52 protein-coding genes, 1 tRNA gene and 2 pseudogenes (1 of these 55 running past the window's edge) are annotated in these 57,395 nt (G+C 53.3%); 25 read left to right on the forward strand and 30 right to left on the reverse strand.

Annotated features, from left to right (window positions below):
- Positions 1-97 precede the first annotated feature (97 nt).
- The 7 genes and pseudogenes from BUC32_RS20440 to BUC32_RS16170 form a co-directional block, all read left to right on the forward strand.
- Positions 98-196 (forward strand): annotated as a pseudogene (locus BUC32_RS20440) (IS481 family transposase); the annotation flags it as partial.
- Positions 197-342: 146 nt separating this feature from the next.
- Positions 343-1,236: a UTP--glucose-1-phosphate uridylyltransferase GalU gene (gene galU, locus BUC32_RS16145; RefSeq protein WP_073255254.1), complete on the forward strand. Its 894-nt coding sequence runs from the start codon at positions 343-345 to the stop codon at positions 1,234-1,236.
- 12 nt (positions 1,237-1,248) lie between these two features.
- Entirely contained in the window at positions 1,249-2,232 is a 984-nt protein-coding gene (galE, locus tag BUC32_RS16150) for a UDP-glucose 4-epimerase GalE (protein ID WP_073255257.1), read from the forward strand.
- Positions 2,222-3,466 carry a glycosyltransferase family 4 protein gene (locus tag BUC32_RS16155; protein ID WP_073255260.1) on the forward strand — a complete coding sequence of 415 codons (1,245 nt, stop codon included), beginning with the start codon at positions 2,222-2,224 and terminating at the stop codon, positions 3,464-3,466. Before galE ends, BUC32_RS16155 begins: the two co-directional genes overlap by 11 nt.
- Before the next feature lie 51 nt (positions 3,467-3,517).
- The gene (locus BUC32_RS16160; protein ID WP_073255263.1) at positions 3,518-4,528 is read left to right on the forward strand and encodes a glycosyltransferase family 2 protein; all 1,011 of its coding nucleotides are present in this window, start codon (positions 3,518-3,520) and stop codon (positions 4,526-4,528) included.
- Positions 4,525-6,222, forward strand: coding sequence for a DUF5927 domain-containing protein (locus BUC32_RS16165; protein ID WP_073255266.1), 1,698 nt, complete (start codon positions 4,525-4,527; stop codon positions 6,220-6,222). Before BUC32_RS16160 ends, BUC32_RS16165 begins: the two co-directional genes overlap by 4 nt.
- Before the next feature lie 6 nt (positions 6,223-6,228).
- On the forward strand, positions 6,229-7,659 hold the full coding sequence (locus BUC32_RS16170; protein ID WP_073255269.1) for a sulfotransferase family 2 domain-containing protein: 1,431 nt from the start codon (positions 6,229-6,231) through the stop codon (positions 7,657-7,659).
- Here BUC32_RS16170 and BUC32_RS16175 read toward each other — a convergent pair whose 3' ends face one another.
- From BUC32_RS16175 to BUC32_RS16205, 7 genes are all read right to left on the reverse strand, one after another.
- On the reverse strand, positions 7,660-8,124 hold the full coding sequence (locus tag BUC32_RS16175) for a PTS sugar transporter subunit IIA (RefSeq protein WP_073255272.1): 465 nt from the start codon (positions 8,122-8,124) through the stop codon (positions 7,660-7,662). It lies immediately after the preceding gene.
- Between the two features lie 39 nt (positions 8,125-8,163).
- The gene (gene hpf, locus BUC32_RS16180) at positions 8,164-8,733 is read right to left on the reverse strand and encodes a ribosome hibernation-promoting factor, HPF/YfiA family (protein ID WP_073255275.1); all 570 of its coding nucleotides are present in this window, start codon (positions 8,731-8,733) and stop codon (positions 8,164-8,166) included.
- A 248-nt stretch (positions 8,734-8,981) separates the two neighbouring features.
- Positions 8,982-9,740, reverse strand: a complete 759-nt coding sequence (lptB, locus tag BUC32_RS16185; RefSeq protein ID WP_073255277.1) for an LPS export ABC transporter ATP-binding protein — start codon at positions 9,738-9,740, stop codon at positions 8,982-8,984.
- Positions 9,740-10,228, reverse strand: coding sequence for a lipopolysaccharide transport periplasmic protein LptA (gene lptA / locus BUC32_RS16190; RefSeq protein ID WP_322788025.1), 489 nt, complete (start codon positions 10,226-10,228; stop codon positions 9,740-9,742). The genes lptB and lptA overlap by 1 nt, the downstream gene beginning before the upstream one ends.
- 11 nt (positions 10,229-10,239) lie before the next feature.
- Positions 10,240-10,851 carry an LPS export ABC transporter periplasmic protein LptC gene (gene lptC / locus BUC32_RS16195; RefSeq protein ID WP_073255283.1) on the reverse strand — a complete coding sequence of 204 codons (612 nt, stop codon included), beginning with the start codon at positions 10,849-10,851 and terminating at the stop codon, positions 10,240-10,242.
- A 1-nt stretch (position 10,852) separates the two neighbouring features.
- Entirely contained in the window at positions 10,853-11,821 is a 969-nt protein-coding gene (locus BUC32_RS16200) for a KpsF/GutQ family sugar-phosphate isomerase (protein WP_073255286.1), read from the reverse strand.
- Complete coding sequence (locus tag BUC32_RS16205; protein WP_073255289.1) at positions 11,821-12,432, reverse strand: ribonuclease D; 612 nt, start codon at positions 12,430-12,432, stop codon at positions 11,821-11,823. The genes BUC32_RS16200 and BUC32_RS16205 overlap by 1 nt, the downstream gene beginning before the upstream one ends.
- 186 nt (positions 12,433-12,618) lie before the next feature.
- On the opposite strand from BUC32_RS16205, the gene BUC32_RS16210 reads away from it, so the two are divergent.
- Positions 12,619-12,694, forward strand: a tRNA-Thr gene (locus BUC32_RS16210).
- 50 nt (positions 12,695-12,744) lie between these two features.
- On the opposite strand, the gene BUC32_RS16215 is transcribed toward BUC32_RS16210, so the two are convergent.
- Together BUC32_RS16215 and BUC32_RS16220 are read right to left on the reverse strand one after the other, a co-directional pair.
- The gene (locus BUC32_RS16215) at positions 12,745-13,152 is read right to left on the reverse strand and encodes a GtrA family protein (protein WP_073255292.1); all 408 of its coding nucleotides are present in this window, start codon (positions 13,150-13,152) and stop codon (positions 12,745-12,747) included.
- Positions 13,149-14,180: a glycosyltransferase family 2 protein gene (locus tag BUC32_RS16220; protein ID WP_073255295.1), complete on the reverse strand. Its 1,032-nt coding sequence runs from the start codon at positions 14,178-14,180 to the stop codon at positions 13,149-13,151. Before BUC32_RS16220 ends, BUC32_RS16215 begins: the two co-directional genes overlap by 4 nt.
- 233 nt (positions 14,181-14,413) lie before the next feature.
- Here BUC32_RS16220 and BUC32_RS16225 point away from each other — a divergent pair, with 233 nt between their 5' ends.
- Positions 14,414-16,228, forward strand: coding sequence for a hypothetical protein (locus BUC32_RS16225; protein WP_073255298.1), 1,815 nt, complete (start codon positions 14,414-14,416; stop codon positions 16,226-16,228).
- 32 nt (positions 16,229-16,260) lie between these two features.
- Here BUC32_RS16225 and BUC32_RS16230 read toward each other — a convergent pair whose 3' ends face one another.
- Entirely contained in the window at positions 16,261-16,470 is a 210-nt protein-coding gene (locus tag BUC32_RS16230; protein WP_073255301.1) for a hypothetical protein, read from the reverse strand.
- A 308-nt stretch (positions 16,471-16,778) separates the two neighbouring features.
- Here BUC32_RS16230 and BUC32_RS16235 point away from each other — a divergent pair, with 308 nt between their 5' ends.
- Positions 16,779-18,992, forward strand: a complete 2,214-nt coding sequence (locus tag BUC32_RS16235; RefSeq protein ID WP_073255305.1) for an NADP-dependent isocitrate dehydrogenase — start codon at positions 16,779-16,781, stop codon at positions 18,990-18,992.
- A gap of 56 nt (positions 18,993-19,048) precedes the next feature.
- Here BUC32_RS16235 and BUC32_RS16240 read toward each other — a convergent pair whose 3' ends face one another.
- Both BUC32_RS16240 and BUC32_RS16245 read right to left on the reverse strand, forming a co-directional pair.
- Complete coding sequence (locus tag BUC32_RS16240) at positions 19,049-22,480, reverse strand: translocation/assembly module TamB domain-containing protein (RefSeq protein ID WP_083599365.1); 3,432 nt, start codon at positions 22,478-22,480, stop codon at positions 19,049-19,051.
- Positions 22,480-24,282 carry an autotransporter assembly complex protein TamA gene (locus BUC32_RS16245; protein ID WP_175556955.1) on the reverse strand — a complete coding sequence of 601 codons (1,803 nt, stop codon included), beginning with the start codon at positions 24,280-24,282 and terminating at the stop codon, positions 22,480-22,482. Before BUC32_RS16245 ends, BUC32_RS16240 begins: the two co-directional genes overlap by 1 nt.
- A 215-nt stretch (positions 24,283-24,497) precedes the next feature.
- On the opposite strand from BUC32_RS16245, the gene BUC32_RS16250 reads away from it, so the two are divergent.
- Together BUC32_RS16250 and BUC32_RS20445 are read left to right on the forward strand one after the other, a co-directional pair.
- Positions 24,498-25,208 (forward strand): lysophospholipid acyltransferase family protein, encoded by a 711-nt coding sequence (locus tag BUC32_RS16250; protein ID WP_083599367.1) that lies wholly within the window; start codon positions 24,498-24,500, stop codon positions 25,206-25,208.
- Positions 25,209-25,288: 80 nt separating this feature from the next.
- Positions 25,289-25,387: pseudogene (locus BUC32_RS20445) on the forward strand (chemotaxis protein MotB); the annotation flags it as partial.
- Between the two features lie 285 nt (positions 25,388-25,672).
- On the opposite strand, the gene BUC32_RS16255 reads toward BUC32_RS20445, so the two are convergent.
- Together BUC32_RS16255 and BUC32_RS16260 are read right to left on the reverse strand one after the other, a co-directional pair.
- A complete protein-coding gene (locus tag BUC32_RS16255; RefSeq protein WP_083599368.1) occupies positions 25,673-25,948 on the reverse strand; it encodes a hypothetical protein in 276 nt (91 codons plus the stop codon).
- Complete coding sequence (locus BUC32_RS16260) at positions 25,938-26,165, reverse strand: rod-binding protein (RefSeq protein ID WP_083599369.1); 228 nt, start codon at positions 26,163-26,165, stop codon at positions 25,938-25,940. The genes BUC32_RS16255 and BUC32_RS16260 overlap by 11 nt, the downstream gene beginning before the upstream one ends.
- A gap of 248 nt (positions 26,166-26,413) precedes the next feature.
- On the opposite strand from BUC32_RS16260, the gene fliK reads away from it, so the two are divergent.
- The 3 genes from fliK to BUC32_RS16275 are packed head-to-tail and all read left to right on the forward strand — an operon-like array spanning position 26,414 to position 29,624.
- Positions 26,414-28,018 carry a flagellar hook-length control protein FliK gene (gene fliK, locus BUC32_RS16265; protein WP_073255316.1) on the forward strand — a complete coding sequence of 535 codons (1,605 nt, stop codon included), beginning with the start codon at positions 26,414-26,416 and terminating at the stop codon, positions 28,016-28,018.
- A 9-nt stretch (positions 28,019-28,027) separates the two neighbouring features.
- Positions 28,028-28,684 carry a flagellar hook capping FlgD N-terminal domain-containing protein gene (locus BUC32_RS16270; RefSeq protein ID WP_073255319.1) on the forward strand — a complete coding sequence of 219 codons (657 nt, stop codon included), beginning with the start codon at positions 28,028-28,030 and terminating at the stop codon, positions 28,682-28,684.
- A gap of 49 nt (positions 28,685-28,733) precedes the next feature.
- Positions 28,734-29,624, forward strand: a complete 891-nt coding sequence (locus BUC32_RS16275) for a phosphotransferase family protein (RefSeq protein WP_083599371.1) — start codon at positions 28,734-28,736, stop codon at positions 29,622-29,624.
- On the opposite strand, the gene BUC32_RS16280 is transcribed toward BUC32_RS16275, so the two are convergent.
- The 5 genes from BUC32_RS16280 to BUC32_RS16300 form a co-directional block, all read right to left on the reverse strand.
- Positions 29,603-30,928, reverse strand: a complete 1,326-nt coding sequence (locus tag BUC32_RS16280; protein WP_073255321.1) for an NAD(P)/FAD-dependent oxidoreductase — start codon at positions 30,926-30,928, stop codon at positions 29,603-29,605. The genes BUC32_RS16275 and BUC32_RS16280 overlap by 22 nt on opposite strands.
- Positions 30,928-31,749: an ABC transporter permease gene (locus BUC32_RS16285; protein ID WP_073255323.1), complete on the reverse strand. Its 822-nt coding sequence runs from the start codon at positions 31,747-31,749 to the stop codon at positions 30,928-30,930. Before BUC32_RS16285 ends, BUC32_RS16280 begins: the two co-directional genes overlap by 1 nt.
- Complete coding sequence (locus tag BUC32_RS16290; RefSeq protein WP_073255325.1) at positions 31,746-32,636, reverse strand: ABC transporter permease subunit; 891 nt, start codon at positions 32,634-32,636, stop codon at positions 31,746-31,748. Before BUC32_RS16290 ends, BUC32_RS16285 begins: the two co-directional genes overlap by 4 nt.
- A gap of 3 nt (positions 32,637-32,639) precedes the next feature.
- Entirely contained in the window at positions 32,640-33,764 is a 1,125-nt protein-coding gene (locus BUC32_RS16295) for an ABC transporter ATP-binding protein (protein ID WP_073255327.1), read from the reverse strand.
- A 69-nt stretch (positions 33,765-33,833) separates the two neighbouring features.
- A complete protein-coding gene (locus BUC32_RS16300) occupies positions 33,834-34,919 on the reverse strand; it encodes a polyamine ABC transporter substrate-binding protein (RefSeq protein WP_073255330.1) in 1,086 nt (361 codons plus the stop codon).
- Between the two features lie 152 nt (positions 34,920-35,071).
- Between BUC32_RS16300 and BUC32_RS16305 the strand changes: the two genes are divergently transcribed.
- From BUC32_RS16305 to BUC32_RS16330, 6 genes are all read left to right on the forward strand, one after another.
- Positions 35,072-35,764 (forward strand): GntR family transcriptional regulator, encoded by a 693-nt coding sequence (locus BUC32_RS16305; protein WP_073255414.1) that lies wholly within the window; start codon positions 35,072-35,074, stop codon positions 35,762-35,764.
- A gap of 102 nt (positions 35,765-35,866) precedes the next feature.
- Complete coding sequence (locus BUC32_RS16310) at positions 35,867-37,255, forward strand: aspartate aminotransferase family protein (protein WP_073255332.1); 1,389 nt, start codon at positions 35,867-35,869, stop codon at positions 37,253-37,255.
- A 273-nt stretch (positions 37,256-37,528) separates the two neighbouring features.
- Entirely contained in the window at positions 37,529-38,629 is a 1,101-nt protein-coding gene (locus BUC32_RS16315) for an ABC transporter ATP-binding protein (protein WP_073255335.1), read from the forward strand.
- Between the two features lie 111 nt (positions 38,630-38,740).
- Entirely contained in the window at positions 38,741-39,814 is a 1,074-nt protein-coding gene (locus BUC32_RS16320) for an ABC transporter substrate-binding protein (RefSeq protein ID WP_073255338.1), read from the forward strand.
- 88 nt (positions 39,815-39,902) lie between these two features.
- Positions 39,903-41,195, forward strand: a complete 1,293-nt coding sequence (locus BUC32_RS16325) for an ABC transporter permease (RefSeq protein WP_073255341.1) — start codon at positions 39,903-39,905, stop codon at positions 41,193-41,195.
- Positions 41,196-41,199: 4 nt separating this feature from the next.
- Positions 41,200-42,120 carry an ABC transporter permease gene (locus BUC32_RS16330; protein ID WP_073255345.1) on the forward strand — a complete coding sequence of 307 codons (921 nt, stop codon included), beginning with the start codon at positions 41,200-41,202 and terminating at the stop codon, positions 42,118-42,120.
- 59 nt (positions 42,121-42,179) lie between these two features.
- Here the strand turns inward: BUC32_RS16330 and BUC32_RS16335 are convergent, their stop codons facing one another.
- The gene (locus BUC32_RS16335) at positions 42,180-43,511 is read right to left on the reverse strand and encodes a lytic murein transglycosylase (RefSeq protein ID WP_245815199.1); all 1,332 of its coding nucleotides are present in this window, start codon (positions 43,509-43,511) and stop codon (positions 42,180-42,182) included.
- Between the two features lie 144 nt (positions 43,512-43,655).
- Positions 43,656-44,348, reverse strand: a complete 693-nt coding sequence (locus BUC32_RS16340; RefSeq protein ID WP_073255351.1) for a helix-turn-helix transcriptional regulator — start codon at positions 44,346-44,348, stop codon at positions 43,656-43,658.
- Between the two features lie 88 nt (positions 44,349-44,436).
- Here BUC32_RS16340 and BUC32_RS16345 point away from each other — a divergent pair, with 88 nt between their 5' ends.
- Positions 44,437-45,159, forward strand: a complete 723-nt coding sequence (locus BUC32_RS16345) for a glutathione S-transferase family protein (RefSeq protein WP_073255353.1) — start codon at positions 44,437-44,439, stop codon at positions 45,157-45,159.
- Here BUC32_RS16345 and rnr read toward each other — a convergent pair whose 3' ends face one another.
- The 3 genes from rnr to dapE form a co-directional block, all read right to left on the reverse strand.
- Entirely contained in the window at positions 45,160-47,412 is a 2,253-nt protein-coding gene (rnr, locus tag BUC32_RS16350; RefSeq protein ID WP_073255356.1) for a ribonuclease R, read from the reverse strand. It abuts the gene before it with no gap.
- 127 nt (positions 47,413-47,539) lie between these two features.
- Positions 47,540-48,088 carry a TIGR04282 family arsenosugar biosynthesis glycosyltransferase gene (locus tag BUC32_RS16355; protein ID WP_073255359.1) on the reverse strand — a complete coding sequence of 183 codons (549 nt, stop codon included), beginning with the start codon at positions 48,086-48,088 and terminating at the stop codon, positions 47,540-47,542.
- A 28-nt stretch (positions 48,089-48,116) separates the two neighbouring features.
- Positions 48,117-49,262, reverse strand: a complete 1,146-nt coding sequence (dapE, locus tag BUC32_RS16360; RefSeq protein ID WP_073255417.1) for a succinyl-diaminopimelate desuccinylase — start codon at positions 49,260-49,262, stop codon at positions 48,117-48,119.
- 353 nt (positions 49,263-49,615) lie between these two features.
- On the opposite strand from dapE, the gene BUC32_RS16365 reads away from it, so the two are divergent.
- The gene (locus tag BUC32_RS16365; protein WP_073255420.1) at positions 49,616-50,713 is read left to right on the forward strand and encodes a Hint domain-containing protein; all 1,098 of its coding nucleotides are present in this window, start codon (positions 49,616-49,618) and stop codon (positions 50,711-50,713) included.
- On the opposite strand, the gene BUC32_RS16370 is transcribed toward BUC32_RS16365, so the two are convergent.
- Positions 50,710-51,078, reverse strand: a complete 369-nt coding sequence (locus tag BUC32_RS16370; RefSeq protein WP_073255362.1) for a hypothetical protein — start codon at positions 51,076-51,078, stop codon at positions 50,710-50,712. The two genes, BUC32_RS16365 and BUC32_RS16370, sit on opposite strands and share 4 nt — an antisense overlap.
- 632 nt (positions 51,079-51,710) lie before the next feature.
- On the opposite strand from BUC32_RS16370, the gene BUC32_RS16380 reads away from it, so the two are divergent.
- Positions 51,711-52,700 carry a transporter substrate-binding domain-containing protein gene (locus BUC32_RS16380; protein ID WP_245815200.1) on the forward strand — a complete coding sequence of 330 codons (990 nt, stop codon included), beginning with the start codon at positions 51,711-51,713 and terminating at the stop codon, positions 52,698-52,700.
- A 3-nt stretch (positions 52,701-52,703) separates the two neighbouring features.
- Here BUC32_RS16380 and dapD read toward each other — a convergent pair whose 3' ends face one another.
- Together dapD and BUC32_RS16390 are read right to left on the reverse strand one after the other, a co-directional pair.
- A complete protein-coding gene (gene dapD / locus BUC32_RS16385; protein ID WP_073255368.1) occupies positions 52,704-53,531 on the reverse strand; it encodes a 2,3,4,5-tetrahydropyridine-2,6-dicarboxylate N-succinyltransferase in 828 nt (275 codons plus the stop codon).
- A 76-nt stretch (positions 53,532-53,607) separates the two neighbouring features.
- Positions 53,608-54,528: a threonine/serine dehydratase gene (locus tag BUC32_RS16390; protein WP_073255371.1), complete on the reverse strand. Its 921-nt coding sequence runs from the start codon at positions 54,526-54,528 to the stop codon at positions 53,608-53,610.
- A gap of 79 nt (positions 54,529-54,607) precedes the next feature.
- Here BUC32_RS16390 and BUC32_RS16395 point away from each other — a divergent pair, with 79 nt between their 5' ends.
- Positions 54,608-55,441 (forward strand): LOG family protein, encoded by an 834-nt coding sequence (locus BUC32_RS16395; RefSeq protein WP_073255374.1) that lies wholly within the window; start codon positions 54,608-54,610, stop codon positions 55,439-55,441.
- Here the strand turns inward: BUC32_RS16395 and BUC32_RS16400 are convergent.
- The 3 genes from BUC32_RS16400 to BUC32_RS16410 all read right to left on the reverse strand — a co-directional run.
- Complete coding sequence (locus BUC32_RS16400) at positions 55,438-55,647, reverse strand: hypothetical protein (RefSeq protein ID WP_073255376.1); 210 nt, start codon at positions 55,645-55,647, stop codon at positions 55,438-55,440. The genes BUC32_RS16395 and BUC32_RS16400 overlap by 4 nt on opposite strands.
- Before the next feature lie 125 nt (positions 55,648-55,772).
- Positions 55,773-56,963, reverse strand: coding sequence for a 23S rRNA (adenine(2503)-C(2))-methyltransferase RlmN (rlmN, locus tag BUC32_RS16405; protein ID WP_073255379.1), 1,191 nt, complete (start codon positions 56,961-56,963; stop codon positions 55,773-55,775).
- 74 nt (positions 56,964-57,037) lie between these two features.
- Positions 57,038-57,395, reverse strand: the 3' end of a protein-coding gene (locus tag BUC32_RS16410; RefSeq protein WP_073255382.1) for a Hint domain-containing protein. 650 nt of this gene lie beyond the right edge of the window; 358 of the gene's 1,008 nt are visible here — the last part of the coding sequence; its start codon lies off the right edge, out of view; its stop codon occupies positions 57,038-57,040.

A 57,395-nucleotide genomic window follows, 5' to 3' on the forward strand; every position in this document is an offset into this window, starting at 1 on the left:
CTTCCGTTTCGACATCGTCGATCTCCTTCGTGTTGAAGATCAACAGACAACAAATCGCAGCTTACGTCAGTGTCCGAATTTCGGGGGGTAGCTCACCAAGCTGGAGGAATGGGAGCGGTTTTATAACTTCGCCAGACCTCACGGCGCGCACAATGGCCAGACCCCTTACGAAGTACTCAGAGACAAGCTACAGTAACCCCACCAGTGTCCCGCCGGTCTGTCGAGTTTACACTGCCAAAAATGGGAAATGGCTCAAAAAAGCTCTAAGTCATGTTGAATGCGTGTGCCAGACGCAATAAGTGAAAACTAGACTCAAAACGGCGTTTTCAAGGTGAGTACACAATGCGAAAAAAAGTAACAAAGGCTATTTTTCCAGTGGCTGGATTGGGAACACGTTTTCTTCCGGCCACCAAATCTGTTCCAAAGGAGATCATGACGCTGGTTGATCGCCCATTGATCCAATATGCGATTGATGAGGCGCGGGCAGCAGGGATCAAGGAATTCATTTTCGTAACGGCGCGCGGCAAAAGTGCATTGGAAGATTACTTTGACTATGCCCCGAACCTGGAACGGGAACTGCGCAAAAAGGGCAAACAAGATTTATTGGAAGTTCTGGAAACCACGTACATGGACAGTGGTGCGATCGCCTATATTCGACAGCATCGCGCAAAAGGTCTGGGACACGCTGTCTGGTGCGCACGTCGCCTGATTGCCAATGAACCCTTTGCCGTTATTCTTCCGGACGATGTTATTGCTGCGAACGAACCTTGCCTGAAACAAATGGTTGAAGCTTATGAAGAAACCGGCGGCAGCATGGTTGCCGCAATGGAAGTCCCGCGGGACAAAACCTCAACTTATGGGGTTTTGGATATCAAAGAAGACATGGGATCACTTGTGGCTGTTAAAGGTATGGTCGAAAAACCTTCCCCAGAGCAGGCTCCGTCGAACCTAGCCGTGATTGGCCGTTACATTTTGACGCCAAATGTTTTGCGAAGCCTGAACAAGCAGGAATCTGGCGCTGGCGGTGAAATTCAGCTGACAGATGCTATCGCCAAAGAGGTTGAGCAAGGCAACGATGTTTACGGGTTCCGTTTTCGTGGACAGCGTTTTGACTGTGGCTCGAAAGCTGGGTTTCTTCAGGCAACGATCGCTTTTGCTTTGGCGCGGCCGGAATTGCGGGATGAGTTGAATACCTACTTGCGCGCGATGAGAACTGCCGAGAAAGCAGCAGAGTAACGGGAGAACAAAGTGCAAAGTGTTTTAGTCACCGGGGGTGCGGGGTACATTGGGTCGCACGCGTGCAAGGCTTTGCGGGATGTAGGTTTTCAACCGGTTACTTTTGATAATCTGTGCACAGGGTGGAGAGATGCGGTCAAATTTGGACCGTTTGAACAGGGTGATTTGCTGGACCGCGCCCGGCTGGACGCGGTGTTTGAAGCGTATCGCCCAATCGCGGTAATGCATTTCGCAGCGCTTTCCCAAGTAGGCGAAAGTGTTCATAAACCGGGCCCCTATTGGCAAAACAATGTTGGCGGTTCGCTCAACCTGATCGAGTCTGCGATCGCGGCGAATTGCAAAAACTTCGTTTTCTCATCAACTTGCGCTACCTATGGCGATCAGGACAATGTGGTTCTGGATGAAAACTGTGAGCAAAGACCTGTGAATGCCTACGGAGCCTCAAAACGGGCAATTGAGGACATGTTGGAAAATTTTGACGTTTCTGACGGCCTTCGTCATGTCACGTTTCGCTATTTCAACGTTGCAGGTGCTGATCCAGAAGCGGAAGTTGGTGAGTTTCATCAACCTGAAACGCATCTGGTTCCACTGATCCTGGACGCAATTGACGGCAAACGGGATGCATTGACGGTCTACGGCACAGACTATGATACGCCGGATGGAACTTGTATCCGTGACTATGTTCATGTTTGCGATCTGGTCGATGCGCATATTCTTGGGCTCAAATGGCTGACGGATGGCAACAACAGCCGCGTGTTCAACCTTGGCACCGGGCATGGTTTTTCCGTGCGAGAGGTGGTTGACCATTCAAGGGCGGTGACAAACCAGACCGTTCCAATTGTCGAAGGTGCGCGCCGTGCTGGTGATTGCACGCGTCTGGTGTCAGGTTCAAACCGCGCAGCCAAGGAATTGGGGTGGACGCCGTGGCGGTCCAATCTCAATGAAATGATTGCGGACGCTTGGAGGTGGCACCAAACTGGACACTATGCCGAATAACCCGCCACCTGCGCGCTTGCTTGATCTGACAAGGGCGATGCAGTTGCATTCAATTCCACCGACCGGAATTGATCGTGTTTGTTTTGCTTACCTGAAGGCTCTCTGCGACGCTCCGGAGCCGGTCTATGGTTTGGTTAGAACTGCCTCGGGATATGTCCTCCTGGATGACGTTGGTATGCAGGAGGTGCTGGCGCGGATGGAAGGAAGGAAGCCTTGGGGTCCACCAGATTTTCTTTCCAAATTGTTACACAAGCCGGATTGGTACAAGCATTACACTGAGGCTGAATTGCGTCGATTGCGCATTGCGCGCTGCCAGCCAGCCTTTCTGGGGCGTATATTGCGCAGGCACCTACCAGAGGGCACCGTTTATCTCAACGTAGGCCAGAGTAATGTGACAGAGCGGTTGATCAGAGCTGTCAAATCTGTACCAAAGTCGCGTTTTGTACCCTTTTTGCATGACACAATTCCCATGGACTTCCCCGATTACCAAACACCGGATTCCATCAAACGCTTTGAGCAAATGTTTGCCATGCTGCAGGGATCTGCAGACGCTATTTTATGCAATTCACAAGTTTCGGCTGATGACGTGAAGCGGCACATGGCGCCCTTGGGTGTGGTGCCGCCAATTCATGTGGCTCACCTTGGCGTTGACAATTATTTTTTCCAATACGGAGACAATAAAGGCATTCCGACGTTGCCCAAACCCTATTTTGTTCTTCTCGGAACGATTGAGCCTCGTAAAAACCACGCACTGATCTTGGATGTCTGGGAGGCTCTGGAAAAGGAGTTACCAGAACAAGAAATGCCTCATTTGGTGGTTTGTGGACGGCGTGGATGGATGAACGATGAGGTGTTTGACCGATTGGACAATAGCCCTCAACGTAGCCGATATCTGCATGAGTTCAACGAGTTGAACGACAACCAGATCCAGGCCTTACAAAAGGGTTCTGCCGGTTCGCTCTTTCCATCCTTTTGCGAAGGATTTGGCCTGCCACCAGGGGAAGCCGCCTCCATGGGAGTTCCGGTGATTTGCAATCCGCTACCCGTTTTTCGGGAATTTCTGAAGGATATTCCCATTTACGCAAGCGTAGCAGACAGTTATGCATGGAAACAGGCAATAAAAGAACTGGCGCAGCAGGCGCGGGCAAGGGGTAAGACCCAATGGCAGACACCTACAGGGAGTGGTCTGCCAACTTGGGAATCGCATTTCAACGTCGTCTTAAAGATGACGTGATACCCCAGCTTCAAATCTGCACGTTTTTGTGTCAGGACCGAAAGGGGCAAATTGGGATTTTGGACATCATATCGTCTAAGGATTCAGCGACGGCGCTGGCTTGTGCGTTCTATTCGCAAGCGGCGCGAATTGCGGAGCATTGCCGACCGTACACCCAGTATTAATCGCGACGATCTTTTGCTGTTCTCGACGCAAAGAAACGAACATGTGCGGCTGCCCTATTTCCTGAACTACTACCGCGAGAAAGGCGTTAATCATTTCCTAATCGTGGACAATGATAGCAACGACGGATCGCTTGAGTATCTGGCAGAGCAGCCAGATGTCTCGGTCTGGCACTCTCGTAAAAGCTATAAACGGTCGCGGTTCGGTGTTGATTGGCTGAATTGGCTGCAATTGCGCTATGGGCATGGTCATTGGTGTCTGACTGTCGATCCGGATGAATTTTTTATCTACCCGTTCTGTGACACACGACCAATTCGTGCCCTGACAGACTGGCTTGATGCCTCGTCAATCAAATCTTTCAGTGCGATGCTTTTGGACATGTACCCCAAGGGCCGGATTGATGAACAACCCTATCGGGCCGGACAAGATCCAATTGAGATTGCTAGCTGGTTCGATGCCGGCAACTACACGATGGACAAGAATAAGCTGTATGGAAATCTGTGGATCCAAGGCGGGCCTAGGTCTCGGGTGTTCTTTCCAAACGAACCCGAAAAAGCCCCAGCCCTGAACAAGGTGCCGCTAGTCAAATGGGACAGGCGTTATGCCTATGTCAGTTCGACCCATATGTTGCTGCCGCGCGGGTTGAATCAGGTCTATGATGAATGGGGGGGTGAAAAAGCATCTGGAATTTTGCTGCATTCAAAGTTTCTCGACACTTTCACGGTTAAAGCCGCAGAAGAACTGCACCGAAAAGAGCATTATGCCGCCAGTGTTGAGTATCTGGCCTATGCCGCCGCGCTAAAAGATAACCCGGAGTTGTGGTGCAAGTGGTCCGAGAAATACATCAACTGGCGTCAGCTTGAGATATTGGGCCTGATGTCAAAAGGGAACTGGGCATGACCGTCGGGATTGTCATGTTGGTTCACACCGCGCTTGATCGTGCCGAACAGGTTGCGCGCCATTGGTCTGTCGCGGGATGCCCTGTTGTGATTCACGTGGATGCCACCGTGTCACGACGGGTCTACAACCAATTTGTCAAAGCTCTTGAGGATGTGCCGACAGTTCGATTCAGTGAACGGCACACCTGCGATTGGGGAACCTGGGGACTGGTGGCTGCGTCGCAATCAGCGTCCGAGATGATGCTGAAAGAGTTCAGAGACGTACGACACGTCTACCTTTCTTCCGGATCGTGTCTGCCGCTGCGCCCAGTGAAAGAGTTGATTGATTACCTGAGTGCACGACCGCGGACGGATTTTATTGAATCCGCGACGACGGCAGATGTTCCATGGACCATTGGCGGTCTCAGCGAAGAACGATTTACGTTACGGTTTCCCTTCTCGTGGAAAAGACATCGTTACTTGTTTGACCACTATGTTGAATTGCAGCGCGCTCTTGGCGTCAGTCGCAAAATTCCCAACGGGATTGTGCCGCATATGGGGTCGCAATGGTGGTGTCTTACTCGGCAAACGCTTTCGGCCATTCTGGAAGACCCAGAACGCGACACCTATGACACCTATTTTAAGAGAGTCTGGATTCCTGATGAAAGCTACTTTCAGACACTGTCCCGCCTGTTTTCGACCAACATCGAAAGCCGGTCTCTAACCTTGTCCAAGTTTGACTTTCAGGGCAAACCGCACATCTTTTATGATGACCACCTGCAATTGTTACGTCGGTCAGATTGCTTCGTGGCCCGCAAAATCTGGCCACACGCAACTAAATTGTACGAGGCTTTCTTGTCCACCCCGGAAGGGGCGGTCAAGATGGCCGAACCCAACCCATCCAAAATTGACCGCATCTTTGCCAAGGCGGTCGAACGTCGGACACGTGGGCGACCCGGTCTGTATATGCAAAGCCGCTTCCCTAATCATGGTTGGGAAAATGGCGTAACCTGTGGCCGCTATTCAGTGTTTCAGGGATTTTCAGACTTGTTCGAGGGCTTTGATCATTGGTTATCTAAGGCCACTGGCGCACAGGTGCATGGGCATTTGTTCCACCCCGACGGGGCTCAGTTCTCGGGTGGGCAAAAAGTTATCAATGGTGCTCTGTCAAGCAGCCCCGCACAGCGCGACTATAATGCGATTGCCTTTCTGGCGAATATGATATGGAACACGCGCGGCGAGCGGCAGTGTTTTCAGCTTGGCCCTGACGATATCGATGCTCCGTTGGGGTTTCTTGCGCGGGATCCAAATGCGCAAATCTCGGTTATCAGTGGTGCCTGGGCCATTCCGCTTTTCAATTCCAATCGAAATTTTTCTGACCTGCGTCAGGAAGCGGCCCGGTTGCAAAAGCAAGAGAGTGAACAGTTGGATGCTCTGCGTTCACCTCTTTCCAAAGCGCGTATTCGTATCTGGACCATGGCCGAGTTTATCGAAGCTCCGATGGAGCCATTGCAGAGTATTATCGACGAAATGGGCCAGCATTCCCTGCGTCGCCTTAGCGAGGCTCCAAGGATGACTGACTTAACGGGGTTTGGCCAATTCCTTCAGAACCTGAAAAACCAAGGCATGCACCCATATCTGATGGGAGATTTTCCGGTCAATCCTCCTGGATTGAACCAAACCAAACTCCCCCGTAAACCCTATTTGGTACAGTAACGCGAGATGGGCGATTCATTTGACTATTTCGTTGTTTTTGCAGAGATGCGGACAGGTTCAAACTTCCTTGAGGCAAACCTGAATGCATTTGACGGGCTAAGTTGTCAGGGTGAGGCGTTTAACCCGCATTTCATTGGCTATCCAAATCGTTCTGAAATTCTGGGAGTGACGTTAGAGCAGCGCACGGCTGACCCAATGACATTGATCCGTGCCGTTCGTGGGGAGCAGGGCGTCATGGCCGGGTTTCGGTTTTTCCATGATCACGACCCCAGGGTTCTGAGCATCGTTCTGAATGATCCCAGGTGCGCTAAGATCGTACTGACCAGAAACCCTGTGGACAGCTATGTATCGCTCAAGATTGCGCGCGCGACGGGGCAATGGAAACTGACTGATGTGCGGCGTCGCAAAGAGGCCGGTAAAATTCGCTTTGATGGCGGTGAATTCAAATCTCATGTCCAGGAATTGCAGGATTTTCAGGTTAATTTGATGCAGGCTCTGCAAAAGACCGGACAGACAGCGTTTTATGTGGCCTACGAAGACCTTCAGGATGTGGATGTCATGAATGGTGTCGTCCGATTTTTAGGACAGGACGCTACTCTTGAAGAACTGGATGCATCCTTGAAGCGTCAAAACCCCAGTTCCCTTGAGCAAAAAGTGTCTAACTTTAGCGAAGTATCGGGCGCATTGGCTGATCTGGACCGTTTTAACCTAAACCGCACTCCGAACTTTGAACCCCGACGCGGCGCCGTTGTACCCAGCTACACCACAGCCGCCAGCACTCCGTTGTTGTATCTTCCGATCCGTTCTGGCCCCGAATATGAGGTGTATGAATGGCTCGCCGCGATTGATGGGGTGTCCCCGGAAGACCTGCCGCGCAAATACAATCAGAAAACACTTCGTAAATGGCGGCGCGCCAATCCTGGCCACCGGTCGTTCACAGTTGTACGCCACCCGGTAGCGCGCATTCACCATGCGTTTTGTTCAAAGATTTTGGGTGATGGGCCGGGAAGCTATGCGCAGATCAGAAAAACTTTGCGCAAAGTTTTTAAGGTGCCGTTGCCCAAGGATCCGAATGACGACTCGTATGACATTGTGGCGCATCGCGCAGCTTTCTTAGCCTTTCTGGGCTTTGTCAAAGCGAATCTCTCTGGACAGACCAGCCTGCGCATCGACAGCCACTGGGCCAGCCAATGTGAAGTGCTTAGGGGATTCGGCGAAGTTGCGCTGCCCGACATGATTGTGCGGGAAGAGGAAATGTTGGCTTATCTTCCAGTGCTTGCCATGCAGGTCGGGCGTATGGAAACGCCTGAGCCAACCAAGGCAACCGAGGACAGCCCGCATGCCTTATCTTCAATTTATGACCAGGAGATCGAAGCCTTGGTTCAAAGCATTTATCAACGGGACTATCTTAATTTTGGATTTGGATCCTGGCGGTAGTCAGGCGGCCTGAACGTTCTGAGCCTCGGTCAAGATCGAATACAACGTCGACGCATCCTGATTGGCCCGCAGTTTAACACATAGCGACGCGTCGCGTAGTGTACGAGAGACCAGCGCAAGCGCCTTCAGGTGCTCAACACCTGCATCTTCCGGAGCAAACAGGGCGAATGCGATATCTACAGGCTGGCGATCAACGGCGCTGAAATCCACGGGTTTTTCCAGTAAAACAAAGGCTCCGATCACCGAATCCAGACCAGTGAGGCGTGCGTGAGGAAGAGCGACGCCATGGCCAACACCCGTCGGGCCAAGGTTTTCACGTTCCAGCAGTGCTTCGACAACCACGGGTGCGTCCAAGGCGTACGCAGACTCCGCCAAGTCGGCTACAGCATGTAGCAATCTCTTTTTGCTCGAGGCGGCCGAAACAACTTTGACCGCCTCAGGCTTAAGGATCGTAGTTAGGTCCATTGCCCGTATCTCCAAACAAAGACCAAAGTCCTTGTCGCGTTAATCCTGCGGATCAATCCAGCCTATGTTGCCGTCTTCACGGCGATAGACCACATTTACTCCGTCTTTACCTTCGTTGCGGAAAACCAGAACCGGTGCACCCGCGAGCTCCATTTGCATCACGGCTTCACCCACGCTTAAAGATGGAATCTTAGTTTCCATCTCGGCGACGATCATAGGCTGAAGCGTTTCAGGCTCAGCCTTTTCTGTCTCCCCTTCTGAGGCGAGGATATACGAGGACGCGCCGAAGAGTTCAACCGGTTCTGCACGATCCTTGTGATGGTCCTTTAGGCGGCGTTTGTAACGACGCAGCTGCTTCTCCATTTTCTGGCTGCAATCGTCAAAAGCGGCGTAGATTTCAGTCGCGTGGGCCTTGGCCTGAGCGGTCAGGCCGGTCGATAGATGGACCGTGGCCTCGCAGACATATTCATGTGCGCTTTTGGAAAAGATAATATTAGCATCGGTCGGGCGTTCAGCGTATTTGCCGACCACCGTACCCAATTCATCCTTCACATGAGTTTGAAGGGCATCACCGATATCGATATGTTTTCCAGTAATTTGGTAGCGCATCCTGTCTCCTTTGCGATGACATGTCGAACCCGGACTAAGGGCGTTGAAACGCCCGGCGTAAGTTAGGTTCGAATGCTGAGATTGGACATTTCTGATGATTGTCCGAGGTCGGGCCTTGTCGCAAAGGCTGCGTTGATCAGCGGAGCAGAATCCAGAAATGTCATGCCTATATTTGAAAACAGAGAGGCAGAGGTGTCAATGAGGACAGGTCAGTTTTTAGCGTAAATCCGCGTAAAAAATTTTGGGATTCAGGAAATCTTGAAGTTATCGCCAAGATAGACCCGACGCACGTTTTCGTTTTCCACAACATCATCAGGGGTTCCAGACATCAGCACTTTACCGTCATGCAGAATATAGGCCCGATCAACGATCTCGAGAGTCTCACGCACGTTATGGTCGGTAATCAGCACGCCAATCCCGCGTTTTTTGAGGTCCGCAACAAGATGTCGGATATCCCCGACCGAAATTGGGTCCACCCCGGCAAATGGTTCGTCCAACAAAAGATATTTCGGTTCAGCTGCCAGACAACGCGCGATCTCAACACGCCGACGTTCGCCACCCGACAACGCAAGTGCAGGCGCGCGGCGTAAATGTTCGATCGAAAATTCTGAAAGAAGTTCTTCGAGTCGCTCGCGGCGTTTGTGGCGGTCCTTTTCGGTAATATCCAGGATGGCCAGAATGTTGTCTTCAACACTTAAGCCCCGAAAGATGGACATTTCCTGAGGAAGATATCCGATCCCAAGCTTGGCACGCCGATACATCGGCAGTCGCGTGGCGTCGCGGCCATCGATGGTCACCTTGCCACCTTCGGGCATGATCAGCCCAGCGATTGCGTAAAAGGTTGTGGTCTTGCCGCAGCCATTCGGGCCAAGCAATGCGACCACTTCACCACGGTTCAGTTCCATGCTGAAATCACGGATCACAACCCGCTTGCGATAACTCTTGCGCAGATTTTCTATGCGAAGGCCGGACTGGCCTTCCTGCACAGTAAGAGTTGGGCGCGCCATTATTCGTCGCCCGTCTTTAGGATGGTTTTCACGCGGCCTTCCATCTCGGCTGACCCGGTATTCAGGTCAACTGTCATCTTGTTTGAGTTTAAGGTGTTTGGCCCTTGGGTCAAAAGAACGTCTCCTGTCATCACAACAGTACCCGCACTGATGTTATAATCAGCCCGATCTGCTTCGGCGGCATCTTTCTCTTTGACCAGTAAAACGCGTCCGGTGGCTTCGAGCCGGTCAATGCCGCTGGTTTCCTGATTGTAGATCACAAGCACTTCCGGGGCACTGATGCGCATGCTGCCCTGTATGATCAGTACGTTGCCTTTGAACAGAGCGGTGCCATCATTTTGGTTTAAAGATAAAGAATCAGACGTAATTTCGACAGGTTGTTCGGTGTCTTGCTGCAGTCCACCAAAGGCGACCTCGAATTGCTGAGCATGGGCGGCAAAGGCGAACATCAAGACGCCAATCAGAGCAGTTATTCTAAAAAGGGACACGTAAAACCTCATTAGTCCATTGGTATGTATATCAATTTCACACCTTGGGTGAAAAACAAAGTAACTTCGTTAGGGTTGTCTGTGGGAGAGATCATCATTTTGCCAGCTTCAAACCGCCCCGCAGGGCCCTCACCGGCAACAGCGCCTAGAGTTTCAGCGCTAAGTTCTCTCATATTGGCGCTTAGTTCATCAGTGTGAAGTGTGTACCCGTTAGAACTCAGAATGATAACGTTGCCGCTTAGCGTGGCAGTATGAGTTTGGTTGTTCACGCGCGCTAAGTCCGATGTAAATGCCAGATGCGATCCATCCAACAGATCAATCTCGGCGTCCATCTTTGTGGCCAGCGAGTTAAGCGCATCTTCTGGGTCCGGCTTGGCTTGATCGGCCGTGAAGGAGACCAGATGCCCGCCAGACGTTTTTCCAGAAAAGAATGGCGCAGTGATCTGCTGTTCGCGTGCGCGCTGCTCCAGATCTACCTTGGCAAAGGGGATAGCGTTCGAAGACGTCCCCCCGATATTTTGGGAAATCAGAAACAGGGTAGAAAGCAAAGCCAGCGCACTCAGAGGCAGAACGACCTTGAGAAGAGCAACTAAGCGCGAATATGTAATGCCCTCACCGGCCATTTCAACTGAGCCCGACCCTCAGGCAGTCGTGGATGTGTAAAAGCCCGACAACTTCTTTGGGACAGCTCGGTTCGGCCACCAACAGACAAGTGATTTTACGGTCATTCATAGTGCTCACGGCCTTTTCAGCCAATGCATCGGGCTCAATCGTCACCGGGTCGCGGGTCATGACCTCTTGGGCGGTTAGTGTTGCCAGCCCGCTAATATGGCGGCTGATATCTCCATTTGTAATGATACCTTGCAAAAGGCCGGCCTCATCAGTTACGCCAACCACGCCAAACCCTTTTCGTCCGATCTGAGTCAATGCCTCGGACATGGGCGCATCCAGCTTAACCATCGGCAGGGCGTCTCCGGTGTGCATCAGGTCGTTGACACGGCTTAGCTGGGCACCCAGTTTTCCGCCCGGATGGAACTCGCGAAAATTCTCGGGCGTGAAACGACGGTGTTCCATCATCGCGACTGCCAACGCGTCGCCAAGGGCAAGCGTCATCGTTGTCGATGATGTGGGCACGACCCCGGTTCCACAAGCCTCTTCGGCGCGCGGCAGAATTATACCAACATCAGACTGTTTGATCAGGGTCGAATTGGTGCGGCTGGCCACGCCGATCAACGGGATCGAAAAACGGCGGGTGTAGGCAATCACATCTGCAAGTTCTGGCGTTTCGCCTGAATTGGACAAGACCAAAGCAACGTCGCCTTGCGCCATCATACCAAGATCACCGTGGCTGGCTTCCGCAGGGTGGACGAAATGCGCAGGTGTGCCGGTGCTGGCCAATGTAGCCGCAATTTTTCGCGCGATATGGCCGGATTTTCCCATGCCGGAAATAATGATACGCCCGGTCGCCGCCAGCATGATTTCTACAGCGCGGTCAAACTCATCACCGAGACTATCACCAAGATCGTTTAGTGCCTTGGCTTCGATAGAGATCACCCGGCGGGCAATATCCAGATATGATTTATTGTCGACCATCAGTGCGCAAAGATGTCTTGTTCCGGCCAACCTTCAAGATCAAGCAGAGCACGGGTTGGGAGGAAATCAAAGCAAGACTGGGCCAATTCAGTGCGCCCTTCGCGTTCCAGTCGGGTGTTCAGCTCTTCTCGGAGGCGATGCAGGTAAAGAACGTCCGAGGCCGCGTAATCCAACTGAGCATTGGTCAAAGTTTCTGCCCCCCAGTCACTCATCTGTTGGTGCTTTGAGATATCGACGTTCAAAAGCTCTTGCAGCAGGTTTTTCAGTCCATGGCGATCTGTGTACGTGCGGATCAGTTTCGAGGCAATTTTGGTACAATAAACCGGTGCAGTTAGTGCACCAAAGGCGTTGTGCATTGCGGCAATGTCGAACCGACCAAAGTGGAACAGCTTGAGCACGTTTGGGTCTTCGATCATCTTGCAAAGGTTGGGGGCCTTGGTTTGGCCCTTGGCAACCTGAACAAGATGCGCATTCCCGTCGCCACCGGACATTTGGATAACACACAACCGGTCCCGGTGTGGATTTAGCCCCATGGTTTCGCAATCAATTGCCACAACTGAGCCTAGGTCCAGGCCGTCGGGAAGGTCATTTTGATAGAGATGGTTTGCCATTTGAGCCTCGAATATTCAGTTACCCAAGCATTTACGGCTTCTGCCCGCCTGATTCAATGTTTGTGGCTGGGCGTCACTCTCAGAAACAGAAATATTCTCGTCAGTACGACAGCCACTATCTGTGACCCAAGCCTTCAATTGGGTTCTTGCGCGGCATTCGCGGACCGACTAAATGAGCATTGCATCGCCTCAATAGCTCAGCTGGTAGAGCAGGTCCTTCGTAAGGACAAGGTCGGGGGTTCGAGTCCCTCTTGAGGCACCAATTTCCATGCAAAGTGATTTGGCATTGCAACTATCGGTTAGCCTAGGCTCTTAGGCGTGCGACGTGTCCTTAAAAACGTATTTTGAGACACCTGCAAAATTTACGGCAAGAGCAATCAATGATCCTGCCATGGTTGCAAGGACCGCGTTCAGGGGTGTTGGCGACAGCACCCATAGCACTGCCGCAAAGGTCAAATAGTTCACAGCCATACCAAAACTCTGGATGCCGAAGTACTTGAGAAATCGCGCGCTGATACTGCCGGTTTTTTGATCTGAAAAAGTCCAGTACTGACTGCCAGCCCAGGTGACAACCACAGCCACAGAAAAGCTTAGTATGCGCGTCAGGTAGGGGTCACCACCCATTGAAGTAAGCAAAAACAACAGCCCGGCATCCACTAGGAATCCTACGGCGCCCACAATCAGGAAGCGCGGGAGAGTGTGGCGTGCCCGGTGGCTCATTGCCCGACCATTAACTTTTTGGGCTTTTGTGATGTGGGTTGCGGTCGCGCCTTCGTTGCGACGCCAGGGATGGACAGATATTGCATTCGCTTTGCTTCTTGGCGGGCACGGGTCACCAGATCAAGCACCATTCCAACAGCTCCTGACAAGCAGGCTATGATCATCAGGCTTGCCGATAGAACGGCAGTTGGCAAGCGCGGTACCAGACCAGTTGCAAAGTATTCGGTAATGACAGGCGCGGCCAAACCCAAAGCTGCTATCGCCAACAATCCCGCCACCAGCGAGAAGAACCACAATGGTCGCTCGTGGCGTGCCAACCGAAGGATGGTGCGCAGGATACGCACGCCATCCCGGATCGAGTTTAGCTTGCTTTCCGAGCCTTCCGGACGGTCGCGAAACGATGACGCCACTTCATCCAAAGGCATCTGCAATTCCAGCGCGTGCACTGTCAGCTCGGTTTCAATCTCAAAACCCCGAGACATGATCGGAAAGCTTTTTACGAAGCGGTTGGAAAAGACCCGGTAGCCTGACAGCATATCTGTCGCTCCTGTGCCAAAAATCTTTTGCACCAGACCGGACAACATCATATTGCCCAACTTGTGGCCAGGGCGGTATGCAGTGGTTGAGACTGCGGACCGGGTGCCGTTCACCAAATCCAGACATTCCGTCGTCATTAGCCTGACCATCTCAGGGGCGGCAGTTGCGTCATAGGTATCGTCGCCGTCGACCATCAGATAGACATCCGCTTCAACGTCCGCAAACATGCGGCGCACCACATGACCTTTGCCTTGCCGCGGTTCACGGCGCACAATGGCGCCGGCGGCTTGCGCCCGAATGACGGTCTTGTCAGTGGAATTGTTGTCATACACATAGATCGTGGCAGTTGGCAGTGCGGCCTGAAAGTCTTTGACTACCTTCGCAATTGCCTCGGCCTCATTGTAACACGGGATGAGTACTGCGATTTCTAGTGCATCGAACGCCTGATTGGCGTGAAAAGACTGAAAGTTGCTGCGTAGGCTCTGGTTCATCTCGTGTCTCGCTTTTTGCGGTCTCATGGATGGGAGCCTGCGCCTTAAACCAACGCGGACTGCCCCCTTTGGCACGACTTTGGTGGTCTAATGTGGCAAATTTTGGGTTAGCAACTGCAATTATTACGGCACTTTTCCATGCTGAGGCGGTCCTAAATTAGCCCCGATCATGCCCTTGTGGTGCCCGTGTCCGGTGATGCAAGATGCAAAAAATTCGAGCAAGGATACGAAGCATGCCCACCCTGCAGAATGCATCCCCAGTGGATCGTTGGCTCAAGATTGTTCTCGTGGTTGTGCTTGTGCTGACGCTTGGCAAGGCGGTCAACATTGCATTTGATCCGATGACCCGACTCGCCAACGGAGACAACGACGACATCTTGCGGTTTCTTCAGGTCAAAGCGTGGCTGGAAGGGCAAGGATGGTTTGATGCCCGAATGTACCGCTTGCTGGCCCCAGAGGGCCTGGATTTACATTGGTCGAGATATGTCGATCTGGGCATTGCGGTTTTGGTTTTGCCACTTTCAGCCTTTTTACCTCTCGACGCAGCCTTGGGTTTGGGCATTGTCCTGTGGCCAACGCTCCTGTTCGTCGCTCTTGTCTTACTTACCGTGCGCACCGCGCAGCGCACCTTTGGCAGCCTGACCGCGATCATCGCAGTTTGTGCGATTGTTATGTGGCAGCCGATTGGACAAAATTACTTTTTGCCAACACGAATTGATCATCACAATATCCAAATATTGCTGACAACGGCTATGGTTTTCACCTTGATTTTCCCAGGTCGGAAGGCGGTTCTCGGTATTGTGGGGGGCGCGCTGGCTGGGTTTTCGCTTGCTATTGGGTTAGAGCTTTTGCTGACAATCGCGCTGACCGGCGTTGTGCTCGCTTTGCGCGCTGTGTTCGGACGCGAGGCGCAATCCACGCAGTTTCTGGCCTTTTGTGCTGCCTTCGCGGTGTCGGCAGCTCTTTTCTTTGCGGGACAGAATGCGCCACAGGTTTGGACAGTATCGCGTTGTGATGTGTTATCCGTACCGTACCTTGCTTTGACCGCGATGGGGAGTGGTGTGGCTGTGATATACACTCTCTTTGCGCGTCGCATTGCTTTTGTCGGCCTGCGCTTAGGCATTCTTGTGGCCCTGTCCGCAGGTGGTGTTGTCTTGCTCCTTCCGTTGATCGAACCGTGCTTTTCCGGCCCTTACGGTGCGCTGCCAGAAGACGTTAAAAAAGTTATCTATGGATCAATCATTGAGGCGAGGCCGGCACTAGGCCCGCTGTTGTCTGGTGACAAGGTGACCTTTATTTACATTGTGCCCCCGCTGTCGGCTGTGCTGGTGACGAGTGGTATCTGGCTGTGGCGGACTGTTACTATTGAGGATAGAGGCGGTGTGCAGACACGTCGCCTTGGTACTTTGCTGATTTTTGGATGGCTGGGGCTGTTGGCCTGCCTCTGGCAGACGCGGCTGATCCTGATGGGTGCGGCTGTGTATCCGCTGCTTGTGGGTGTTGCAGTGGCGAACCTTCTCGAATTGCGTAAAGGCAAACGCGCTTCGTTGGCCACTTTGGGATTCATCGGTGTCATTTCGACCACGCTTTTTGCCCCAACACTTCAGAAGGCCTCGGCCTTTATGTCTAGTGGTGCCCCAGAAGGCACTTCCAAAGCACAACGCAGTGCTGACACGTGTCGTGACCCTGACATGCTTCGAAGCCTTTCAGCGATTCCATCGGCTCGGATTTTTGCGGCTACAAATGTAACTGCGCCGATGATGTTGGTCACTGAGCATATTGGACTGACCGGTCCATATCATCGTAGCCCTGATGCCATGGCAGACGGGATCATCCCCCTCTACAGCGACGAGACAACCTTGCGGGATGCGCTTGCGCGGACCCAGGCAGATTACCTACTACTATGCCGGGATGCGACGTTTTGGAAAGACACCGGTTTTGCAACCGCTTTGGCCAAAGGCTTTGTTGCTCAGGGTTTGACCCCAGTTGACGGATTGCATGAAGACTTGCTTTTGCTCGCAGTCGACCGAACAAAGACAGTAGACTAGAAAACGAAACGATCGCATTAATTTCGCATGGACTAATTTCCGCGCGTTCCAGTTTTTGGAAGACTAGAAAAAAGTTCTGATTGACCCCGGAATTGCAATTCTTTCAAGGCATCAACCCAGGCCTGCGCCTGATCGACAAGGCCTCTGCGAACCAGATTGAGGGCCATTTCCCGTTGAGGGCAGTCAGGATAGTTTTCGAGCAGATCAGAAATCATGCTCTTTTCAACGCTTTTACTTGTCATGCGCGGCTCCGATAAATGGCTTTATTAGAAATTGAAGGCACTTATGCACAATCCAAAGATAACACAAAACCACATATTTACGTAACGTTAAGATTTTTATGTATTCGGCGATCTGTTTCTCCCCGTGGCATCATGCCTCTGCTATTTCCGGATCAGATCAATTGAAATTTCCGCGCGACTGATTTAAAGCGGCGGCATACGTGGTGTTGCTGCGACTGCAAAAGGTGCGGCGACGTACAACCAAGGATTGGTAGCGCAGCTACATAAGTCACCAAAGTCTCCTTTAATCGCTGAAAGGTAGAGATCTCATGGCCGATAAATTGAACGCAGACATATTGTATACCATTGTAGACGAAGCACCCGAGCTGGCCTCGGCTTCGTTTCTTCCGATCATCCGCAAGTTTGTTTCCGCGGCGGGAATCACCGTTGCAACCCCCGATATTTCGCTTGCAGGCCGCATCATCGCGACCTTCCCAGAAAACCTGACCGACGATCAGCGCCAATCTGATGATCTGGCCGCGTTGGGCGAATTGGTTAAAACACCTGCTGCAAACGTCATCAAACTGCCGAACATCTCGGCGTCGGTACCTCAGCTAGTTGCGGCCATCGAAGAACTGCAGGCGCAAGGCTACGACATTCCGACCTATCCCGAAGAGCCTGCTACAGACGCAGAGAAAGCCGTCCGCGTTCGTTATGACGCCATCAAAGGCTCGGCTGTAAACCCGGTTCTTCGTGAAGGCAACTCGGACCGTCGCGCCGCCCGCGCCGTAAAAAACTATGCCCAAAACAACCCACATTCGATGGGTGCCTGGGCTTCCGACAGCAAAACCAAAGTGTCGTCGATGCCGGGCGATGATTTCTACGCCAACGAAAAATCGGCTACGATCACTGCCGCTCAAGCCGGTGATGCAAAAATCGAATTTGTCGGCAGGGACGGCTCGATAACTGTCTTGAAAGACGGTTGGCCGCTGGATGAAGGCACTGTTGCTGACGCGACTTTCATGTCCGCTAAGGCGCTGGGCGCATTTCTGACCGATGCCATTGAAGATACCAAATCCGACGGCACCATGTTCTCGCTTCACATGAAAGCGACCATGATGAAGGTCAGCGATCCAATCATTTTTGGCCATGCGGTCAAAGCATGGCTGGCGCCTGTGTTTGAAAAATTTGGCGATGAGATGGCCGCGCTGGGTGTGAACCCGAACTCGGGCATGGGTGATTTGCTGGATCGCGTTGCAGGCAACGCCGATATCATGGCAGCGATCGAGGCCGTTACTGGTGATCGTCCCGCTATGTACATGGTCGACAGCGACAAAGGTATCACCAACTTGCACGTGCCGTCTGACGTGATTATCGACGCGTCGATGCCCGCGGTTATTCGTGCAGGCGGCAAAGGTTGGGACGCAGCGGGCGCCAAAGGTGACACCAACTGTGTGATTCCTGACCGTTGCTATGCGACGATCTATGATGAAACCATCAACTTCTTCAAAGCCAATGGCGCGCTCGACGTTACCACGGCCGGTTCGGTGGCCAACGTTGGCCTAATGGCGCAAAAAGCTGAAGAGTACGGCTCGCACCCAACCACGTTCGAGGCCGCTGCAGATGGCGTAATCCGCATCGTTCTGGCCAATGGCGAAACATTGCACAGCCATGATGTGGAGGCCGGTGATATCTGGCGGTCGTGCACGGCGAAAATGGCTCCGATTGAAAACTGGATCGAATTGGCGCTAGACCGTCAGCGCCTGACCGGATCCGAGGCGATCTTCTGGCTGGATGCAAACCGCGCCCATGATGCTCAGTTGATCGAATACGTGAAACCAGTTTTGGAAGCCAAGGGCGTTGCTGACAAGTTCCAGATCATGGCACCTCGCGAAGCCACAGCTCAGTCTTTGAAAACCATCACGGCCGGCCATGACAGCATCGCCATCACCGGCAACGTGCTGCGGGATTATCTGACCGACCTGTTCCCGATTCTGGAATTGGGCACTTCGGCCAAAATGTTGTCGATTGTGAAGCTGATGAAAGGCGGCGGTTTGTTTGAAACCGGCGCCGGTGGATCGGCCCCGAAACACGTCCAGCAGTTGGTCGAACAGAACCACTTGCGCTGGGACTCGATGGGTGAGTTCTGCGCGCTGGGTGAATCGCTGAACTTCCTTGCCGACACGCAGAACAATGCCAAAGCTGGTGTTCTGGGACGCGCCGCCGAAGAAGCCACCCAAGGCATTCTGGACAACAACAACTCGCCCAGCCGCAAGGTCAGCGAACCCGACAACCGTGACAGCCACTATTGGTTTGCGCGCTACTGGGCTGACGCGCTTGCTGCACAAAGCGACGACGCTGAGTTGGCTGCGGAATTCGCACCGCTTGCCAAAGCTCTCGCGGATGGCGAAGCAGCGATCACCGCGGAACTGGCTGCAGCGCAAGGTCCGGCTGCGGACATTGGTGGGTACTATCGTCCAAGCGCTGAGCTGAAAGCCAAAGTGATGCGTCCAAGTGCTACGCTGAACGCGATTGTCGGCTAAGTTTCAGTAAGTGAATTCTAAAAGCGCCCGGGCTTGGTCCGGGCGCTTTTTTTGTTTCAATAGTCCCGCTTGAAGAAAATACCAATTGCCGTGTCAGAATCTGAATCGACCCGCCCTTTTAGTGTAATGCTGGGCGTTACATCATAGTTCAGGCTGATCGAGCTTTGGCCTTTGCCGTCAACGCCAATCTCGGAATAGAGCTTGTCGTTGATATGTTTACCTGCACTGACACCTGCATTACCTTCGTCATCGGTGGTGATGTCGATATTGTCTACTCCGAATCCTTTGCGCAGCTTGCTGAACAACCCATCTGAACCGCCGCCATTGAGGCTCGCCAAAGCCGCGGCAAGCTGTGCAGCCTGAAACGCGGAGATATCCGTCAGAGTGCGACCAAAAAGGATTTGGGACAGGGCTTCTTCATCAGGCATGCTTGGCGAGGAGTTGATGGTGATGTCGGGTTCGGTTGCGCGACCTTCGAGCACGATTTCAAAGCTGGCATCCGAGGTTTCGGTTTCGGCAATCATGCGGATGTAGGGAATGAAATCCCCTTCAAGGCGGATCAGCCCTTCGGTCAGATCAAGCCGTTTGGTCAGAAAATCAAGCCGCCCGCGCGACAGGTCAAATTCGCCGGACGTCACAATGGCATTGGTGGGACCAGCCAGTGCAAATTGACCCTGAAACTCTGCGTCTAATCCAAGACCGCGCACAAACACTTTGTTGTTGGCCTGTACGATCAAATCAAGGATGTAAGACGCAGCTCCTCCAGATCCAGAGCCCGCCGCCTTTATGATTGCGCCAGCAAATTGCCGAGTTCGGTTAGCTCCGGATTTTGCGTTGCGATGCTTAATGTCGGGCAGCGCGCCAGCGCCTCCTAAAGCAGAGGTCGATACCTTAATTTCTGTGCTGTCCAACTCGACCAAACCAGAGATTTTCGCACCACCGGTCAAAGGCCCGTTGACGTTGACGTTCCCAACCAAAACAGTTTCCAGTAAATTTTCGTACTGAAACTTTGCATGATCGATTGAAATGTCGAGATTCCCGTTGAAGGGCGCCGCCAAAGCCAGCGTACCATTCACCCCAAGCGCGCCGCCAGCGACCACAACGCTGTTCATAGCGACAGCAGCCGAGCCGTTCGAAAGCGTGATGGTCGCTGCCAAATCACCAAGGGCAGCTTTGACTTGAGGTATTGAAACACGTGCACCAGACGTCTGGATTGTGCCGCTGACACTCTCGAGAGCCATGGGGCCCTTGACTGCCAGATCAAAAGCTGCCGAGCCCTGTACCGAAGTCGGCTTTATCGCGACATTGGCCAGTTCGATGGGGACAGAACCCGCTACTATCAGGTCCCCGTTCTGGAATGCATCGTCGATGTCTCCGTTGACCCGAAGCTCGATACCCGCAGAGCCTCTACCATCCAGATCGATCGACCAGCCCCGGTCATGGCGGTTTGCTTGGGCTGTAATGGCGGCAGAACCGGGCAGCGATGGGGCAAATACCTGCACTTGACCAACTTGAAGGTCCATAGAGACGTCACCACCACCGGAATTCGGGAGGCTTAGGTTCGCGGACAGGGTTGTCTGACCCGGAGCGGTACCATCAACATCGGCAAGCCAACCATCAGCAGTCTGCGAGGCTGTACCCGCCAAAGTCACAGATCCGGAATAGTCTTTAACGATGCGCTTAACGTCGTCCAGCGCTGCGTTGAAGGTCAAAGAACCTTCTCCGGTTTTCAAATGCCCTTGCGCGTCAGCTTCAATTGCGTCCGAACGAAGCTCAAACTGGCGCAGGTCAATACCCGCATCACTTCGGGCAGCAGACAGATTGAGCGCGGCTTGCTCGCCGACAAGAGAATCGATGACTTCTTCGCCTGTCTGAACGCCAGAAGCGGTGGCATTGAGGAGGATATCAAAGGCCCCCGATACTGGGGAGAATTCGCCGGAAAGCGCCGCTTTGGCCGCGCCGCGTACCGGGCGATCCAGGAGTGGTTCAAGAAACGCCAGATCAGCTACATCAGCATCCAATTGCCCTTTGATGTGCATCGCATCTATGGGCCCGGATATCAAACCACTTGCCGTGATCTCGCTGCGGTCAGTGCGCAGGTGCAGTGTTTCCAACTCGACGGGATCACCTGATCTCCATTTCAACTTGGTCGCCAGCTTGGCGATGGGGCCAAGCGCCTCGGCGGCATCTGAATTGTCAGGGTCTGTGGCGCTGATCCCGATGGCATCCAAAGAAATATCAGCGCTCAGATCCGGGTTCGCAAAGTGGTGGATAGCGCCGGTGCTATCCAAGTTTATCGCGGCGATAGACAGGGTCGGCTGAACGATTTCTTCGATCCGCCCGCGCAATGACCATGCGTCCCCCTGATTGACATCGTAACGTGCGTTTATCACGGCGCTGCCAAGGCTTAGATCATTGGCAAAAGGAAGGTTTACTGCGCTTCCGTCTGGGTCTCCCAGATTAATGTCAAACGCCAAGAACTCGGGCAGACCATTGGCGGCCAGCGTCATTTCCCCGGCAATCTGCATCGAACGCGTGTTCAGCAACAATTGATCCAGACGCGTTCGTCCATCCGAAGGACGGCGTACAATCGATGTGATGGACATGTTTGGACCGAAAAAGCTTTCGTATTCCGGGGCAAATAGAGGCGCCAGATCGCCAATGATATCGACACCAAACTGACGCGTTTCGCCAATTTTCACGGCTTTGTCGTCCAACTCGGGTTGGGCCTTGGTCGCCACAGTTCCAGTTAAGCGGCTTTGGTCATCAGTACTAAGTGCGATGTTGGCGACATATTCGTCAATTGGCCCGGTGCCTCTGACGCTGAGATCGACCGACGGTTGACCTGGCAGGGACATCAGTGTCGCCGCAATACCATTCGGAGCCTCTTGCAGGTTGAATTCAATGGCCAGAATTTCATCGGCATTGGCATACCCTGCCTCAAGACGGATATGACCTTGTTGTCCGTCGGTTCGGACGAGGTCAAGTTTGGCTGCTCCTGTGCCGTCGAGCAGCAACATACTGCCAACCAGAGACACAGTGGTTTCGACCCCAAATACCGGTTCGCCAATCGCAACCCGAGCGGCATTGATTTCACCAATATTGACACTGACAGGCAACTCAGGAAGCGCAAAACCTCCGCTGGCTTCGGGCGAAGGAGAGGTCTTTTCAGGTTCTGGCAGTCGAGGGATCAGGATTTCTTTGGCGATTAGCTTTTCAACTTCGATCCGGCCTCTGAGAACGGCGGAACGGGTCCAGATCAACTCGACCCCATTCAAGGTAAGCCATGGGCCCTTGGAGTCCGAAATGATCAAGCTTTTCATTGTCGCATGAGAGCTGAGTGCGCCTTCAAACCCTTCGATCTGAACCTCGCGGCCTGCACCAGAAAGCGTATCTTCCAAGAACCTGGTCAGTCGGCCCTTGTCTTCTTCGTTTGCCAAAGCAGACAAGGGCATTAGCAACAGCCATATAGTAAGAATCCACCGCATCAGAATGCTTGCCCAATGCCGATATATAGTTGTGTGCCTCCGGAGGTGTTTCCTCTCACTGGCCAACCAAGGTCAACGCGGATCGGGCCAATGCTTGTGTGGTAGCGCAAGCCAATACCAGCGCCTGATTGCCAATTACCACCACCAGAAAAGCTGCTGGATTCACCAACAAATCCGGCATCGTAAAATGCGACTGCGGATATCGTATTGGTGGTCTTAACGCGCACTTCGCCAGACAGACCAACAAACGAAAGACCACCACTTTGACGCCCGTTCACCGTGACAAAGTTCGACTGATAGGGTTGTCCACGAACGGTACCGCCGCCGCCTGACAAAAACAGCATATCCGGTTGGGTTTCAGCGATGCTTGGGCCCACAATGGAACCTGCCTGCAGTCTGCCAGCCAACACAACCCGATCGATGCCAACACTCTTGTAGGTGCGCGAGTCACCGAACAAATACAAACCCGGAGCACCATCTCTGGAACTGGCGTAAGGCATAAATGTGCCGCTTATGAAATACCCTTTGGATGGGTCCAGTTCATCGTCGCGCCGATCCCAGATTGCACGCGCCGGAAGACCAACAGACCGAAATTGCCGGTTTCCATAATCGTCCAGCGAATTACTGGCATCAAGGATCACTCCGCCAGACAACGTCAATTGGTCTGACACGATACGGTTAAGCGAAGCACTCAGGACAAATTTGTCGATCTGGTAGAGCGGATCGTCAATGCTGTCTAATTTCATGCCGACAATCAGGTCGGTGTCGGCTTGAAAAGTCGCTGGACGCAAAAGTTCGACATTCACAGTGAAGTCAGTGCCTCCGGTCTGGGCGCCTATCCCGGAAATTTCTCCGTCAATTTTCAAACGCTCAGCGCCACCAAACAGGTTACGGCGTATCCAGGTTGTCGAAAGCGTCAAACCATCCCGAGATTCCAATTCAGCCCCAAAACTTAGCCGCCTTGGTTTTTCGTCTTCAAGTCGAACGTCGATATCCAGAGTTTTGTCGGCTCCCACGTCGTCAGATTCGGAGATAGAAACAGAGCGAAAAACCCCGGTGCGGCGCAATCTCTTGCCAATTCGGTCGAGTTCCTGAGGGCTGAAGGTCTCGCCGCTGGGCAAGGAAATAATGTCGACCAACCGGTCTTCGGACACAGTGGTTTCACCCGAGACCCGTAGATTGCCAAATCGCAATTTCGGACCAGGATCTAGGTCAACATCTACGTCCAGGGTAGCGTTGTCGTGGTTGGCAATAATCGATTGATCCGACACGCGCGCTTTGGCGTGCCCAATGTTTCTCCATCCTGAGACACCTCCCGACGCCGCGTGCGTGATTACACCGGTTCTTGCTGAATGTCCTGACGCAAATTCTTCGGGAAGCGCGGTTTCAGGGGCCAACGGAGCGAGGTCTGTTTTCCCAAACAAGAATTGCGGACCGGGATCGACCCGCAGTTCCACGGTGTCGACTTGTCTAATGATGGCGAATGGTGGCAACGTTGCTGCCTCTCGTCCATCAATCAGGACGCTGATTTCCGGGCCAAAGTATCCATCTGAGTACAATACGCCTAATAGACGACGGTATTCGGCCTGAGCGGTGGCGACAATGTCCTGAGAATCTGTGATGCCTTCTTCTTTTGCGGCAAAAACAAGGGACGCCCCTGTGAGACGTTTTTCAAAATTCTCGGGGGCTTTCAGAACTACCTCAAAGGCAGTTGCAGGACAGGAAAAAGCAAGCGCTGCAAGTACCGCGCCAGCGGCAACTTTGGACATAGACTTGAGAACCCAAGCCAGCAACGGTTTCATACCTTCCCCCAACGCATCAGACGTCCCGCGTAACCTAGCCCAGTGGCTGACGGTTGAACATAGGGCTAGGCGGATTTTGTCCCGCGTTTTGAGTTGGTGACGCATGACTTTGACCGGTCGCATTCGCCCTTGCGCAAGTTGAGAATTGTTTGCTTCCCAAAGGCGCTGCCAAAGGGCACAAAGGTAAGGATTGGTGGAAGTGGATTTTTTGACAGATGGATAAGGAAAGACAGGTTACTTTTAGCGTCAAATTCAGAAGCTTGACGTTTTACTTTTTGTCCATCGTAATGGTCTTGCCGTTCCTACTTTTTTTGCCGTTTCTGCTAATGCCCATGAGGTATATCACCGCGGTGACCAATACCTACCTTCGGGCTCAGCTTTGGCTTTTACGTGCTATTTGTGGCGTGCGATATGAAGTCAAAGGATTGGCCAACCTACCCGACGCGGGATGTCTGATTGCCTCACAGCACGAGTCATCTTGGGAGACATTGTATTTTCAGGTTTTACTGGATCAGCCTGTCATGTTTGCCAAAAAAGAAGTGTTTAGATATCCGCTGATCGGATTATTGGCGCGCAAAATCGGGCATATCCCAGTTGATCGGACAGGCTCAGCAGATGCAATGAGAAAAGGTTTCCAGGTCGGCCGCAAAGCAGCGCTTTCCGGGCGTAAACTGCTCATCTTTCCAACCGGGACACGCACAAAGCAAAAGGAGACGCCCCTTCAATCCGGTATTGGGGCTTTGTATCAATTGGTCAATCTGTCGGCCGTACCTGTTTTATTGAATTCAGGACAATGCTGGCCTGCGAACAGTCTTTTGAAATTTCCCGGAACCATCACGGTTCGCCTATTGCCGGCAATAGCGCCAGGAATGGATCGCCGGGAATTTCTGGTGCAACTTTCCAAAGACCTTTCAGAACCCACCTGATTGCGTTCAATTAGATCTATTAACGTGGCCGCAAGACATTCTGGATAATGTTGATTTTGGGTGAGTAATAGGTGGTGTGAATGGGTGCGCAAAGCAATGCGGCACCAGTCATCATCAAACGGAAAAAGGTTGTCGCAGGCGACGGACACCACGGTGGGGCGTGGAAAGTGGCTATGGCATTTCCTTTGAAATGAGGGGCGCTTTTGCGCCTGGTTGATCGATCCACCGTTTGGCGGTCATGAGAGTCTTTCTGACAGTTGCTGGCCGGTGGTCCCGGTACAGCGCCACCCTTTCGGATGCTCGATCACCATGTCGTCTGAACTGCTAATGGAAAGCTAAACACCAATCTCCAAATGCAGGAAACTTAAATAAAATTCATGTCACGCCCGTTTTTCCATCTGGCGTTCAGGCCGTGTAACGACAACGGATCTGTTTCCACCACTGTCATAGGTCTCAAGCGAATTCTAGGCTTGCCGCAATGCGTTCATCCGATCAGCAACCTCACGAATTCCCTGCAGTGCGCTGTCGAGCAAAACCTGATTGCGCGAAACCTTGTCACGCAGCGGAGCGAGCGTCTCTGTCTGAGGCCCCTTGAGAGCACTGAGGCGATCCAGAAAAGTCTCTTTTTCGGCCAGGATTGAAGAAATTTCGCCCAAGTCCCCTGCGAGTAAAGCGTGCCGTTCTTTTTCTAAAAGAATGTCCAAAGATTCGAAAAGCGTTCCGGTTTGACTATGGGTCATCAGATGTGTCCTTCAATGCTTGATAGAGAGTTTCAGCAAGGCCAATTCCACCTGCTTTAGCCATTGCGCGGGCTTGTTCCAATCGTAGGAGCGAAGAAAACTGATCTTCTCCGGTGCCGCCGCCAAATCCATCTGGCGATTGTCCCAACCCAGCCCCTTTTAGCATTTCAGACAGAAAATTTGCCTCAAGCTCGATTGCGGCATTACGCAGTTTCATCTCGGTGGGTGTAGTCTGTGGGATTGTTGAAACAGGGGGAATCAATGGAACATCTCCAAATTGAACGAGTTTGCCGTAATTAGACCGTTCAGCGGTAAAGAAGTGGTAACCAACATCATCGAATAGTGGCGTCAGCTGGAGAATAAATCTTCGGAGAAGCCATGACTGCACCAATACCTAGCCGATCCAATTCCACCTTGCTAACCGGAGGAGTAGTTCCGATTCCGAAGGAACGGACGCAAGGAAAAATGCCGTTTGATCTGATTTTTTGGGAGATGAGTGAAAATGGCGATGACGCACAAAATGAAATAATGTCACCGGAACTGAGCAACCCAATGGAAGGCTCAGAAGGTGATGGTTTAAGTGTGCTTCCGGAGAATCGAGACACCCCCAAGGAACCAGCGCTGCCGGCAACAGATCGGCAGAACGATCATGGGAGAGAAGAACAGTTTCAGGATGATAGTGCAGGGGATATTACCGTGTGTCACCCATGCACGGCGACCGAACTGAGTCCTCCAAAACAGGCAAATTTGGGCGAAATGGCCCTTGGCCAAATGGTTCTGGACCTGCACGAAACACATGTTTTCCGGCGACCTTCAAAGATCACTTCCTGGGCCTCACCTTTAGCTCCGCATGTGGTTGATGTGGGTGGAAACACAATTGCCAAACCTGTCGCCAGCGAACTTGAGCATTTTCATACAGGTGCGCCGCATCTGACTATGTCGACGAACACTGCACGCGGGTTGGCTTTGCTTGGGTCACAACCCGGTCACGTCCCCGCGCACGGGGCCGCCAGCGACCAATCAAGACCTCCTCGCTGGGAACAGACCATGTTGTTGACCCACGCCACCTCGGAACACTCGCCGGTCGCGATGCTTTCAGGAATGGGGAAACCTCTCGAGTCTCCTGCACATTTGGCGTTGGCGCAAAATACGGGCGCTGCGACACTCGGTGCTTCGGTTCAACCGCCAGCGCTTGCTCCGGATCCGGAACCAACTCAGCCAATCAGTATTTCGGGATTTGAGGATCGAACAAAAGCTTCTCAGTCGCATGGTACTCTGGGACTACCCAATAAATTGGAGACATCCAGATCTATAGTGGGTGCTGGAATTTCTGCCACAGAACCGAAGAATTCAGAGGCTCGGGATAACTGGCAAGCAGAACATAAAAGGTTTGAAGGTGTGTCGACTTTACGTGCCTCAGTTGAGCCATCCCTGATGCCCAAACATGATATGCCTTCTGAGTACGCTGTGCAGTTTGACAAAGGTGATACGGCCAACACCCCGCTCAGACTGAAAACAGCCCAAGAGGTTGGCTTGGCGGCATTGGGTAACCCCCGGACAATGATGAAAAACAATGAAGGTGCGCTCAATGAAAACGCATCTGTGTTCGCTGTCAGCGGTGTCGGAGCATCTGAGTTGCAAAGTGGGGTTGCACTGGCTGAAAAAACGGGATCCCTGCCTCGATCAGAGGTTTCCCGTGCCGCTGTGCAGCAGGTGATTGACGTGATTTCAAACCGCCCAAGCCAATCGGTTGAAATCACGTTGAGTCCCGAAGAATTGGGCCGGGTCAGATTGGTTTTAACAGGAACCGAAACGCAAATATCAGTCTCTATACAGGCAGAAAGAGCGGAAACTGCCGATCTCATGCGCCGCCATCTGGACTTGCTTGCCGATCAGTACAAGGCCCTCGGTTATAGCAATATCTCTTTTTCTTTTGGGGAGAAGGAGGAGCGTCGTCAAAATCGGGATTCGTCGTCAGAAACACCTCATGTGCAGGATGCTCAAGAGCCCGATCAGCCTACATCAGTAATTGGAAACATATCGGCCAGTGGAGTCGATATTCGAGTCTAAGGAAATCTCATGGAAATCGCAGCCTCCAACCATCAAGTTTCGCAACCCGTTACGTCTCAGGCGTCCAGCACATCGCTGAGTTCAGATTACGAGACTTTTCTCAAAATGCTCACGGTCCAAATGAACAATCAGGACCCCTTAGATCCAGTAGATTCCGCCGATTACGCCGTGCAGTTGGCCACTTTTGCGTCGGTCGAACAGCAGGTGATGACAAATGATTTGCTGACCGCCGTTCAAGCTCAGCTGACAACGATGGGGATTACACAGCTTGCTGGATGGGTTGGGATGGATGCTCAGGCCATGGCGCCAGGTCAATTTGACGGAGAACCTGTAGAAGTCGCAACATATCCCGACAGCCTTGCGGATCAGGTCGAGCTGGTGGTGCATGATGAAAATGGGACGGAAGTATACCGCCAGGCAATTGAAGTCGGGCAGCAAAATATCCAATGGGGTGGCATAGCCAACGACGGCACAGTCCTGCCCGAGGGCCTGTATTCCTTTAGCACCGAAAGCTATGCCGATGGGTTATCTCTTGGAGAGCAACCCGCAGACGTCTATTCAAGGATCATTGAAGCGCGTGCAGCCAATGGCGGAATAGTTTTGGTGCTGGAAGGCGGCGCAATCGTAAACTCCTCGGAGATTGCTGCCCTGCGCAACCCGGCCTGAGGCTTGCTGACATCTGATAAGTGATCTAGCGTCACGCAGTTTTCCGAGAATGGACAGTACGCTGGAACAGACATTTGCAAACCCTCCGACCTTGCTGGTCGATGCGATTGTTGCGAAGTTCGATTGGGCCAAAGGCGCAAGTTGGACGCTCCTGTCCGGAGGGCGGACAAACTTTGCCTGGAAGCTGTCACCTGAATCAGGGGGTGCGGCAGCAGTTGTAAAACTGTATCGCGGTCCTGCTCTTAATCCGTTGTTTCCAAATGATCCGAAATCCGAAGCATTATTATTGAAACTATTGCTGGGAACGGGTTTGGCTCCAAAGCCCCTAGCATCTCTGAGTACCGAAGTCGGAGAGTGCAACGTCTATTCTCATATCCCGGGTGAGACCTGGCGTAGAGATACTTCAATTGTCGGAAAACTAATGCAAGGTTTGCATTGCCTAACTGCTCCAAACGATTTGCAGATTGCGCCCAGTGGAAGCCGGGCGCTGGGTGAAAAAACAGAGTCTATTCTCGTCAAATGCGACGAAAAATCGTCGATTCTGCGCGAGCGACCCAACGAGCATGTCCTCGCTTCACAAAGGCAGTCCTTGCTACATGGAGACATTGTTCCGGGTAATTTGATTTGGAACGAAACCGGGCTTCATTTAATTGATTGGCAGTGTCCATCAATTGGTGACCCTTGTGAAGACATAGCCATTTTTCTGTCTCCAGCGATGCAAAGTCTTTACCGTGGAAGTCCGTTATTAGAGACTGAAATTGCTGATTTCTTTGAGGCTTACGATGATCCGGTAACCGAAACACGCTACCGCAGCTTGGCTCCGTGGTATCATTGGCGCATGGCGGCTTACTGCCTGTGGCAAAGCCAGAATGGCCGGCCGGATTATGCAGAGGCATTGGAGTTGGAAATAGACGCTCTTCAAAGATCCAGAACGCGATAACCCAGATAGGCGGGGTACATAGCCAGACGACGATAACTGCCACCCGGAGTACGGCGCGGTGGTGTTGTGAGGACATCGGGTTGGCGCAGAGTTGATTTGCCGGCAATTTGTTCCGCCAACAGCGCACCGCTATAGCTGCCAAGGGCGACCCCATTACCGTGATAGGCATAGCTGGCAAAAATGCCAGCCGACCCAGGTATCTCACCCACAAATGGTGTCATATCGGGCGCGTAACAAACAAACCCGGACCAGTACCAAGGCGTTTCCACATTTGCCCAGCCCGGAAACATGGTTTCAAAATCCTTACGAATAGACCCCTTGATTGCATGATGTACGCGTCGCGAGGTTGCCAAACCACCGCGCATTCCAAACAGAAATCGACGGTCCGGCATCAGGCGAAAATAATGCAACAGGTTGCGGGTGTCATAGGCCATCTGATCGCTAGTCCACCCCTGAGCCTCCAAATCTTTATCGCTCAGCGGCCGCGTTACGATCACGCTCGACTGGGCTGGGAAATAGCGACCTCGCATCCAGTTTGGAATGTTCTCACTTGAGTATCCATTGGTCGCCATCACGACTTTTCCGGCGCGAACCTTGCCCTGTGGTGTGTGCAGAACAAAGGCACCATCTTCGCCTTCAATACATGTTACGGCCGTGTCGCCAAAGATCCGTGCGCCAGCATTTTCAACCACATCAGCTAGTTGCAAAACGTATTTTTTGGGATTCAAACCAAACCCAATAGGCGTTGTGATACCTCCGTAAAACGCCCCGTTCATTCCGCGCTCTGCCAGGCCATCTTGGCCAAATACATCTGCGTCGACGCCAAACAGTTTTTTGACTTCTCTGGCTTCGTCTTCCAGTCCGCGAAGGTCCTTGGGCCTGTGGGCCAATGAGGTTTCACCGTTTGAATGGATGTCGGCTTGTATGCCGTGGCGGGAAATTAGGTCGGCAACAAGGTCAACCGCATCGCGTTCGGTCAGTTGATAGTCTCGGTAACCGACATCGCCAAAGCGTCGGCGCATCTTGGCACCACTCATCTTTGACCCACCTCGGCAGCAGAAGCCGCCGTTTCGTCCCGAGGCGCCCCAGCCCGGCTGTTTTTCTTCTAGCAACACAACGGAACGACCTGCTTCGGCCAGATGCAATGCCGCTGAAAGGCCTGTGTAGCCACCGCCAATGACCGCCACATCAGCGGCTATGTCTCTTGATAATGCAGCGCGGGGCGCGGCCGAGGCAGTTTCATTCCAGAAACACGTCTCGACCGGCTCCTCGCTATACGCAAACGGATCGCAAATGCGAGTCATCAGGCCTCAACGCGCTCCGCGGCTTGCTCTTCAGCTCTCTGGCGAACTGCCGACCGTTTTGAGATCAGCGATGCTGCAATAACCCCAGTTGCGACAATTGCGATCATGATGGTCGACAAGGCGTTGATCTCTGGGCTGACACCAAGACGCACGGAACTCCAGATTTTCATTGGCAAGGTGGTGGCTGATGGACCCGCGGTAAAGGCCGCGATCACCAGATCATCCAACGACAGGGTAAAGGCCAACAGCCAACCCGAGATCACCGCCGGAGCGATGATTGGCAAGGTGACTAATCGGAATGCCTGAAATGGTGAGCACCCAAGGTCGAGCGCAGCTTCTTCCAGCGATTGGTCAAAGCTGACCAACCGGGAACTGACCACGACCGAAACATAGCACATCGAGAACGTGGTATGCGCCAGAACGATGGTCAGAACGCCGCGATCAAGCCCAATACCGATGAACAGCAGCAAGAGCGACAGACCGGTGATGACTTCGGGCATTACCAGCGGTGCATAGATCATGCCCGAGAACAAAGTTCGCCCATAGAACCGACCTGCGCGTACCAGCACGATAGCCGCCATGGTACCCAAAACCGTAGCAAAGGTTGAACTTGTTACTGCTACTTTGATGGTGACCCAAGCAGCATCCAGAAACGCATCGTTCTGGAGCAGTTCGCCATACCATTTTGTTGAAAAGCCCGCCCAAACCGTCACCAATTTTGAAGAATTGAAGCTGTAGATCACCAGAATGACCATCGGCATATAGAGAAACGCAAACCCGAGTGTTAGTGAGGTTGCATTAAACCAGCTGAAACGTTTCATCCTTCAGCCTCCCTCTGTTTTTGTTCGTTGCGCTGGAACAGGATGATCGGGATCACCAGAATCAACAGCAGGATTACAGCTACCGCAGAGGCTACAGGCCAGTCGCGGTTTGAGAAGAATTCTTCCCACAGGACCTTACCGATCATCAATGTCTTGGACCCGCCCAACAGGGATGGGATCACAAATTCACCCAAGGCCGGAATGAACACCAGGAAGGACCCGGCGATGATACCTTGCTTGGACAGTGGAATTGTCACCAACCAAAAAGCGGTAAAGCGTGAACAACCCAAATCTTCGGCGGCTTCCAGCAGGCTTTCGTCCATCTTTTCCAGCGCCGAATAGATCGGCAGGATCATGAACGGTAGATAAGTGTAAACGATGCCAATGTAGACGGCGATGTTTGTGTTCAGAATGATCAGAGGTTCGGAAATCAGCCCAAACGACATCAGGAACTGGTTCAGATACCCTTCCTGGCTGAGAATACCCATCCACGAATAAACCCGGATCAGAAAGCTGGTCCAAAACGGTAGGATCACCAGCATCAACAGGGTCGCGCGCCACTCGTGCGGGGCACGGGCCATACCATAGGCAATTGGATAGCCGACAAGCAGCGTCAGAATCGTCGACGTTAACGCTATCTTGAAGCTGGAGATATAGGCCTTCCAGTAAAGATCGTCTTCGGTCAGGAAAACATAATTCTCCCAGTCCAATTCGGACAGGAAGCTTTTAAAACCCTGCCAACCAGCAGCAAAGTCCAATGTCGGCGTGTAAGGCGGGATCGCAAGCGCCGTGTCCGACAGAGAGATTTTGAAAACAATAATAAAGGGCACCATAAACAGGGCCAATAGCCACATGTATGGAACCGCGATCAGGAAAAAGCGACGCATGGCTCAGCGCTCCAACAGAACACCAGCGGTGTCCGTAAAGCTGAGCCAGACATCGTCTTCCCAGGTAAAGCTGCGGCGCGACAAGCGACGATTGTTGGCGGTTTGCGCCTTGATGACTTTTCCGCCGGCTAGCTCAACATGGTAGGTTGAGATGTTACCGAGATAAGCGATATCCAGAATCTTACCCTGCAAACAGTTCGCCTTTTCCGGTTTTTCCGCTGTGATTGACACTTTTTCCGGACGGATCGCAAAGTGCACGGTCTGGCCGTTGGAAAACTCGGTGGTCGGAGTCCCGATGATGTCAGGTTGGCCCTCGGCCCAAGTGATCTTGAGCTTGTCACCGTCCTGGCCGGCGGCTTTGCCTTCGATCAGGTTCACGTCGCCAATAAAGTCGGCCACATAGGTTGAGTTTGGCGTTTCATAAATCGCATCTGGCGTGGCGACTTGAATGATTTTGCCGTGATCCATGACGGCGACTCGGCTGGCCACGGTCATGGCTTCTTCTTGGTCGTGCGTCACGATGACAAAGGTCGTGTCGGTTTTTTCCTGAATATCCATCAGCTCGAACTGCGTTTCCTGACGCAGTTTTTTGTCCAACGCACCAAGAGGTTCATCCAGCAGCAACAGCTTTGGGTGCTTCGCCAGCGAACGGGCCAAAGCCACACGTTGACGCTGACCACCGGAAATCTGGTGGGGTTTACGGCGCGCGAACTGCTCGAGCCGTGTGAGGCGCAGCATCTCGTCGACACGTTCGTTAATGTCATGTTTGGACATGCCGTCGCGCTTCAGTCCAAAGGCGATGTTTTCCCAGATCGATAGATGCGGGAACAACGCGTAAGACTGGAACATCATGTTCACGGCACGCTTGTTCGGAGGTACCGGTGCAATGTTCTCGCCCTGAAGAAGGATGGTGCCTTCGGTCGGGGTTTCAAAGCCGGCCAGCATCCGCATCAGTGTGGTCTTGCCACAGCCTGAAGGCCCGAGCAGAGCAAAGAACTCCTTCTCGTAAATGTCGATCGTCAGATCATCGATGGCGGTGAAGTCGCCAAAGCGTTTTGTGACATTTTGAAAATGAATGACAGGTTTGGCTTCGGGATCTTCCCAGGGAGCAGATGCATCAAGCGCCATATCAGGCCTCCGTTAATCGTAAGAAAGGCCCGCGCGCAGAAGCGCACGGGCCTAAATGAGTTTCGGAACTTAGGTGCCCGACTTAATTTTGGTCCACAAACGAGTCACGACACGCTGAATTTTTGTGTCATAAGGTGTTGTAGTATAAAGATTTTCCAGCGTCTTCTCGTCAGGGTAGATCGCCGGGTCACCAATCACGTCTTCGACCAGCATTGGCTGCGACGCCTTGTTGCCGTTGGCGTAATACACATAGTTCGACGCTGCTGCTGCATTGTCTGCATCCATGATGTAGTTCAGGAAGATGTGGGCTGCTTTGGGGTTTGGAGCATCCGCTGGGATGGCCATTTGGTCAAACCACATCAAAGCACCTTCGCTTGGGGCGTTATAGGCAATTTCCACGCCGTTTTCGGCTTCCCATGCGCGGTCACGTGCTTGAAGAATGTCACCCGACCAACCGAAAGCGACGCAAATGTCGCCGTTTGCCAAAGCATTGATGTACTCGGATGAGTGGAATTTCAGAACATATGGGCGAATGGCGGTCAGCACGGCTTCAGCCTTGGCGATCACTTCTTTGTCGTGGCTGTTAGGATCTTCACCCAGATAAGCCAGCGCGGCGGGGATCATTTCTGCTGGAGCGTCCAGGAAGTGAACGCCGCAGTTTGCCAGTTTTTCCATGTTGGCTGGGTTAAAGACCAGCTCAAGCGACCCGATGGGAGCGTCATCACCCAGAGCTTCGGCAACTTTGCCGGTGTTTACGCCAAGGCCCGTAGTGCCCCACATGTAGTTGATCGAGTAAGCGTTCTCAGGGTCGTACTGTTCGGTGCGCGCTTCGATCACGTCCCACATGTTGCCATGGTTCGAAAGCTGAGCAAGATCCAGTTTCTGAAAAGCGCCCGCAGTGATCTGGCGCTGTAGGAACGTTCCCGATGGAACCACAACATCATAGCCAGATCCACCGGCCAACATCTTGGTTTCCAGAACTTCGTTCGAATCAAACACGTCGTAGATAAGCTTGATGCCAGTTTCTTCTTCAAATTTGCTCAGAAGGTCTTCATCGATGTAATCCGACCAATTGTAGACGCGCACTTCTTCGGCGCTGGCCGCCATGGCCGTCAGTGCGGCGGTCATGGTCAGAGTGAGAAAGGTATTTTTCATTGTTTGCTCCCGTTGGATGCTCTGGCACTGTGCCTGAGCGGAATTTTGGTGTCATTAATTTGATCAAGTTTTGGCGATATGGCAACATTGGATTGCATCAGGCAAGAGAAAATGTACAACTGGGTACACATAATGAGGCGCGATTTGCACAAATGACAAGCACTGCCAGGGCTGAACCCGGACCCACGTATGCCGATGAAAACATTCAGCGTATCCCTATTCATCAGCAGGTTTATCAGCAGCTGAGAGAGCTCATTCTTTTTGGAGAGCTGACACCAGGCCAGCCAGTGACAATTCAGGGGTTAGTCAGCGAATTGGGTGCTGGAATGACCCCAGTACGTGAAGCGATTCGCCGTTTGACGTCTGAAGGTGCCTTGGAATTTCAGGGCAACCGCAGAGTCTGTGTTCCAACTCCCGATGCGTCAAGTATTGAAGAGTTGATTGTGGCGCGTCGGGCTTTGGAACCTGAGCTTGCTGCAAGGGCTGCGCGAAACGCAACTGCGCAGGATATTCGTATCCTGAACGAAATTGATCTTCGTCTGGATCAGGCAATTGCGAAGGGGGATGTCGGGACGTATCTGCGTGAAAACTATGCGTTTCATGCAAAACTCTATGAAATGGCAAAGTCTCCAATTCTGACAGAAATTGCTGATGGCTTGTGGTTGCGATTCGGCCCATCCTTGCGGGTGGTTTGCGGGCGAATGGGCACTCAGAACTTGCCGGACCAGCACAAAGAGATGATGGATGCCCTTCGCGCCGGGGATGCCGAAAGAACCGCAAAAGCCATTGAGGACGATGTGGTTCAGGGCATGGAACAAATGCGTCAGGCAATGGAAATGCGGTAATTTTCTAACGCCGAGATTGACACTTGAAAATTTGATCATATTCTAGACGGCAAGCGATTGGCAGACCGCAGGAGTCTGCCCGGAATTCTTGTGAGGACCGCCATGAACATGATTACCAACCACATGCCTACTGCCGAACTTCAGGCACTAGATGCTGCTCACCACATTCATCCTTTTTCGACACAGGATGAAATTGCCAACAAAGGTGTTCGTGTTATCACACGGGCCTCAGGCGTTACTTTGACCGATTCGGAAGGTTGCGAAATTCTGGATGCCATGGCTGGGCTCTGGTGTGTAAACTTGGGATATGGTCGCGACGAACTGGCCGATGTGGCCGCCCGCCAAATGCGCGAACTGCCCTATTACAACACGTTCTTCCAAACCACGCATGTGCCGGCAATTGCATTGGCGGCCAAGCTGGCTGAGCTGGCACCGGGTGATCTGAACCACGTATTTTACGCGGGCTCCGGTTCAGAAGCCAACGACACCAACATGCGCATGGTGCGGACCTATTGGGCGCAAAAAGGCAAGCCCGAGAAAAAGATCATCATCAGCCGCAAGAACGCTTATCACGGTTCGACCATGGCTGGCGCCAGCCTGGGTGGTATGACCCCGATGCACGAACAGGGCGGTCTGCCAATTCCGGATGTGCACCACATCGATCAACCGCATTGGTACGAAGAAGGCGGCGATATGAGCCGTGAAGAGTTTGGCCTGCAGCGTGCGCAGGAACTCGAAAAAGCGATTCTCGAGCTGGGTGAAGACAAAATTGCGGCCTTTATCGGCGAGCCGATCCAAGGTGCAGGTGGCGTTGTCATTCCTCCGTCGACCTATTGGCCGGAAATTCAACGTATCTGCGACAAATACGAAATTCTGTTGATCGCGGATGAAGTGATTTGTGGTTTTGGCCGGACCGGCAACTGGTTTGGGTCGCAAACAATGGGCATCAAGCCGCACATCATGACTATCGCCAAGGGCCTAAGCTCGGGCTATGCGCCGATTGGCGGTTCGATTGTCTGTGACGAAGTGGTCGAAGTCATTGGCGCCTGTGAATTCAACCATGGTTACACCTATTCCGGCCACCCTGTGGCTGCTGCAGTTGCGCTGGAGAATCTGCGTATTCTTGAAGAAGAGGGCATCGTAGACAAAGTTCGCGAAGAAACTGGCCCCTACCTGAAAGAAAAATGGGAAGCTTTGGAAGACCATCCTTTGGTGGGTGAGGCACGTGTTGAAGGCCTAATGGGCACGATCGCTCTGACACCAAACAAAGAAACCCGCGCGCCCTTTGCAGGGGATTCGGGGACTGTTGGGTATATCTGCCGCGAGTTCTGTTTCGCGAACAATCTGGTGATGCGCCATGTGGGTGATCGCATGATTATCTCGCCGCCTTTGGTGATTTCCAAAGCCGAGATCGACACATTGGTCGAGCGCGCAACAATGGCTCTGGACTTGACTTTTGCACGGATCAAAGAAGACGGTTTGTACAAATAACCAGCTTTCTGAAGAAAAAAAGTGACAAACCCACCGTTTTTTGCGGTGGGTTTTTTCATTGTGGCAAGTGGTAATAACCTACATTTTTGCCGTGCTTTTTAATTGATTGTGGCAGGATTTCACGAGAAAGCGTCGTTTTTTGTCCGGGATATGGCGCAGACTTGCCTAGCCTGAATAATAACGCGGTGTTGCACATTCCAACAAAGGTGTGCTTACATCTGCGAATATCAAAAGCGCAGACCAATCTGCCGAAAAAAACCAGGGAGCCTATTTTTGGCTAATTCCGCATCTAGTGACGCGTTCGTCGAGTTCGACCGCGTGCAGAAAAGCTATGACGGCGAGGTGCTTGTCGTCAAAGATCTCAACCTGCAAATGCCCAAGGGCGAATTCCTCACCATGTTGGGGCCGTCCGGATCTGGCAAAACGACCTGCCTGATGATGTTGGCCGGTTTCGAAACCGCTACCCACGGAGAAATCCGGCTGGACGGGCGCGAAATCAACAACATTCCACCGCATAAACGCGGCATCGGTATGGTGTTTCAGAATTACGCATTGTTTCCGCACATGACGATTGGCGAAAACCTCAGCTTTCCTTTGGAAGTGCGGGGTTTGGGCAAATCCGAACGCGAAGCAAAAATCAAGCGAGCGCTTGATATGGTCGAAATGGGTGCCTTTATCAATCGCCGTCCGGCCCAGCTTTCGGGTGGCCAGCAACAGCGTATTGCGTTGTCCCGGGCGTTGGTTTTTGAGCCCGAGTTGGTTCTGATGGACGAACCTCTTGGCGCGCTGGACAAACAGCTGCGCGAAAAGATGCAATTTGAAATCACCCATTTGGCACATAATCTGGGAATCACCACGGTTTACGTGACCCATGACCAGACCGAAGCGCTGACGATGTCAGACCGTGTTGCTGTGTTTGACGATGGTCGAATTCAACAACTCGCCCCACCGGATGAGCTGTATGAGCAGCCACAAAACAGTTTTGTCGCCCAATTCATTGGTGAGAACAACACGCTCGAAGGAGTGGTGAAAGAGATTAAAGGCGGCATTGCCCTCGTCCAGCTGGACGACGGTGAACTGATTGATTGCAAACCGATCAACGTGAGCCAACCCGGTGAACGGACGCGCGTTTCAATTCGCCCTGAGCGAGTTGAATTTAACAAAGATCGCCTGAAAGAAGGCGCTCATACACTCAAAGCCGAAGTTTTGGAATTCATCTACATGGGTGATATTTTCCGGACCCGTCTGCGGGTTGCCGGCAATGATGAGTTCGTCGTCAAAACACGGAACGCGCCGGATCAAGTGCGGCTTAAGCCGGGTACTCAGATCGAAATTGGCTGGCTGCCCGAAGACTGTCGAGCACTCGACGCCTAATTCACGAATTTTGCCGCGCCCATTATGGGCGCAGCACTCGCAAGGGATGTCTCCGTCGCGCCCGCCGGCCCATCTCAATCCATAAAAAGGGCGAACAATGGGAGTTCTAAAATGAAATTCAAAACCGCACTGCTTGCAACAGCGCTGACCAGCGTGGCGTTTGCAGCTTCGGCTAGCGAAGTCACCGTCATGTCCTGGGGTGGCTCATATACGAAATCGCAAGTCGAAGCCTATCACAAGCCATTCACAGCTGAGACCGGCATCAAGGTAAACTCGGTTGATTCCGACAACCCTGCGACCCCGATTAAGGCTCAAGTTGAAGCCGGCAATGTGTCTATCGACGTCGCTGACGTGGAGTTTTCGGACGCGATTCGCTTGTGTGACGAAGGCCTTCTGGAAGAAATCGACACCTCGATGCTGCCAGCTGCTCCGGATGGAACACCGGCTGCCGAAGACTTTATCGACGGTGCGCTACAAGATTGCGCCGTGGCCAACATCGTTTGGTCGACAGTCTTTGCTTACAACACAGCAAACGTCTCTATGGCGCCAGTGACTATTGGCGATTTCTTTGACACAGCAAAGATTCCAGGCAAACGCGGCCTGCGTAAATCGGCCAAAGCAACTCTTGAAATGGCTCTGATGGCTGACGGCGTGCCCGCTGCCGAAGTTTACGGCATCCTGGAAACCGATGCCGGCGTTGATCGGGCATTTGCCATGCTGGATACTATCAAGTCAGACATCGTCTGGTGGGAAGCTGGCGCGCAGCCTCCGCAGCTGTTGGCTGATGGCGAAGTTGTCATGTCGACTGCTTACAACGGTCGTATCTTTAACGCGGCTGTAGCCGAAGGTCAGCCTTTGGAAGTGGTTTGGGACGGTCAAATTCTCGACTTTGACCTTTTCGTAATTCCAAAAGGCGCGCCTAACAAAGAAGAAGCCCTGAAGTTCATTACGTTCTCGACAGACACCAAGCGTCTGGCGGATCAGGCATCGTGGATTTCTTATGGTCCGGCTCGTAAATCATCCGGTGCATTGGTTGGTAAGTACTCAGATGGCAAAACGGACATGGCTCCACATATGCCAACAGCATCTGCAAACTTGGGCAATGCTCTGGTTAACAACTTTGAGTTCTGGGTCGACAAAGACGCTGAATTGAACGAGCGCTTCAACGCATGGCTTGCTAACTAAGCGAGTAATCTCATTGTCGCCCCCATGCCGGGGGCGGCAGTTTTCTGGGCTCATTTGGGCCTGGCTCCGAATTCCAAGGTGACGTTTCATGACCGACTCCACCGCTAACGGCGAGATGCTCACAACAGCCGATGGCAGACCTCTCAAGGCTGCGTTGGCCAAGGCTGAGGCTCACGCCAAACGCCGGGCATTTTTGCTGGTGCTGCCGTTACTGGCCTTTATCCTGATTACCTTTGTCGCTCCAATTGGCCAGATGCTGTTCAAATCGGTGAACAACGAAGGGTTTACCGTACATGAGGATCTCGGCACAGGTGTGCGCACGCCTATCATGACGAACATTGCGGCCTGGTTTGATGAAAACCCTCTTGGGACCGATCCCGGTGAAGACGCATATGAAGCTCTGGCCAAAGACCTTGTTGTGTTACGAGAGTTGAAAGCACCGGGTCAGGCTGGCACTCGGATCAATTATGAACTTTCCGGCTCGCGGTCGATGTTCACCAAGGCCGCCCGCAAAGCCAAAAAGCTGAAACCACCTTATAAGGAAGCGATTCTGGATTTAGACGAAGACTGGGGAAGCCCGAAACTGTGGCAAGTGATGCGCGGTGCGTCTTCTTCTTTTACCAGCAATTTCTATCTGGCTGCCGCCGACCGTCAACGTGACGAGAACGCCAAGGTAGTGATGGTGAACGAAAACCGTCAGGTCTATGTGAAACTGTTCATGCGAACACTAAATCTGTCGCTGTTGATTACGTTCCTAACCTTTGTTTTGGCGTATCCAATCGCGCATTTGCTGGCGACATTGCCGCTGCGCCATTCGAACCTTTTGATGATCCTAGTTCTGTTACCCTTCTGGACGTCCCTGCTGGTGCGAACGACCAGCTGGATGGTGCTGTTACAATCCCAAGGGGTTGTGAACGATGCCCTTGTGGCCAGCGGCATCTTGGGCGACGAAAATCGATTACAGATGATGTACAACCGAACCGGAACGGTGATTGCGATGACGCATATTCTACTACCGTTCATGGTGTTGCCGCTGTATTCCGTGATGCGCCCGATCAACCCGTCCTATGTCCGCGCCGCCCGCAGTTTGGGCGCCACCAGCTGGACGGCCTTTCGTCGGATTTATTTCCCTCAGACGGTTCCGGGGATTGGTGCTGGTGCGTTGCTAGTGTTCATTCTTTCGGTTGGATACTACATTACGCCCGCCCTTGTAGGTGGCGCAGATGGGCAACTGATTTCAAACCTGATTGCCTTCCACATGCAAAAATCGCTGAACTGGTCGCTTGCGGCAGCTTTGGCAGCCTTGTTGCTTGGCGGCATTCTCATCCTCTACTGGCTCTACGACAGGCTGGTAGGCATCGACAACCTGAAGCTGGGGTAGGAATATGGCTCTTCCCAAATATGCGGACCCGCTCGAGCGCGCTTGGCACTACATCTATCTGGTGATTTGTGCGCTGATCTTCCTATTCCTGATTGCGCCGATACTCGTGGTGATGCCGCTCAGCTTTAACGCCGAGCCGTATTTCACCTTTACCGAGAAGATGCTCAAGCTGGACCCAGATGGTTATTCAACCCGTTGGTATGATCTGCTTTTGACCTTTGGCATGCAAGAACCTGATGCGGTGCGTGACAGTTCTTGGTGGGCGGATGCGTGGAACAACGCGCATTGGATCCAAGCAACCAAGAACTCGGTGATTATCGGCTTTTTCTCGACCATTCTTGCAACGACGCTGGGAACAATTGCGGCGCTGGGTCTGTCCCGGTCCGAAATGCCAGCACGGCGCGCGATTATGGCGATCCTGATCTCTCCGATGATTGTACCAATCATTATCACTGCAACTGGCCTGTTCTTTTTCTATTCTTGGATTGGCATTCAGAACTGGGGTATCCCTTATCTTGGAGTGGTACTGGCGCACGCGACATTGGGTATTCCCTTTGTCATCATCACCGTGACTGCGACGCTCGTTGGTTTTGACCACTCGCTGACCCGCGCGGCGGCGAACATGGGGGCCAACCCAACCCGGACGTTCTTTAAAGTGCAGATGCCGTTAATCTTGCCGGGTGTAATCTCGGGCGCTCTGTTTGCCTTTGTGACATCATTCGATGAAGTCGTGGTCGTGTTGTTTGTCGGCGGTTTGGACGAACAGACCATTCCGCGCCAGATGTGGAACGGTATCCGTGAACAGATCAGTCCGGCAATCTTGTCGGTGGCCACGATTCTCGTGATTATCTCGATTGCATTGCTGACAACGGTTGAACTGTTGCGAAGACGATCAGAAAAGCTTCGTGGTGTGACGCCACGCTAAAGATTCAATAGTCAGAATTTGAAAAAAGGGCGGATTATTCCGCCCTTTTTTGTGGCCGGTCAGTCTCGACCTTGAGTTCCAATGCTCGAAGCACTTCCGCCCGTGCGCTGTTTTCGCAACCGATTGAGCAAAGTTAGAGACGCATATCCGTCTTGCGTAATGCCATGGGCCTTTTGATAATCGCGCACAGCGTTGATCGTCAGAGGGCCAATTTTGCCATCAATCTTTTGGGTATCAAATCCCGCACGGGTCAGACGGCGCTGCAGCTCTTTGCGTTCTTTTTGGGTAAGTGCACGATCCCCGCGTGGCCATTTGCCTTGTATGGCCGGGCCACCTTTGATCCGATCACTTAGGTGTCCAACACCGATGACATAGGCGTCCGCAGTGTTATACCGCTCAATCGCGCTAAAGTTTTTGAAGATCATGAAGGCGGCGCCATTGCCGCCAGCAGGCAAAAGGATCGACCCATTCCCGTAACTGTTCGGAACGGATTCTCCATTCATATCTTTGACCCCAAGTACTGCCCAATCTGAGGGCGCCTTGATGATCTTGCGGTTTGCCATTTGATAGTTGAAACCCCTTGGTAGGCGTACTTCGACCCCCCAGGGTTTCCCCGTTTGCCAGCCGGATTTCGCAAGATACGCTGCAGTAGAGGCCAACGCATCCGTCGGATCGTTGGCCCAGATGTCTCGCTTACCATCACCGGTAAAATCCACAGCAAATGCGAGGTAAGACGTCGGGATAAACTGGGTGTGCCCCATGGCTCCAGCCCAACTGCCCTTCATCTTGTTGGGCGTCGTGTCACCGCTTTGCAGAATCTTCAGGGCAGCGATCAACTGCGCCTCAAAAAACTTGCCGCGCCGCCCGTCATAGGCAAGCGTCGCCAAAGCTTCGATCACAGGGGTGTCGCCACGGTATGTCCCATAGGCGCTTTCCAGGCCCCAGACGGCGACCACGACCTCTTTGTCCACACCATAACGCCGTTCAATGGCCTCAAGCTTTTTGCGCTGTTTACGCAAAGCGGCTTTGCCATTCTTGATGCGTGCATCCGAGGCAGCACTGTCCAGGTAATCCCAAATCGTCTTGGTGAACTCTGACTGGTTGCGGTCCTTTTGGATCACGCTTGTATTGTATTGGACGTTGCGAAAGGCGCGGTCGAACACTTTAGGCTGAATACCGGCACTAAGCGCGCGTTTGCGAAACCCTTCAATCCAACGCTGAAAGCCAAGATTTCCTGCAGCCGGAGTCGGGGCTGGGATAGTCTTCCCACCGTCTGTGGGCCGCAAATTCGGGCGCACCACGCCAGTAGATGTCGCGCTGGTCAATTGCACGGCACTGTCTGCCGAAGGGTGCGCGACCGGACGCAATGATTGGTCAGGGGCACTCGCCATGGCGCTTTGCCCCATTACACAGGCACACAGAAACACTGTTAAAAATCGCAACCGCATCGTTCGCCTCTTTTTCATTATTGGGCAGATGGTAACGCGATTGTTGCGAATGAGGAAGTAATCGAGGGTCGTATCGCGGGAAATCGCCTAATTGTTTCCCTCATTGCGCAACCTTTCGCGGAAAATACGCAGCATAGGCACGCGGCGTGGTCGAAAAGAAGCTTCCAAAACTTCGAGATTCTGCATCCGGTCCAAGCGAAACACTCGGAAATCCTGACGCAGGTGACAATAGGCCAAAAGACAGTGACTGGCCTGCATGAAAACAATTGAAAGCGGATCAGCGCTGCGCTGAGTTGCCGTGCCTGCATAATCGACGTAACCGAATCGAATAGTCCGTTCTTCCCAAGCCGCACGTCGCAGCGCTCGCGCATCAATTCCAGGCGTTGGCGGCCGTTCAAACCGCTGAGCTGACAGGACGGCATGTTCCAATCTGTGGGACTGTTTGGAAGGCAATCGCGCCCTCAGCTTGGCAAATGCGTTCTGTGCGGCATCTGCCAGTGCCGGGTCGCCGACCGCCATCACCTCGCGCAAACCCAGAACCAAAGCCTCAATCTCTTCTTCGTCAAAGCCCAATGGCGGCAAGGAGGCATCCTCAATCAGTGTAAAGCCAAACCCGGCGGCGCCATCGATCACCGCACCGAGACTACGCAATGAGTCAATGTCACGATAGATTGTGCGCATCGACACAGACAACTCATCCGCCAACTGCTCGGCGGTGGCGGGTGGCGAAAGGCTTCGCAAGGCTTGCATGAGCTGGAACAATCTGGCGGTGCGGGACATGATCTAATCATAATGCCACCTCCTGACAGAAACTGGCAATAGTCCCGTCTAGATTTGTACTCCTCAATAGCCGATTCAGGAGATTCTGATGCTTACCCTCATTACTTTTCCCGGTGGTTTTGGCCAGCCCAGCCACAGCCCGTTCTGTGTCAAAGTCATGGGGCTGTTGCGCCTGGCAGAGCGAGGCTGGAGGCCAAAATACGTCTCTAATCCGGCCAAAATGCCGCTTGGCAGGCTACCGGTTTTGAAGACCGGAGACCGTTTGATTCCGGACAGCTACATCATTCAGGCGTGGCTAGAAGGCCAAGGGGTTGACTTCTTTCCGGGCCTAGATGACAGGGCCCGAGCCCATGCACATGCCCTGATCCGAATGACCGAAGAAAACCTGCGGCTGGGGTTGGTGCATGAACGCTGGCTGAACGATTCTTGCTGGGACATCATGCGCGAGGCTTTTTTTGAGGATGTGCCCTCATTGCTGCGAAAGCCGATTTCGAATGCTGTTCGCAAAAAGGCGCGAACAGACTTGATCGCTCATGGCATTGCGCAGTTTACAGAACATGATCGCAGGGCGCGACTTCGGTATGATCTAGACGCGATCCAGAGCCAACTACAGGACAAAGAGTTCCTGTTCGGGCAGACGCCAACCGCAGCGGACGCGGCCATCGTGCCAGTTCTGGATGGTCTAAACTGTCTTCCGGTCGACACCGGCGTACGCCGGATAGTGCGTGATATGCCTGACCTTGTGGCCTATGTGCGACGTGGTCGGGGTGCGCTCTATCCGGAAGATGACGAAATGGCATTGGCCGCATGATCAGCGGCGGCGACGCGACACTTTGCGTTTCACCTTGTCGGACTTGCGCTTGGCCTTTGAGGCTTTGCGTCGGACTGGCCCGCTGCGTCCGCGCCTTTGGCCTGAGGGCAGTTTTTTGTCTTCTAGTTCCAACAACTCAAGTGAAATGCCACCTGTGACGGGTGCCGCTTCTTTCAGGCGTACCAGAACACGCTGGCCAAGGCCGATTCTGATACCAGTTTCCGACCCGGTTAGCGTATTGGTTTCAGCGTCGTGGCGGAAGTATTCACGCCCGAGCTCGCGCATCGGAATTAACCCGTCCGCGCCAGTCTCGTCCAGCTTTACAAAAACTCCAAATCGGGCAATTCCACTGATCCGGCCGGTAAACTCATTGCCAACGCGTTCCGACAGATACGATGCTAAATAGCGATCCGTGGTGTCGCGTTCCGCCAGCATTGAGCGGCGTTCGGTTTCCGAAATATGGCCTGCCGTCCCCTCCAGATTTTCGATACCTTCCGGTGAAAGCCCATCGTTCCCCCAGCCGTGCGCCGAAATCAGGGCGCGGTGCACAATCAGATCTGCATAGCGGCGGATCGGCGAGGTGAAATGCGCATAAGACCGCAAGGCCAAGCCAAAGTGGCCAAAGTTCGCCGGGCTGTAATAGGCCTGTGTCATACTTCGTAGGGTCGAGATGTTGATCAGCTCTGCGTCTTCGGTTCCGGCGGCAGCATTGAGCAGCGCATTCAGGTGTTGGGTCTTTAGAACCTGGCCTTTAGCCAGATTGAACCCGGCGCTCTGTGCGGTCTCGCGCAATGCATCAAGCTTTTCAGGATTAGGTTCTTCATGCACCCGAAACAGCAATGGCGATTTAGCAGCAACAAGCGTTTCAGCTGCTGCAACATTGGCGAGGATCATGAACTCCTCGATCAATTTATGAGCATCCAACCGGTCACGGAACATGATCGACGCAACTTTGCCTTCGGGCGTCAGTTCGACCTTGCGCTCGGGTAGATCCAGATCCAATGGCTGGCGCTCAGCGCGGGCTTTCTGCGTGGCTTCATAGGCGGCGTAAAGCGGGTTAATCACATCTTGCATTAACGGCGCGCATTTTTCGTTCGGCGTGCCATCGCGGGCTTCCTGCACTTCGACGTAGTTCAGAGATGCGACGGAGCGCATCATGCCACGTACAAAGTGATGTCCGATTTTGTGCCCATGGCTGTCCAGCTGCATCCGCACGGCCAGACAAGCGCGCGGCACTCCTTCGTGCAGCGAACACAAGTCACCTGACAAGCGGTCGGGCAACATCGGGACAACGCGATCTGGGAAATAACTGGAATTTCCGCGCTTACGGGCCTCGCGATCAAGTGCATTTCCGGGAGTCACATAATGCGCTACATCCGCAATCGCGACCCAAACAACGTGGCCACCAGCATTTTTGGGGTCATCATCAGCGTGGGCCCAACAGGCATCATCGTGGTCGCGCGCATCTGCAGGGTCAATGGTGACAAGCGGCATATTACGCAGGTCTTCGCGTTTGCCCAAAGGCGCGGGTTTGGCGGCGTCTGCTTGGGCGATGGTTTCATCAGGAAAGCTATCTGGAATGCCGTGCTGGTGGATGGCAATTAGCGACACGGCCTTGGGTGCACTAGGATCGCCTAAGCGGTCAACTACTTTAGCGCGCGGCAGGCCCATTCGGCCTTTGGGACCTGTTTGCTGAGCCTCGACCAGCTCGCCATCTTTGGCGCCATTCACGCCTTCGGACAGGACCTGCCATTCTTTCCCGTCGCCTTTGTCGATGGGCAGAATACGCCCGCCTTCGGTGGTTTTGCGAAACACGCCAAGAACACGGTGTGGATTGGTGCCGATGCGGCGGATCAGACGGGCCTCATATTGATGGGTGTCACCTGTGACCTCGGTCAGGCGTCCCAGAATCCGATCCCCTTCACCCAATGCGGGGTCAGATGCGCGCAGGATCATCAGAACCACTGGGGCGTCGCCTTTGCCTTGCCATTCCAAGGGGCGGGCGAACAGGTCACCGTCTGGGCCCGGGCCGGTGACTTGCAAAACGCTGACTGGCGGCAACCGATCGGGATCACGGTAGGTTTTCTTGCGTTTCTCCAGATGACCCTCGGCCTCAAGTTCTTTGAGGATACGTTTCAGATCAATCCGGGCAGCCCCTTTGATGCCAAAGGCTTTGCCGATGTCGCGTTTCGAGGTGAGGGTCGGGTTCTCGGAAATCCACTCAAGGACTTCCTCTTTGGTAGGTATACGCATTTGTGTGCCCTAACACGGAGTGCGGGCGGCGTCATCGGGAATGTTTGTTAAAAAGGGGCGCGACCCCTCACGCCAGCTTTATTGGACAATGGCAAGGCTCACTCTAGGGTATTTGATCCAATTGAAATTACAGATCGCGGGCCGTGTCCACGTCGGCGAGCACATCCGTGAACGCAATGCGAAGATCTGGCATGGTTCGCACTGTGTCGTTTAGCGCGTGTGGCGTAGACCAGCGCACGTTTTCAAACAGGGTGACTGGCGGCGCAAATGTGCGCTTGAGCCCCACCAGCCAAAACCCTCCGTCTGTCGCGGGCCCGAATACAGCGTCATGCGCGCCGAGTTTGCGAAAAGCACGCGTAATATGTGTGGTGCGAATTCCGGGAATGTCCGCGCCGATGATCAGAGCGGGTCCGGGTGGTAATTGAGTGAACACGCGGGCCATTCTCTGCCCCAAATTGCCCGAGCCTTGGGCAATACGTGGCAGGTTTTCGGGCCATATTCGGCTTGTTAGACCCTGCTTATCAGGCGTTATGGCCAAAAATGTCTCCCAGCGAGGGTCCGTGATACGGCGCAAAAGGGACGCGCTTTGATGTCGAAACCACCAAGCCGCAGCCGTCATGCCAATATCGCGACCAAGGCGGGTTTTCACTCGCCCGGCGTGGGGTTCTTTTATCATAACCACCAAACGAGGGCGCCGGAGGTATTCAGGTGAAATAGTCACGTAAAATCCGGCCGTAGATGGATTTCAACTGATGGATTTGCGCCACTGGTACGTTTTCATCTACCTGATGCATTGTCTTGCCCACCAGACCAAACTCGACCACTGGGCAATGGTGCTGCACAAACCGCGCATCAGATGTGCCGCCGCTGGTGGATAGCTCAGGCGTGCGACCGGTTTCGGCAGTGACCGCTGACGCTACCAAGTCTGACAGTGGTCCGGGTGGCGTGATAAAGCTTTCTCCGGAAATCTTTACTTCCATCGAAATCCTAATTTCCAGATCCGAGGCGACCTGATCCACCATTCCCTGCATCCAGCCCGTCAGTCCCGCGCCGGTATGTTCGTCGTTAAAGCGAATGTTAACCGTTGCACGGCATTCGGCCGGGATCACGTTGGTGGCAGGGTTGCCCGTGTCCATTGTCACTACGGCAAGTGTCGAGGCATCAAAATGCGCTGTGCCTTCGTCCAAAACATGGCTCGATAACTGGTCCATCAGACGTGCCATGGCTGGCAACGGGTTCTTGGCGCGATGGGGGTAAGCCGAATGACCCTGCACACCAGTGAAGGTGAAATAGGCTGTCATTGATCCACGCCGCCCGATCTTCATCATATCACCCATCTCGTTTGGGCAAGTGGGTTCACCTACAAGGCAAACCGACATCTTTTCACCTTTGCGATCCATGTAATCGAGAAGGGCCGTGGTGCCATCAATTGCATCACCTTCTTCGTCGCCTGTAATCGTCAGAATAATTGAGCCGCCCGGAGGGCTGTTTTGAACCATATCGACAGCCGCCGCCGCAAAGGCTGCTACGCCGGATTTCATATCAGTCGCCCCGCGCCCGTACATGATGCCCTCACGAACCTCGGCACCAAAGGGATCAGCCGTCCAAGCGCCAGCATCCCCGATAGGCACCACGTCGGTGTGACCATTGAAACCAAACGTCCTGACGTGGCCTTTCGGCCCCCAACGGGCAAACAGATTTCCGACATCACCGCGGTTCACACGGGTGCAATCAAACCCAGCTTCTGAAAGCAGATCCTGCAATGTGTCCAGCGCGCCTTCGTCTTTTGGGGTGACCGACGGGCATCGGATCAGGCGTGCGGTAAGGTCGGCGGCGTTGATTTCAGACATGGAACTCTCATTTTGGGCGGGTTTGGGACTTTGTCGCATAGAGAATTTGAGCGGAAAAGCCACAAATGTGTCATTGGGCCAATCAAAACGTGCAAAACCCTTAACAGGCGGGATGTTTTCATGTTTATTGACTGCAATAATATGACCGAGGCAGGTCAAACAGCAAAGTGGTCGAAAATGGCCAAATATCGGATTCTCACTGGTCGAGCAGTAAGGTTCCCTTGGATACGAAACGATCGGACATGGTCCGACGGTATGCTGTGCAGTCGGTCTCTGTATTAGAGAGTGAAGTAGATGTGTTGTTTTGACAAGGTACGGTGGCCAGAAGCCACGGAGAAACCAGAGGCGTCCGCATGACCTGGATCGCGATAGCCGATCAAAACACACGGCAATTCTCGGCTCAGGGGATTTCCGGCGCGAGCCGTGGTGTGCCTGATGTTGCTTTTGAATCAGGAACGCTGATGGCACGGGGCAGCTTGCTGTTGGAAACCCGGGTGTCAGCCCTTGAGAAACCGCAACTTGTCCTTGGGCTTGAGCGTGGGTTCGAGCACGGTATGAGGCTTGCATTGATGGCCCTGCCCGGCGGGGGCATATCTCTGGTGCATGCGCGCGGCTCTGAAATGTTGCACGGCGTACTGAACCATGACTCTTCAGCGTTGCGCACCGATATTCTGCGCATCACCTATAGTTGGGATACTGATCACAATTGGGCCCGCTTAGCGGTTGAGCGCCCGGATATCGCCCGCAGTTTTCAGGTTATTCTCCGAGGCACGGTGCCACTTTTGTTGTCTGACGTACGCGAACTAACTTTGAATCCCGCTGCCAGCCAGATGTCACCAGATGTTCTGTTTTTTGCCATTTCTGATAGAATTGAACCCGTCGGTCCAATGCCAGGCATGACATCGACAACCCCAGTTGCCACTCAGCATGGTCTTAAAGCGATTGGCGAACTCCAACGGGGAGAACTTGTTGAAACGCTGAATGGTGACGCGGTTCCGGTTCTGCAAGTATTGCGACGCACAGTGCCTGCGCGTGGCCTGTTTGAACCGGTGCGACTGCGTCAGCCTTACTTTGGCTTAGAGCGGGATATCGTGGTGGCCCCAGGTCAGCGATTGGTGATTGGTGGTTCCCGCGTAGAATACCTCTTCAACTCTGAGCATGTTCTGGTGCCCGCGAGACATCTTATCAACGGCAGTGCGGCACTCCGCGAGCGGAACCATCAGCTGGTGACTTATACGCAAGTGCTGTTACCTGATCACGAGGCGATCCACGCTGCTGGGACGTTCATGGAAAGCCTGAACATTGGGCGGATAAGGCGTAACACTGAGATTTTGCGCAGCAGCCTATTGGGCCAGTTCCCACGTCAGCACCTGCCAGAGCATTCAATTCCTGCACATCCAGTTTTGGGAAGTTTCGAAGCCCTGATCCTGGCGGAACAACGTGCTGCTTAGTTGATCCTGTTTTCGTCCGGCTCCAACGTTTCTTCACCGTTGTAGAATTCGCTCATCTGAGCAACCACCACCGAGTTTTCGTCCAGAGCACGTTGCATCAACGTCCGCTCGTCTTCGCCAATCTCGTGTCCTTGCGCTTCGCGTTCGTCGACCGTGCCATAGCCCGTCACATCCAACGGCGCCAAGTCTGCCTGTTTTAGAATGGCAACGGTTTCACGCACGGCTTCGGCTTCGTCCACGCCGCTGGCGTAGATCATCAATGCAGCACCCGTTGCACCTTTGGGCAGGCCGTCACCATCTTTGCGACCAACCTGAACCAACAATGTAAAAACCTGCTGTCGGGATTTCTTTTTCGTCTTTTCCATGCAGCGCCCTTAGCCTGCCTGATCAGTCAAGGTCAACTACGGCTTTCTATGCCGCCCTTGGTGGGGGAGCGTTGCAAGCAATATTCCATAAGAATTCCGTAAGAAATAACGTCGCGGATCGATGCCCGCATTTAGGTCGTCTGCGTCATCTGACCGTTAGGGTTGAGGGAGCGATATGGGGTACCAAGTCGCCGTGCTGAAAACCGGTCTGTCGGAAAAAATTGCCGTTTTCAGCATGAAACACTGCGCTGCAACGGTCTTGATAGCGAATGCTACTGTCGTGGCCACGAATCATACGACCCATTTGGTGTTGAAACCAGAGGCGAAGTTCTTCGGTTCATGCCTAGCGATGATGCCCCGGCGGATTACAGTTATGGCCCAAGTCACGAATTTCACTGTAATGATCTGAGATGCGGCACTTCATGAGGCCTGAGTGTCGCGACGTTTCATAAAATACTGACGTAAGTGCGCTCAAGTCACGTTGACCACAGGCGTCAGGCGGGCCATCCTTGGTCGTTTCTTACAAAGGTTTGGGGACCTTGTGGATGATTAGGCTCAAAACTCTCGCGCTTGTAGCGCTGTTCTGGTGTGGGTTCGTGCCACCTTCTTTTGCACAATCCGACGATAATTTAGTGATATCGACAGTCCATCGGCCGCCTTTCGCCTTTATTGAGCAAGGCAATCCAACCGGGTTCAGTATCGATCTTATGACTGCGATTGCCAAAGAGCTTGGCTATGTCGTGCAGTTTGACTTGCAGCCCACTTTCGGCGACATGCTTGAAGCAGTGCGCAGAGCCAATTCTGACGGTGCGATTGCCAACATCTCGATCACGGCCGCACGCGAAGGCGAAATGGACTTCAGTCAACCAATTTTCGAAAGCGGTTTGCAAATCCTTCTGCCGGCAGAGACAGGAACTGTACAGCGGTTCGGCTCTGTTCTGACACGGGAAATCCTATTTGTCGTTCTCGGCGCCTTAGCGCTTTTGTGGGGCGGCGGATTTGTAATGTGGATGCTCGAACGCCGCCACCAACCCTATTTTGATCGCCCCTTGCGCGAGGCGATGTTCCCGTCTTTTTGGTGGGCTTTGAATTTGGTTGTAAACGGTGGCTTTGAAGAACGTATGCCCATGTCGCGGTTTGGACGCTTGTTCGCTACAATGCTTGTTGTCTCAAGCTTGTTTGTAGTGTCGGTATTTGTCGCCACCATCACCGCAGCTGTCACTGTTGAGGCATTGCAGGAAAGCGTGGATTCAATCAACGATCTAGAAGGACGACGGGTTGCCACGGTTTCAAACTCGACCAGCGCGGACTTTCTGGCAAATCGAGACATTACTTTTACCGGCTATGACAACCCAGGTGCGATGTTTGATGCATTTGCGGCGGGTGAAATGGACGCTGTTGTCTTTGATGGCCCCATTTTGGCCTATTATGTTCAGGGTAAGGGCGGACGTCACGCGCGGCTGGTTGAGCGGGTGTATCGCCCAGAGAACTACGGCATCGCCCTGCCTACGGGCAGCCTGGTACGTGAAGAGATCAACCGCACTCTGCTTAGGTTGCGCGAAGATGGCACCTATGACGATCTGATCGATCGCTGGTTTGGCGCCACCTTCAAAAATAACTAGTCCTTAGTCACGCAGCAGATCGTTGATCGACGTTTTCGACCGGGTCTTGGCGTCGACACGTTTCACGATCACCGCGCAATACAGGTTCACGTTGTTCTTGGATGGCATTGTGCCTGCCACAACAACAGACCCGGAAGGCACTTCGCCGTAGGTGACGTTACCGGTTTCGCGGTCAACTATCTTGGTCGACTGGCCGATAAACACGCCCATGCCCAGAACCGAACCTTCGCGAATGATGCAGCCTTCGACCACTTCGGACCGGGCACCGATAAAGCAATTGTCTTCGATGATGGTTGGGCCCGCTTGCATGGGCTCCAAAACACCGCCGATACCGACGCCACCCGACAAGTGCACGTTCTTGCCGATCTGGGCACAAGAGCCGACCGTGACCCAAGTGTCGACCATGGTGCCCGTGTCAACATAAGCACCAAGATTAACGAATGATGGCATTAGAACCGCACCGGGTGCGATGTAGGCTGACTTTCGGACCACACAGTTGGGAACAGCGCGGAAGCCCGCCTCTTTCCATTCGTGATCGCCCCAACCTTTGAATTTGCTGTCGACCTTGTCCCACCAGCCGCTGCCCTGAGGGCCACCATCGTGAAACTCCATGTCTTTGATGCGGAATCCGAGCAGAACGGCCTTTTTGGCCCATTGGTTCACATGCCAGTCGCCGCTTTCTTGTTTTTCAGCCACGCGCAACTTGCCAGAATCCAGCGCGTTTAGCGTGTCTTCGATGGCTTCGCGGGTCTCGCCGCCTGTGTGTGGATTGATGGTATCGCGGGCTTCCCACGCGGCTTCGATGGCTTGTTCCAATTGGGCGTTCGACATATTTTCTGGCTCCGATTTCAGGATTCGAAGCTTTCTAGCGGGATCGGGACCCCGCGTCACCCACTCATTGCGACGTTTATTGAAACGGGTCCGGCGTAATATTGGCACCACAAACCAGAACGGCGACTTTTTCATCCGGTTCCGGGATGTAGGCTCCTGACATCAGTGCAGCCAGTGCTGTCGCGCCTGCGGGTTCGACCAATTGCCGGGTCTCACGCCACAATGCGTGTTGTGCTCGGGTAATGGCGTCGTCCGTCACCACAACCGACTCTGCGCCACTTGAGACAGTGAGGTCAAAACAGATTTGCCCGATCTTCTTGGCCCCCAGTGCATTGGCTGCAACGCCCGAGACGTTCACGTCGACGGGCTCTCCGATTTTCAGAGCCGCATGCAGAGCACAAGAGGTTTCCGGTTCAACGGCGACCACGCGCCTGCGTCCATCAAACCAAGCCATCGCTCCACCAATCAGGCCACCGCCACCGACCGCGATCAGAACCGTATCAGCATCAAGGCCCTGGTCTTCCCATTCCAAAGCACAAGTGCCCTGCCCAGCAACAGTGGCGGGCGCATCATAGGCATGTATCTGCATGGCCCTGGTTTCAGCTTCATATGCCAGCGCCTGATCTAGTGCGTCCGAAAAGGCGCCCGGAACCACCACCAGATCAGCACCGGCGTCACGGATCAGAGCAACTTTGGCCGGTCCCGCCATTTCGGGCACGTAAATACGTGCCTTGTGACTAAGGTGATGTGCGGCATAAGCCACAGCAGCTCCGTGATTGCCACCCGACGCCGCAACCAACCCGCTCTCAGGAACGTCACTGGACAATAGAGTATTGAAAGCCCCGCGCGCTTTAAACGTGCCAGTATGTTGCATCTGCTCGAGTTTCATCTGGATCGGATACCCCAACCCAAACCCATCCACCGTTACAACGGGCGTGCGCAATATATGCCCGTGGATACGCGCTGCTGCCGCTTGAATATCTGCTGCCCAATCCATTTTCACACCTCTGTCACTGGCTTTGCCGTCCGTGAACCTATAGCTGTGAGGGAATGACTTACAAGTAAGGACCTGTTTGATGAAAGATGACCGACTAAGCCCGCTGCCAAGCGCTCATAAAGACCGCAGCACTGCAGACCACGTGCCTGACACGCCCCAGACACGCGCCCCGGCTTATCGGCTTGCTTTTGCAGACGAAGATTTCTTGTGCCGGGATGAATTGCGTCCGGTCCGGCTGCAGTTAGAACTGCTGAAACCGCAGTTGGCTTTGGATGAGGAAAACATCGAAGGCACGATTGTTTTGTTTGGCGGTGCGCGCATTCCCGAACCTGCAAACAAAGCTTCGGCGCGGACGGAAACGCTGGCGGACCTGACAAAATACTATGACGAGGCTCGTGACTTTGCGCGCCTGATGACGGAACGCAGCGATGGTCGTAACGATGTGATTGTCACCGGTGGCGGGCCCGGTGTGATGGAGGCTGGCAATCGCGGTGCGATTGATGCAGGTGGTAAATCCATCGGACTCAATATTGTGCTACCGCACGAGCAGGCCCCAAATGAATATGTGACGCCGGAGTTGTGCTTTAACTTTCACTATTTCGCCATTCGCAAAATGCACTTTTTGATGCGCGCCAAGGCGATCTGTGTGTTCCCGGGTGGGTTTGGAACACTCGACGAGATGTTTGAAACGCTCACGCTGATTCAAACCGGTCGCATGGAATGCGTGCCCTTTCTGCTGTTTGGCAGGGCGTTCTGGGAAAAGATCATCAACTGGGAGGCGCTGGCCGATGCTGGCACCATTTCCGCAGAGGATCTGGATCTGTTCCGCTTTGTCGAGACCGCCGAAGAAGCGATAGACGTGATCGACAACTGGGGAGACTGTTCCCCCCGAGGCGAAATTCCCGGTCGTTAGTGAACTTGCGTTGGAAGTACGCCTAGCTCGATTCCTTGGGGCAGCTTGGTCACAATCTGTTCACCAAGAACGTCTTTGATCGCGTATCCATAGCCCGCCAGACGGAACTTCCATTCCCGGGTGCTGAGCGCATGCGCGCGTTCGCGTTCAATGATGTCCAAGACCGGTGCGTCGATGATCGCGCCGCCAATATCTGCATGTACCATGTTGTTTCCTCCTTGAAACGTAACTGTTCACGAGATGGAAACTGATTGTTGATCAGGGCCGATTTGTATCTGAATTAAGGAAAGTTGTGGGCAATCACTCATTTTCGGGGTGATTGTAGCCAAATTTAACCCAATCCGGCGTCTGCCTCAATCTGTTTTCGCGATTTTCGGGCGCGCTCAGTGGCAGATTTCAACTGCCCGCAGGCCGCCATAATGTCTTCGCCGCGTGGTTTGCGGACCGGCGAAGAATAGCCAGCTTTGTAAACAATCTCCGCAAAGGCATGGATTCGGTTATTCGAAGACCGTTCGTAGGGCGATCCGGGCCATTCGTTGAAAGGAATCAAGTTGATCTTAGCCGGAATGCCATGATCTTTGATTTGTTTGACCAGTCGGCGGGCGTCGTCATCTGTGTCATTCACGCCCTTAAGCATCACGTACTCAAACGTGATCCGTTCCGAGTTCGAGACTTTGGGGTAATTGGCCAGTGCATTCAGCAAGGTGTCAATGTTCCAGCGCTTGTTGATCGGCACAAGCACATCGCGCACATCATCTGTGGTCGCGTGAAAGGAAATCGCTAGCTGACAGCCGATTTCCTCAGCGGTGCGTGCAATCTCGGGCACGACACCAGACGTCGATAGGGTAATGCGGCGGCGCGACAGCTGAATGCCTTCGGGGTCCATGGCGATTTTCATCGCGTCACGCACATTCTCAAAGTTGTAAAGTGGCTCTCCCATGCCCATCAGAACAATGTTCGACAACAAACGCGGTGCATTTGTGTCGCGTGTGCCGGGCACAGGCCATTCATCCAGATCATCGCGGGCCACCATCACCTGACCAATGATTTCTGCCGCTGTTAGATTACGGACCAGTTTCTGGGTACCTGTGTGACAGAAGGAACACGTTAGCGTGCAGCCAACTTGCGAAGAGATGCACAAAGTTCCGCGATCTTCTTCGGGGATGTAAACCACTTCGACTTCATGGCCGCCGGCAATGCGCACCAGATACTTGCGGGTGCCATCTGTGCTCACTTGTTTGGTGACGACTTCGGGGATTTCGACAGAGAACTTTTCGTCCAGCTCGGCGCGATACGCCTTGGACAAGTTGGTCATTTCATGAAAATCACGCACGCCCCATTGATAAATCCACTGCCAGATCTGGTTTACCCGCATCTTGGCTTGCTTTTCAGGTGCCCCATGTTCGATCAGCGCGTCTCGCATCGCTGCGCGGGTCAGGCCCACGAGGTTCACTTTGCCGCCTTCGGGCAATTTACGAGGAATGGTTTTTACGTCCTGCGTGACGGGGGCGCTGGCGGTCATGGCTTTTGGGTCCGGGTAAGGAAATCAGGTGGGTGCAGTACACCATTTGGCCCCAAAAGCAAACGAAACAAGGCTCAGGCGGCAGATTTCACCTTAAGCGCCAGCGGAACTTCATAGCTTTTCAGACAGCGGCGCGCTGTGTCACCATAGCTGGCCAGCTCAATCAATTCTGGGAACAGTCGCAGCAATTCATCGCGGGCCTCATGTTCGAACTGATCCATAGTGACTTCACCGGGGTGAAAGCTTTCAGTCAACATACCGTCCGACATGATGATCTGATGGTTGTCGAACAGCAGGTGGAAATACTCGGGCTCAGGAACATAATTGACCTGTTGAATACCGCTCCATCCGACAAGATGCTTGGCTGGGATCAGGACCTCCTGCTCTGCAAAGACAACCTCGAATGAGGCATCCCGCATCCAGATACGGTGG

It is taken from the genome of Shimia gijangensis (genome assembly GCF_900142085.1).
GTDB classification, from domain to species: domain Bacteria; phylum Pseudomonadota; class Alphaproteobacteria; order Rhodobacterales; family Rhodobacteraceae; genus Shimia; species Shimia gijangensis.

Coding starts and splice junctions, on each gene's coding strand:
- BUC32_RS16305 (WP_073255414.1), top strand. CDS start 35,072: ATGACAAGCACTGCCAGGGCTGAACCCGGACCCACGTATGCCGATGAA.
- lptC (WP_073255283.1), bottom strand. CDS start 10,851: ATGGCCGGTGAGGGCATTACATATTCGCGCTTAGTTGCTCTTCTCAAG.
- dapE (WP_073255417.1), bottom strand. CDS start 49,262: ATGTCTGAAATCAACGCCGCCGACCTTACCGCACGCCTGATCCGATGC.
- fliK (WP_073255316.1), top strand. CDS start 26,414: ATGCCGTTTGATCTGATTTTTTGGGAGATGAGTGAAAATGGCGATGAC.
- BUC32_RS16370 (WP_073255362.1), bottom strand. CDS start 51,078: ATGGAAAAGACGAAAAAGAAATCCCGACAGCAGGTTTTTACATTGTTG.
- BUC32_RS16365 (WP_073255420.1), top strand. CDS start 49,616: ATGACCTGGATCGCGATAGCCGATCAAAACACACGGCAATTCTCGGCT.
- BUC32_RS16335 (WP_245815199.1), bottom strand. CDS start 43,511: ATGGCGAGTGCCCCTGACCAATCATTGCGTCCGGTCGCGCACCCTTCG.
- galU (WP_073255254.1), top strand. CDS start 343: ATGCGAAAAAAAGTAACAAAGGCTATTTTTCCAGTGGCTGGATTGGGA.
- BUC32_RS16250 (WP_083599367.1), top strand. CDS start 24,498: ATGGATAAGGAAAGACAGGTTACTTTTAGCGTCAAATTCAGAAGCTTG.
- BUC32_RS16275 (WP_083599371.1), top strand. CDS start 28,734: ATGGACAGTACGCTGGAACAGACATTTGCAAACCCTCCGACCTTGCTG.
- BUC32_RS16165 (WP_073255266.1), top strand. CDS start 4,525: ATGACCGTCGGGATTGTCATGTTGGTTCACACCGCGCTTGATCGTGCC.
- BUC32_RS16295 (WP_073255327.1), bottom strand. CDS start 33,764: ATGGCGCTTGATGCATCTGCTCCCTGGGAAGATCCCGAAGCCAAACCT.
- BUC32_RS16200 (WP_073255286.1), bottom strand. CDS start 11,821: ATGGTCGACAATAAATCATATCTGGATATTGCCCGCCGGGTGATCTCT.
- BUC32_RS16355 (WP_073255359.1), bottom strand. CDS start 48,088: ATGATAAAAGAACCCCACGCCGGGCGAGTGAAAACCCGCCTTGGTCGC.
- rlmN (WP_073255379.1), bottom strand. CDS start 56,963: ATGACCGCCAGCGCCCCCGTCACGCAGGACGTAAAAACCATTCCTCGT.
- BUC32_RS16175 (WP_073255272.1), bottom strand. CDS start 8,124: ATGGACCTAACTACGATCCTTAAGCCTGAGGCGGTCAAAGTTGTTTCG.
- BUC32_RS16320 (WP_073255338.1), top strand. CDS start 38,741: ATGAAATTCAAAACCGCACTGCTTGCAACAGCGCTGACCAGCGTGGCG.
- BUC32_RS16240 (WP_083599365.1), bottom strand. CDS start 22,480: ATGCGGTGGATTCTTACTATATGGCTGTTGCTAATGCCCTTGTCTGCT.
- BUC32_RS16235 (WP_073255305.1), top strand. CDS start 16,779: ATGGCCGATAAATTGAACGCAGACATATTGTATACCATTGTAGACGAA.
- BUC32_RS16255 (WP_083599368.1), bottom strand. CDS start 25,948: ATGACCCATAGTCAAACCGGAACGCTTTTCGAATCTTTGGACATTCTT.
- BUC32_RS16395 (WP_073255374.1), top strand. CDS start 54,608: ATGAAAGATGACCGACTAAGCCCGCTGCCAAGCGCTCATAAAGACCGC.
- BUC32_RS16270 (WP_073255319.1), top strand. CDS start 28,028: ATGGAAATCGCAGCCTCCAACCATCAAGTTTCGCAACCCGTTACGTCT.
- hpf (WP_073255275.1), bottom strand. CDS start 8,733: ATGCGCTACCAAATTACTGGAAAACATATCGATATCGGTGATGCCCTT.
- BUC32_RS16205 (WP_073255289.1), bottom strand. CDS start 12,432: ATGGCAAACCATCTCTATCAAAATGACCTTCCCGACGGCCTGGACCTA.
- BUC32_RS16345 (WP_073255353.1), top strand. CDS start 44,437: ATGCTTACCCTCATTACTTTTCCCGGTGGTTTTGGCCAGCCCAGCCAC.
- rnr (WP_073255356.1), bottom strand. CDS start 47,412: ATGCGTATACCTACCAAAGAGGAAGTCCTTGAGTGGATTTCCGAGAAC.
- BUC32_RS16310 (WP_073255332.1), top strand. CDS start 35,867: ATGAACATGATTACCAACCACATGCCTACTGCCGAACTTCAGGCACTA.
- BUC32_RS16155 (WP_073255260.1), top strand. CDS start 2,222: ATGCCGAATAACCCGCCACCTGCGCGCTTGCTTGATCTGACAAGGGCG.
- BUC32_RS16340 (WP_073255351.1), bottom strand. CDS start 44,348: ATGTCCCGCACCGCCAGATTGTTCCAGCTCATGCAAGCCTTGCGAAGC.
- BUC32_RS16245 (WP_175556955.1), bottom strand. CDS start 24,282: ATGAAACCGTTGCTGGCTTGGGTTCTCAAGTCTATGTCCAAAGTTGCC.
- BUC32_RS16225 (WP_073255298.1), top strand. CDS start 14,414: ATGCCCACCCTGCAGAATGCATCCCCAGTGGATCGTTGGCTCAAGATT.
- BUC32_RS16290 (WP_073255325.1), bottom strand. CDS start 32,636: ATGCGTCGCTTTTTCCTGATCGCGGTTCCATACATGTGGCTATTGGCC.
- BUC32_RS16330 (WP_073255345.1), top strand. CDS start 41,200: ATGGCTCTTCCCAAATATGCGGACCCGCTCGAGCGCGCTTGGCACTAC.
- BUC32_RS16170 (WP_073255269.1), top strand. CDS start 6,229: ATGGGCGATTCATTTGACTATTTCGTTGTTTTTGCAGAGATGCGGACA.
- dapD (WP_073255368.1), bottom strand. CDS start 53,531: ATGTCGAACGCCCAATTGGAACAAGCCATCGAAGCCGCGTGGGAAGCC.
- BUC32_RS16390 (WP_073255371.1), bottom strand. CDS start 54,528: ATGGATTGGGCAGCAGATATTCAAGCGGCAGCAGCGCGTATCCACGGG.
- BUC32_RS16300 (WP_073255330.1), bottom strand. CDS start 34,919: ATGAAAAATACCTTTCTCACTCTGACCATGACCGCCGCACTGACGGCC.
- BUC32_RS16220 (WP_073255295.1), bottom strand. CDS start 14,180: ATGAACCAGAGCCTACGCAGCAACTTTCAGTCTTTTCACGCCAATCAG.
- BUC32_RS16230 (WP_073255301.1), bottom strand. CDS start 16,470: ATGACAAGTAAAAGCGTTGAAAAGAGCATGATTTCTGATCTGCTCGAA.
- lptB (WP_073255277.1), bottom strand. CDS start 9,740: ATGGCGCGCCCAACTCTTACTGTGCAGGAAGGCCAGTCCGGCCTTCGC.
- BUC32_RS16325 (WP_073255341.1), top strand. CDS start 39,903: ATGACCGACTCCACCGCTAACGGCGAGATGCTCACAACAGCCGATGGC.
- BUC32_RS16280 (WP_073255321.1), bottom strand. CDS start 30,928: ATGACTCGCATTTGCGATCCGTTTGCGTATAGCGAGGAGCCGGTCGAG.
- BUC32_RS16215 (WP_073255292.1), bottom strand. CDS start 13,152: ATGAGCCACCGGGCACGCCACACTCTCCCGCGCTTCCTGATTGTGGGC.
- BUC32_RS16400 (WP_073255376.1), bottom strand. CDS start 55,647: ATGGTACATGCAGATATTGGCGGCGCGATCATCGACGCACCGGTCTTG.
- BUC32_RS16260 (WP_083599369.1), bottom strand. CDS start 26,165: ATGAAACTGCGTAATGCCGCAATCGAGCTTGAGGCAAATTTTCTGTCT.
- BUC32_RS16285 (WP_073255323.1), bottom strand. CDS start 31,749: ATGAAACGTTTCAGCTGGTTTAATGCAACCTCACTAACACTCGGGTTT.